Annotated in this window: 72 protein-coding genes and 5 pseudogenes (2 of these 77 cut by a window edge); 45 read left to right on the top strand and 32 right to left on the bottom strand. The window is 24.9% G+C overall.

Going from position 1 to position 57,671, the window contains the following annotated elements; all coding sequences use genetic code 4:
• Window positions 1–355, bottom strand: the 5' portion of a protein-coding gene (locus ACQH23_RS00725; RefSeq protein WP_425378556.1) for a hypothetical protein. It extends 44 nt beyond the left edge of the window; the window shows 355 of its 399 coding nt (coding positions 1–355); it begins with the start codon at window positions 353–355; its stop codon lies off the left edge, out of view.
• 301 nt (window positions 356–656) lie between these two features.
• Here ACQH23_RS00725 and ACQH23_RS00720 point away from each other — a divergent pair, with 301 nt between their 5' ends.
• Window positions 657–1,637, top strand: coding sequence for an IS30 family transposase (locus ACQH23_RS00720; RefSeq protein WP_425378555.1), 981 nt, complete (start codon window positions 657–659; stop codon window positions 1,635–1,637).
• Window positions 1,638–1,767: 130 nt separating this feature from the next.
• Here the strand turns inward: ACQH23_RS00720 and ACQH23_RS00715 are convergent, their stop codons facing one another.
• Window positions 1,768–2,418, bottom strand: a complete 651-nt coding sequence (locus ACQH23_RS00715; RefSeq protein WP_425378554.1) for an IS3 family transposase — start codon at window positions 2,416–2,418, stop codon at window positions 1,768–1,770.
• Between the two features lie 67 nt (window positions 2,419–2,485).
• Between ACQH23_RS00715 and ACQH23_RS00710 the strand changes: the two genes are divergently transcribed.
• Both ACQH23_RS00710 and ACQH23_RS00705 read left to right on the top strand, forming a co-directional pair.
• Window positions 2,486–3,436 (top strand): IS30 family transposase, encoded by a 951-nt coding sequence (locus tag ACQH23_RS00710; RefSeq protein ID WP_425377887.1) that lies wholly within the window; start codon window positions 2,486–2,488, stop codon window positions 3,434–3,436.
• 185 nt (window positions 3,437–3,621) lie between these two features.
• Window positions 3,622–3,957, top strand: a pseudogene (locus ACQH23_RS00705) (IS3 family transposase); the annotation flags it as partial.
• A gap of 116 nt (window positions 3,958–4,073) precedes the next feature.
• On the opposite strand, the gene recD2 reads toward ACQH23_RS00705, so the two are convergent.
• Together recD2 and mnmA are read right to left on the bottom strand one after the other, a co-directional pair.
• Complete coding sequence (recD2, locus tag ACQH23_RS00700; protein ID WP_425378553.1) at window positions 4,074–6,242, bottom strand: SF1B family DNA helicase RecD2; 2,169 nt, start codon at window positions 6,240–6,242, stop codon at window positions 4,074–4,076.
• 15 nt (window positions 6,243–6,257) lie between these two features.
• Complete coding sequence (gene mnmA, locus ACQH23_RS00695; RefSeq protein WP_425378552.1) at window positions 6,258–7,391, bottom strand: tRNA 2-thiouridine(34) synthase MnmA; 1,134 nt, start codon at window positions 7,389–7,391, stop codon at window positions 6,258–6,260.
• A gap of 168 nt (window positions 7,392–7,559) precedes the next feature.
• On the opposite strand from mnmA, the gene ACQH23_RS00690 reads away from it, so the two are divergent.
• On the top strand, window positions 7,560–7,820 hold the full coding sequence (locus ACQH23_RS00690) for a transposase (protein ID WP_425378551.1): 261 nt from the start codon (window positions 7,560–7,562) through the stop codon (window positions 7,818–7,820).
• A 566-nt stretch (window positions 7,821–8,386) separates the two neighbouring features.
• Here the strand turns inward: ACQH23_RS00690 and ACQH23_RS00685 are convergent.
• Entirely contained in the window at window positions 8,387–8,611 is a 225-nt protein-coding gene (locus ACQH23_RS00685; RefSeq protein ID WP_425378550.1) for a hypothetical protein, read from the bottom strand.
• 411 nt (window positions 8,612–9,022) lie between these two features.
• Here ACQH23_RS00685 and ACQH23_RS00680 point away from each other — a divergent pair, with 411 nt between their 5' ends.
• The 4 genes from ACQH23_RS00680 (at window position 9,023) to potA (ending at window position 12,115) form a co-directional block, all read left to right on the top strand.
• Window positions 9,023–9,445, top strand: coding sequence for a transposase (locus ACQH23_RS00680; RefSeq protein WP_425378549.1), 423 nt, complete (start codon window positions 9,023–9,025; stop codon window positions 9,443–9,445).
• Between the two features lie 27 nt (window positions 9,446–9,472).
• On the top strand, window positions 9,473–9,973 hold the full coding sequence (locus tag ACQH23_RS00675; protein WP_425379273.1) for an IS30 family transposase: 501 nt from the start codon (window positions 9,473–9,475) through the stop codon (window positions 9,971–9,973).
• A 531-nt stretch (window positions 9,974–10,504) separates the two neighbouring features.
• A complete protein-coding gene (locus ACQH23_RS00670) occupies window positions 10,505–11,038 on the top strand; it encodes a helix-turn-helix domain-containing protein (protein WP_425378548.1) in 534 nt (177 codons plus the stop codon).
• Between the two features lie 24 nt (window positions 11,039–11,062).
• Window positions 11,063–12,115, top strand: coding sequence for a spermidine/putrescine ABC transporter ATP-binding protein (potA, locus tag ACQH23_RS00665; protein ID WP_425378547.1), 1,053 nt, complete (start codon window positions 11,063–11,065; stop codon window positions 12,113–12,115).
• A gap of 134 nt (window positions 12,116–12,249) precedes the next feature.
• On the opposite strand, the gene ACQH23_RS00660 is transcribed toward potA, so the two are convergent.
• Window positions 12,250–12,495 carry a hypothetical protein gene (locus ACQH23_RS00660; RefSeq protein WP_425378546.1) on the bottom strand — a complete coding sequence of 82 codons (246 nt, stop codon included), beginning with the start codon at window positions 12,493–12,495 and terminating at the stop codon, window positions 12,250–12,252.
• Between the two features lie 37 nt (window positions 12,496–12,532).
• On the opposite strand from ACQH23_RS00660, the gene ACQH23_RS00655 reads away from it, so the two are divergent.
• From ACQH23_RS00655 to ACQH23_RS00645, 3 genes are all read left to right on the top strand, one after another.
• Window positions 12,533–13,096, top strand: a complete 564-nt coding sequence (locus ACQH23_RS00655) for an ABC transporter permease (RefSeq protein WP_425378545.1) — start codon at window positions 12,533–12,535, stop codon at window positions 13,094–13,096.
• 85 nt (window positions 13,097–13,181) lie between these two features.
• Entirely contained in the window at window positions 13,182–14,066 is an 885-nt protein-coding gene (locus ACQH23_RS00650) for an ABC transporter permease (RefSeq protein ID WP_425378544.1), read from the top strand.
• Between the two features lie 12 nt (window positions 14,067–14,078).
• Window positions 14,079–15,665: a hypothetical protein gene (locus tag ACQH23_RS00645; protein WP_425378543.1), complete on the top strand. Its 1,587-nt coding sequence runs from the start codon at window positions 14,079–14,081 to the stop codon at window positions 15,663–15,665.
• A gap of 93 nt (window positions 15,666–15,758) precedes the next feature.
• Here the strand turns inward: ACQH23_RS00645 and ACQH23_RS00640 are convergent, their stop codons facing one another.
• From ACQH23_RS00640 to ACQH23_RS00630, 3 genes are all read right to left on the bottom strand, one after another.
• Window positions 15,759–16,145: a hypothetical protein gene (locus ACQH23_RS00640; protein ID WP_425378542.1), complete on the bottom strand. Its 387-nt coding sequence runs from the start codon at window positions 16,143–16,145 to the stop codon at window positions 15,759–15,761.
• A 349-nt stretch (window positions 16,146–16,494) separates the two neighbouring features.
• Window positions 16,495–16,926, bottom strand: a complete 432-nt coding sequence (locus ACQH23_RS00635; RefSeq protein ID WP_425378535.1) for a hypothetical protein — start codon at window positions 16,924–16,926, stop codon at window positions 16,495–16,497.
• Window positions 16,901–17,827, bottom strand: a complete 927-nt coding sequence (locus ACQH23_RS00630; protein ID WP_425378541.1) for an Mbov_0401 family ICE element transposase-like protein — start codon at window positions 17,825–17,827, stop codon at window positions 16,901–16,903. Before ACQH23_RS00630 ends, ACQH23_RS00635 begins: the two co-directional genes overlap by 26 nt.
• A gap of 127 nt (window positions 17,828–17,954) precedes the next feature.
• Between ACQH23_RS00630 and ACQH23_RS00625 the strand changes: the two genes are divergently transcribed.
• Complete coding sequence (locus tag ACQH23_RS00625) at window positions 17,955–18,905, top strand: IS30 family transposase (RefSeq protein WP_425378540.1); 951 nt, start codon at window positions 17,955–17,957, stop codon at window positions 18,903–18,905.
• A 36-nt stretch (window positions 18,906–18,941) separates the two neighbouring features.
• On the opposite strand, the gene ACQH23_RS00620 is transcribed toward ACQH23_RS00625, so the two are convergent.
• From ACQH23_RS00620 to ACQH23_RS00610, 3 genes are all read right to left on the bottom strand, one after another.
• Window positions 18,942–19,538 (bottom strand): DDE-type integrase/transposase/recombinase, encoded by a 597-nt coding sequence (locus ACQH23_RS00620; RefSeq protein WP_425378539.1) that lies wholly within the window; start codon window positions 19,536–19,538, stop codon window positions 18,942–18,944.
• A 260-nt stretch (window positions 19,539–19,798) separates the two neighbouring features.
• The gene (locus ACQH23_RS00615) at window positions 19,799–20,062 is read right to left on the bottom strand and encodes a hypothetical protein (RefSeq protein ID WP_425378526.1); all 264 of its coding nucleotides are present in this window, start codon (window positions 20,060–20,062) and stop codon (window positions 19,799–19,801) included.
• A 143-nt stretch (window positions 20,063–20,205) separates the two neighbouring features.
• On the bottom strand, window positions 20,206–21,087 hold the full coding sequence (locus ACQH23_RS00610; protein WP_425378538.1) for a hypothetical protein: 882 nt from the start codon (window positions 21,085–21,087) through the stop codon (window positions 20,206–20,208).
• 175 nt (window positions 21,088–21,262) lie between these two features.
• Between ACQH23_RS00610 and ACQH23_RS00605 the strand changes: the two genes are divergently transcribed.
• The 6 genes from ACQH23_RS00605 to ACQH23_RS00580 all read left to right on the top strand — a co-directional run bounded on the left by ACQH23_RS00605 (window position 21,263) and on the right by ACQH23_RS00580 (window position 24,478).
• Window positions 21,263–21,781, top strand: a complete 519-nt coding sequence (locus ACQH23_RS00605; protein ID WP_425378537.1) for a hypothetical protein — start codon at window positions 21,263–21,265, stop codon at window positions 21,779–21,781.
• 5 nt (window positions 21,782–21,786) lie between these two features.
• Window positions 21,787–22,047, top strand: a complete 261-nt coding sequence (locus tag ACQH23_RS00600; protein ID WP_425378536.1) for a hypothetical protein — start codon at window positions 21,787–21,789, stop codon at window positions 22,045–22,047.
• 45 nt (window positions 22,048–22,092) lie between these two features.
• Complete coding sequence (locus ACQH23_RS00595; RefSeq protein ID WP_425378530.1) at window positions 22,093–22,311, top strand: hypothetical protein; 219 nt, start codon at window positions 22,093–22,095, stop codon at window positions 22,309–22,311.
• On the top strand, window positions 22,286–22,717 hold the full coding sequence (locus tag ACQH23_RS00590; protein WP_425378535.1) for a hypothetical protein: 432 nt from the start codon (window positions 22,286–22,288) through the stop codon (window positions 22,715–22,717). The genes ACQH23_RS00595 and ACQH23_RS00590 overlap by 26 nt, the downstream gene beginning before the upstream one ends.
• Before the next feature lie 58 nt (window positions 22,718–22,775).
• Complete coding sequence (locus ACQH23_RS00585; protein ID WP_425378534.1) at window positions 22,776–23,090, top strand: hypothetical protein; 315 nt, start codon at window positions 22,776–22,778, stop codon at window positions 23,088–23,090.
• Between the two features lie 941 nt (window positions 23,091–24,031).
• Entirely contained in the window at window positions 24,032–24,478 is a 447-nt protein-coding gene (locus ACQH23_RS00580; protein ID WP_425378533.1) for a lipoprotein, read from the top strand.
• Window positions 24,479–24,784: 306 nt separating this feature from the next.
• On the opposite strand, the gene ACQH23_RS00575 is transcribed toward ACQH23_RS00580, so the two are convergent.
• From ACQH23_RS00575 to ACQH23_RS00550, 6 genes are all read right to left on the bottom strand, one after another.
• Window positions 24,785–25,210: a hypothetical protein gene (locus ACQH23_RS00575; RefSeq protein WP_425378532.1), complete on the bottom strand. Its 426-nt coding sequence runs from the start codon at window positions 25,208–25,210 to the stop codon at window positions 24,785–24,787.
• Between the two features lie 752 nt (window positions 25,211–25,962).
• Window positions 25,963–26,559 (bottom strand): DDE-type integrase/transposase/recombinase, encoded by a 597-nt coding sequence (locus ACQH23_RS00570; protein WP_425378525.1) that lies wholly within the window; start codon window positions 26,557–26,559, stop codon window positions 25,963–25,965.
• A gap of 58 nt (window positions 26,560–26,617) precedes the next feature.
• Entirely contained in the window at window positions 26,618–27,049 is a 432-nt protein-coding gene (locus ACQH23_RS00565; RefSeq protein ID WP_425378531.1) for a hypothetical protein, read from the bottom strand.
• Window positions 27,024–27,242 (bottom strand): hypothetical protein, encoded by a 219-nt coding sequence (locus ACQH23_RS00560; protein ID WP_425378530.1) that lies wholly within the window; start codon window positions 27,240–27,242, stop codon window positions 27,024–27,026. The genes ACQH23_RS00565 and ACQH23_RS00560 overlap by 26 nt, the downstream gene beginning before the upstream one ends.
• 45 nt (window positions 27,243–27,287) lie before the next feature.
• A complete protein-coding gene (locus ACQH23_RS00555) occupies window positions 27,288–27,548 on the bottom strand; it encodes a hypothetical protein (RefSeq protein WP_425378529.1) in 261 nt (86 codons plus the stop codon).
• Window positions 27,549–27,553: 5 nt separating this feature from the next.
• Window positions 27,554–28,072 carry a UPF0236 family transposase-like protein gene (locus ACQH23_RS00550; protein WP_425378528.1) on the bottom strand — a complete coding sequence of 173 codons (519 nt, stop codon included), beginning with the start codon at window positions 28,070–28,072 and terminating at the stop codon, window positions 27,554–27,556.
• A 175-nt stretch (window positions 28,073–28,247) separates the two neighbouring features.
• Between ACQH23_RS00550 and ACQH23_RS00545 the strand changes: the two genes are divergently transcribed.
• The 5 genes and pseudogenes from ACQH23_RS00545 (at window position 28,248) to ACQH23_RS00525 (ending at window position 31,571) form a co-directional block, all read left to right on the top strand.
• On the top strand, window positions 28,248–29,129 hold the full coding sequence (locus ACQH23_RS00545) for a hypothetical protein (protein WP_425378527.1): 882 nt from the start codon (window positions 28,248–28,250) through the stop codon (window positions 29,127–29,129).
• Window positions 29,130–29,272: 143 nt separating this feature from the next.
• Window positions 29,273–29,536 carry a hypothetical protein gene (locus ACQH23_RS00540; RefSeq protein WP_425378526.1) on the top strand — a complete coding sequence of 88 codons (264 nt, stop codon included), beginning with the start codon at window positions 29,273–29,275 and terminating at the stop codon, window positions 29,534–29,536.
• Window positions 29,503–29,775, top strand: a pseudogene (locus tag ACQH23_RS00535) (hypothetical protein); the annotation flags it as partial. The gene ACQH23_RS00540 and the pseudogene ACQH23_RS00535, both read left to right, overlap by 34 nt.
• A gap of 21 nt (window positions 29,776–29,796) precedes the next feature.
• Window positions 29,797–30,393, top strand: a complete 597-nt coding sequence (locus ACQH23_RS00530; protein ID WP_425378525.1) for a DDE-type integrase/transposase/recombinase — start codon at window positions 29,797–29,799, stop codon at window positions 30,391–30,393.
• 752 nt (window positions 30,394–31,145) lie between these two features.
• Complete coding sequence (locus ACQH23_RS00525) at window positions 31,146–31,571, top strand: hypothetical protein (protein ID WP_425378524.1); 426 nt, start codon at window positions 31,146–31,148, stop codon at window positions 31,569–31,571.
• Window positions 31,572–31,877: 306 nt separating this feature from the next.
• Here ACQH23_RS00525 and ACQH23_RS00520 read toward each other — a convergent pair whose 3' ends face one another.
• Window positions 31,878–32,324: a lipoprotein gene (locus tag ACQH23_RS00520; protein ID WP_425378523.1), complete on the bottom strand. Its 447-nt coding sequence runs from the start codon at window positions 32,322–32,324 to the stop codon at window positions 31,878–31,880.
• Window positions 32,325–33,209: 885 nt separating this feature from the next.
• Between ACQH23_RS00520 and ACQH23_RS00515 the strand changes: the two genes are divergently transcribed.
• On the top strand, window positions 33,210–33,545 hold the full coding sequence (locus ACQH23_RS00515; RefSeq protein WP_425378522.1) for a helix-turn-helix domain-containing protein: 336 nt from the start codon (window positions 33,210–33,212) through the stop codon (window positions 33,543–33,545).
• 29 nt (window positions 33,546–33,574) lie between these two features.
• On the opposite strand, the gene ACQH23_RS00510 is transcribed toward ACQH23_RS00515, so the two are convergent.
• Entirely contained in the window at window positions 33,575–34,474 is a 900-nt protein-coding gene (locus tag ACQH23_RS00510) for an IS30 family transposase (RefSeq protein ID WP_425378521.1), read from the bottom strand.
• 108 nt (window positions 34,475–34,582) lie between these two features.
• On the opposite strand from ACQH23_RS00510, the gene ACQH23_RS00505 reads away from it, so the two are divergent.
• From ACQH23_RS00505 to ACQH23_RS00495, 3 genes and pseudogenes are all read left to right on the top strand, one after another.
• Complete coding sequence (locus ACQH23_RS00505; RefSeq protein ID WP_425378511.1) at window positions 34,583–34,930, top strand: hypothetical protein; 348 nt, start codon at window positions 34,583–34,585, stop codon at window positions 34,928–34,930.
• 329 nt (window positions 34,931–35,259) lie between these two features.
• Entirely contained in the window at window positions 35,260–35,646 is a 387-nt protein-coding gene (locus tag ACQH23_RS00500) for a hypothetical protein (protein ID WP_425378520.1), read from the top strand.
• 207 nt (window positions 35,647–35,853) lie between these two features.
• A pseudogene (locus tag ACQH23_RS00495) lies at window positions 35,854–36,490 on the top strand (IS30 family transposase); the annotation flags it as partial.
• A 15-nt stretch (window positions 36,491–36,505) separates the two neighbouring features.
• Here ACQH23_RS00495 and ACQH23_RS00490 read toward each other — a convergent pair.
• From ACQH23_RS00490 to ACQH23_RS00475, 4 genes are all read right to left on the bottom strand, one after another.
• Window positions 36,506–37,336: an HAD family hydrolase gene (locus ACQH23_RS00490; protein WP_425378519.1), complete on the bottom strand. Its 831-nt coding sequence runs from the start codon at window positions 37,334–37,336 to the stop codon at window positions 36,506–36,508.
• An 822-nt stretch (window positions 37,337–38,158) separates the two neighbouring features.
• On the bottom strand, window positions 38,159–38,626 hold the full coding sequence (locus ACQH23_RS00485) for a hypothetical protein (protein WP_425378518.1): 468 nt from the start codon (window positions 38,624–38,626) through the stop codon (window positions 38,159–38,161).
• Between the two features lie 27 nt (window positions 38,627–38,653).
• Entirely contained in the window at window positions 38,654–39,406 is a 753-nt protein-coding gene (locus ACQH23_RS00480) for an ISNCY family transposase (RefSeq protein ID WP_425378517.1), read from the bottom strand.
• Between the two features lie 167 nt (window positions 39,407–39,573).
• Complete coding sequence (locus ACQH23_RS00475; RefSeq protein ID WP_425378516.1) at window positions 39,574–39,951, bottom strand: helix-turn-helix domain-containing protein; 378 nt, start codon at window positions 39,949–39,951, stop codon at window positions 39,574–39,576.
• 57 nt (window positions 39,952–40,008) lie between these two features.
• On the opposite strand from ACQH23_RS00475, the gene ACQH23_RS00470 reads away from it, so the two are divergent.
• The 6 genes and pseudogenes from ACQH23_RS00470 (at window position 40,009) to ACQH23_RS00445 (ending at window position 41,953) form a co-directional block, all read left to right on the top strand.
• Window positions 40,009–40,272 carry a transposase family protein gene (locus ACQH23_RS00470; RefSeq protein ID WP_425378515.1) on the top strand — a complete coding sequence of 88 codons (264 nt, stop codon included), beginning with the start codon at window positions 40,009–40,011 and terminating at the stop codon, window positions 40,270–40,272.
• Window positions 40,239–40,610 carry an IS3 family transposase gene (locus ACQH23_RS00465; protein WP_425379272.1) on the top strand — a complete coding sequence of 124 codons (372 nt, stop codon included), beginning with the start codon at window positions 40,239–40,241 and terminating at the stop codon, window positions 40,608–40,610. Before ACQH23_RS00470 ends, ACQH23_RS00465 begins: the two co-directional genes overlap by 34 nt.
• A 15-nt stretch (window positions 40,611–40,625) precedes the next feature.
• On the top strand, window positions 40,626–40,787 hold the full coding sequence (locus ACQH23_RS00460; RefSeq protein WP_425378514.1) for a hypothetical protein: 162 nt from the start codon (window positions 40,626–40,628) through the stop codon (window positions 40,785–40,787).
• Window positions 40,788–40,832: 45 nt separating this feature from the next.
• Entirely contained in the window at window positions 40,833–41,096 is a 264-nt protein-coding gene (locus ACQH23_RS00455; RefSeq protein WP_425377767.1) for a transposase family protein, read from the top strand.
• Window positions 41,063–41,335 (top strand): annotated as a pseudogene (locus ACQH23_RS00450) (hypothetical protein); the annotation flags it as partial. The gene ACQH23_RS00455 and the pseudogene ACQH23_RS00450, both read left to right, overlap by 34 nt.
• A 21-nt stretch (window positions 41,336–41,356) precedes the next feature.
• A complete protein-coding gene (locus ACQH23_RS00445) occupies window positions 41,357–41,953 on the top strand; it encodes a DDE-type integrase/transposase/recombinase (protein WP_425378513.1) in 597 nt (198 codons plus the stop codon).
• A 36-nt stretch (window positions 41,954–41,989) separates the two neighbouring features.
• On the opposite strand, the gene ACQH23_RS00440 is transcribed toward ACQH23_RS00445, so the two are convergent.
• Window positions 41,990–42,889: an IS30 family transposase gene (locus tag ACQH23_RS00440; protein ID WP_425378512.1), complete on the bottom strand. Its 900-nt coding sequence runs from the start codon at window positions 42,887–42,889 to the stop codon at window positions 41,990–41,992.
• Between the two features lie 108 nt (window positions 42,890–42,997).
• Here ACQH23_RS00440 and ACQH23_RS00435 point away from each other — a divergent pair, with 108 nt between their 5' ends.
• Window positions 42,998–43,345 carry a hypothetical protein gene (locus ACQH23_RS00435; RefSeq protein WP_425378511.1) on the top strand — a complete coding sequence of 116 codons (348 nt, stop codon included), beginning with the start codon at window positions 42,998–43,000 and terminating at the stop codon, window positions 43,343–43,345.
• Between the two features lie 86 nt (window positions 43,346–43,431).
• On the opposite strand, the gene ACQH23_RS00430 is transcribed toward ACQH23_RS00435, so the two are convergent.
• Complete coding sequence (locus tag ACQH23_RS00430) at window positions 43,432–43,992, bottom strand: transposase family protein (RefSeq protein WP_425378510.1); 561 nt, start codon at window positions 43,990–43,992, stop codon at window positions 43,432–43,434.
• Between the two features lie 579 nt (window positions 43,993–44,571).
• Here ACQH23_RS00430 and tsaD point away from each other — a divergent pair.
• The 6 genes and pseudogenes from tsaD (at window position 44,572) to ACQH23_RS00400 (ending at window position 47,504) form a co-directional block, all read left to right on the top strand.
• A complete protein-coding gene (gene tsaD / locus ACQH23_RS00425) occupies window positions 44,572–45,528 on the top strand; it encodes a tRNA (adenosine(37)-N6)-threonylcarbamoyltransferase complex transferase subunit TsaD (protein ID WP_425379271.1) in 957 nt (318 codons plus the stop codon).
• A gap of 175 nt (window positions 45,529–45,703) precedes the next feature.
• Window positions 45,704–45,967, top strand: coding sequence for a transposase family protein (locus ACQH23_RS00420; protein WP_425377767.1), 264 nt, complete (start codon window positions 45,704–45,706; stop codon window positions 45,965–45,967).
• Window positions 45,934–46,206 (top strand): annotated as a pseudogene (locus ACQH23_RS00415) (hypothetical protein); the annotation flags it as partial. The gene ACQH23_RS00420 and the pseudogene ACQH23_RS00415, both read left to right, overlap by 34 nt.
• 21 nt (window positions 46,207–46,227) lie before the next feature.
• The gene (locus ACQH23_RS00410; protein WP_425378509.1) at window positions 46,228–46,824 is read left to right on the top strand and encodes a DDE-type integrase/transposase/recombinase; all 597 of its coding nucleotides are present in this window, start codon (window positions 46,228–46,230) and stop codon (window positions 46,822–46,824) included.
• 68 nt (window positions 46,825–46,892) lie between these two features.
• On the top strand, window positions 46,893–47,114 hold the full coding sequence (locus ACQH23_RS00405) for an IS1/IS1595 family N-terminal zinc-binding domain-containing protein (RefSeq protein WP_425379270.1): 222 nt from the start codon (window positions 46,893–46,895) through the stop codon (window positions 47,112–47,114).
• A gap of 9 nt (window positions 47,115–47,123) precedes the next feature.
• A complete protein-coding gene (locus tag ACQH23_RS00400; protein WP_425378508.1) occupies window positions 47,124–47,504 on the top strand; it encodes a hypothetical protein in 381 nt (126 codons plus the stop codon).
• Between the two features lie 9 nt (window positions 47,505–47,513).
• Here the strand turns inward: ACQH23_RS00400 and ACQH23_RS00395 are convergent, their stop codons facing one another.
• Window positions 47,514–48,731 (bottom strand): IS3 family transposase, encoded by a 1,218-nt coding sequence (locus ACQH23_RS00395; RefSeq protein WP_425378507.1) that lies wholly within the window; start codon window positions 48,729–48,731, stop codon window positions 47,514–47,516.
• Window positions 48,732–48,811: 80 nt separating this feature from the next.
• On the opposite strand from ACQH23_RS00395, the gene ACQH23_RS00390 reads away from it, so the two are divergent.
• The 5 genes from ACQH23_RS00390 to ACQH23_RS00370 all read left to right on the top strand — a co-directional run bounded on the left by ACQH23_RS00390 (window position 48,812) and on the right by ACQH23_RS00370 (window position 53,106).
• Complete coding sequence (locus ACQH23_RS00390) at window positions 48,812–49,108, top strand: hypothetical protein (RefSeq protein ID WP_425378506.1); 297 nt, start codon at window positions 48,812–48,814, stop codon at window positions 49,106–49,108.
• A 229-nt stretch (window positions 49,109–49,337) separates the two neighbouring features.
• Window positions 49,338–49,601, top strand: coding sequence for an HPr family phosphocarrier protein (locus tag ACQH23_RS00385; RefSeq protein ID WP_425378505.1), 264 nt, complete (start codon window positions 49,338–49,340; stop codon window positions 49,599–49,601).
• Between the two features lie 175 nt (window positions 49,602–49,776).
• Window positions 49,777–50,676 carry an IS30 family transposase gene (locus ACQH23_RS00380; protein WP_425378504.1) on the top strand — a complete coding sequence of 300 codons (900 nt, stop codon included), beginning with the start codon at window positions 49,777–49,779 and terminating at the stop codon, window positions 50,674–50,676.
• A 300-nt stretch (window positions 50,677–50,976) separates the two neighbouring features.
• Window positions 50,977–52,326 carry a tRNA uridine-5-carboxymethylaminomethyl(34) synthesis GTPase MnmE gene (mnmE, locus tag ACQH23_RS00375; protein WP_425378503.1) on the top strand — a complete coding sequence of 450 codons (1,350 nt, stop codon included), beginning with the start codon at window positions 50,977–50,979 and terminating at the stop codon, window positions 52,324–52,326.
• 9 nt (window positions 52,327–52,335) lie between these two features.
• Window positions 52,336–53,106: a TatD family hydrolase gene (locus ACQH23_RS00370; RefSeq protein WP_425378502.1), complete on the top strand. Its 771-nt coding sequence runs from the start codon at window positions 52,336–52,338 to the stop codon at window positions 53,104–53,106.
• 76 nt (window positions 53,107–53,182) lie between these two features.
• On the opposite strand, the gene ACQH23_RS00365 is transcribed toward ACQH23_RS00370, so the two are convergent.
• The 5 genes from ACQH23_RS00365 to ACQH23_RS00345 all read right to left on the bottom strand — a co-directional run.
• Window positions 53,183–54,241: a rod shape-determining protein gene (locus ACQH23_RS00365; protein WP_425378501.1), complete on the bottom strand. Its 1,059-nt coding sequence runs from the start codon at window positions 54,239–54,241 to the stop codon at window positions 53,183–53,185.
• A gap of 54 nt (window positions 54,242–54,295) precedes the next feature.
• Entirely contained in the window at window positions 54,296–55,339 is a 1,044-nt protein-coding gene (locus ACQH23_RS00360; protein WP_425378500.1) for a rod shape-determining protein, read from the bottom strand.
• A gap of 481 nt (window positions 55,340–55,820) precedes the next feature.
• A complete protein-coding gene (locus ACQH23_RS00355; protein ID WP_425379269.1) occupies window positions 55,821–56,810 on the bottom strand; it encodes an IS3 family transposase in 990 nt (329 codons plus the stop codon).
• Between the two features lie 117 nt (window positions 56,811–56,927).
• The gene (locus ACQH23_RS00350) at window positions 56,928–57,572 is read right to left on the bottom strand and encodes a hypothetical protein (RefSeq protein ID WP_425378499.1); all 645 of its coding nucleotides are present in this window, start codon (window positions 57,570–57,572) and stop codon (window positions 56,928–56,930) included.
• Between the two features lie 37 nt (window positions 57,573–57,609).
• Window positions 57,610–57,671, bottom strand: the final stretch of a protein-coding gene (locus ACQH23_RS00345) for a hypothetical protein (RefSeq protein ID WP_425378498.1). It continues 484 nt past the right edge of the window; 62 of the gene's 546 nt are visible here — the last part of the coding sequence; the start codon falls outside the window, past its right edge — the gene reads right to left on this strand; the stop codon is at window positions 57,610–57,612.

Below are 57,671 nucleotides of genomic sequence, written 5' to 3'. Positions count from 1 at the left end.
TTTGTAAATTAACAATTATTGGTTGTTGATTATTTAAGTTTAATTCTTTTTCAAGTTCTTTTTCTTGCAGTGAATATTTATAATTAAATGCACGCTGTCAATATAACCTAGTACCTTCTGGCGTTTTAACCATTTGTTTAATAAGTTCACTTTCTATTTTATCAACTTGTTTTTCAAGTAAAGCAACTATCTTTTCGCTCCGATAAATTTCTTGTCTTCAATGGCGAGAAAGATTTAATTTATTGGTTAAATCATTCAAAGTATAGGGGATATTAGGTGATTTATCACGTCAAAACTGCTCTATTTTACGATAAAATGTTCGTAAACTTGCTGTTTTTGGATTAAATTCTTTCATTTTTACTCCTTTTTGCATACTAAAATTGCTATTATTTAATGAATATGATTAAATAAAAGAGTAAACTATATCTGAAAATATAAAAAAGAACCGCTATGGTTCTTTTTTATTATTTATATTTTACATCAAAATAAAAAAAAGTAAAGTAATTTACTTTTTATTTTAGTATACAAGCATAAAGAGATACAAATTCGATACTTGTTACATTATAATAATATATCTTTAAAATTATTTGTCAATACCTTTTTTTAAAAATTCCTGTATAAATGAATTTAAATAAAAGAAATGGATGTACAAATATATGCAAGATTATACACATGTAAAATTTGACGAACGAAGATTTATTAAGGATTTATTGTTATCTGATAGTTGCAAAAAGAAAAATGGAACGATTAATTTATCTGAAATATCAAGGCAAACGGGAAGAGATATTAAAACTGTTAAAAGAGAAATTAATAGATTTAAAAATATAGAAGATTATGATGTTGGTAAAGCACATAATGATTATTTAAAAAAACGAAAAAAATCTATTAAAAAGCCCCCCAAATTAACAGAAGAACAAAAAGAATGACTAAATTTACGATTTAATATTCTTCATAATTCACCACCACAAATTATTCATCGATATTTTATAAAGTTTGGTGTTAAATTTCCTGCTTGTGTTAAAAATTTTTATAAATGAATTGACTTAAAATTATTCGGTTTAAATAAACAAAATTTACGCCATCATGGTAAAAAATATAAGAAAAAGGGGGAATATGATAATCGTGGTAAATTAAATAATTTTAAATCAATATTAGATATTGAAAATAAGCAATCTAATGTTGGCTGATTTGAAATGGATACCGTAGTTGGAAAAGACCATCAATCTAGTTGTTTAGTTTTAGTAGAACAATCAAGTAAAAATTACTTTGTAATGAAATTAAAAAATCATACCGCTAATGAGGTTTTAACAAAATTTAAAGATATGATTGTAAGTAATAATTTAATGGGTAAAATGAAAGGAATAATAACAGACCGCGGGAAAGAATTTAGTAAATGAAGAGAAATGGAAATATTTGCTGAAACACAAGTATATTTTTGTGACCCTGCTTCACCACAACAAAAACCATTAATTGAATATATGAATGGTGAATTTAGACATTGATTTAAAAAAGGAACTGATTTTAATAATGTTAGTCAACAAGAAATAGACTGAGTAGTTGATGTTATAAACGATAAACTTCGACCGTGTTTAAACTGAGTAAGTGCAAAAGAAATATTTTTACAAAATATTAAGTAAATTTTTATTAATTAAATTTAATAAATTATTTTTTAGTGTGTCAAAATATGTTCAAAATAATAACAATTTATAAATAATTTATTTTTTTAAAAAAATAGTTGCATTTATTTTAAATAATGTTATTATCAATTTAACAAGAGATACAAATTTGGAGCTTGTATCTACACAATGCCATTTTATTAATTGCATCATTTAAATTATCAATTACAAGTTTGTTATTATTAAATTTTGATCATTTTACATCAATAATTTCTTTAGTATATCCATCAATTATTGTTGATTGATAATGTTTTTTACCATTTCAAATTAAATAAGTTACATCAGTAAATAAAATTGAAAATCTTTCTTTAATATCATTAAAATTACGATTTACTAAATCAGGATATTTAATTATATTTTTATTTCTATTTTGTTTTATTAATATTTTTCTACGCATACGCTTTACATATTCAGCTTGAATATTATTTTCTTTCATAATTCGTAATACTTTATTAGCATTATAAACAATGCCATAATCTTCTTTTAAATATTTGGTAATTCGACGATAACCAAATTGTTTTAAATTTTCTTCATAGACTTTTACAATATTTTTTAATGATTCGCTATCCTTACCATTACTTGAATAATTTTTATATTTATCTCAATAACTACGCTTTAAATCTGTTATATCAAGTAATAAATTTAGTGGATATTTATTAATGTTTTCTTTGATAAAAAATACAATTTTTCTTTTATTTAATTGCTGAATTATACTTGTAAGTGCAAGTAAATAAAATTGCAAAAAATCTCATATAAAAATTTTATGATGCTAAGTTTATTTTAGAAAAAATAAAGCAAGGAGTTTTTATATGGGATATAAACATCTTGGCATAGATGAAAGAATTTATATTGAGAATCAATTGAAGTTTAAAATAAAAATTAGTGAAATAGCTAAAAATCTTAATCGAAGTATTAGTACTATTATTCGAGAAGTTAATAGAAATAAAGATAATAATCATTATTTTTCATTAATTGCACAAAATAAAGCAGAAAATAGAAAACAATCACATATTTATTTTCATAAGTTTAAAAATAGAGAATTAGTAAAATATGTACAACAAAAATTATTATTAGGTTGATCACCCGAACAAATTTATGGCAGAATTAAAAATTTTCATAAAGAATGAATTATTAGTTTTAAAACAATTTACAATTGAATTTATTCTGGATTACTTGAAAAAGTTACTAATAAAAATTTAAGAAGAAAAGGTAAGAAACGAAAATATCAAGAAAATCGGGGTAAATTTAATGGTAAATCAATTAAAGAACGAAATGCTAATGTTAATAATCGCGTAACTCTTGGTCATTGAGAAGGTGATACCGTAGTATCATCACGAGGTAAAAGTAAATCATGTTTAATAACTTTAGTTGAAAGAACATCAAGATTTACTTTAGCAATATTAGTTGAAAATAGAACTACTAAAGTTATTAACGAAAATATTAGCCATTATTTATCAATTCTTCCAAATAATCTTGTTAAGACTATAACATTTGATCGTGGTAAAGAATTTGCTAATTGACAACAACTTGAAAAAAATTTAAATGTGAAAATTTATTTTGCTAATGCATATTCACCCTGACAAAGAGGTACTAATGAAAATACTAATGGTTTAATTAGAGAAAAATTTCCTAAAAAATTTAATTTTTCAAATACTACTAAAAATGCAGTTCATAAATTTATATTGTCTTTAAACCAAAGACCAAGAAAAATACTAAATTATCTTTCGCCAATCGAATATTTGGTTAGAAAAATAATTTAGTTGCACTTAACTTTACAATTTGGCAAATAAAAAAATTAAATTAAACTTTAAAATAATTATTTTTAAAAATTTTAATTGCTTTTTAAGCATAAATAATAAGGTATCGAAAGAAGTATAATAAATAAAAGTTTGTAAACCTTTTTATTAATACTTACTAAACGGGGTGCAGTCTATCTAGTCTACAAGAAGTCTTTTATTCAATTACAAGACCATTAAAACAAATTACGTTATTTCATACTGACCGGGGTAATGAATTTAAAAATAAAATCATTGATAATATCTTAAATACTTTTAACATCAAACGATCATTAAGCAATAAAGGCTGTCCATACGATAATGCTGTGGCTGAAACAACTTACAAAAGTTTTAAAACGGAATTTATCAAGGGGCAAAAATTTATAAATTTAACCCAATTAAAATATAAATTATTTGATTTTGTGCATTGATATAACAATATTAGAATTCATGGTCGTTTAAATTATTTAACACCTGTTGAATTTAGAAAACAACAGTCCATATAAAAAGTGTCCTAAAAAGGGTTGCCAATCCAAAAAAACTGTTTTTACTAAAAAAAGTAAACTATTTTACCTTGGGGAGAATAATTTTCAAAAATTTATTGCCCTAAGTAACCGATTGTTTACTTGCTTTCTTGCTCGTAATAAAAAGTTTTAATCGCTGTTTGCAAGGTTGTTCGCCGTTTTTGCGGTAAATTATTAACACCTTGTAAAAAAGCGGTTGGTTCGCCAATTAAATATAAATTAATTTTAGCACGAGTAATTGCCGTATAAATTAAATTTCGTTTCAACATTATTCAAAAACTTCTTGTGATAACAAAAATAATATTATTATACTCACTTCCTTGTAATTTATGAACACTACAAGCATAAGCTAAAGTAATGTCATAATATAACTCTTTATTATACTCAATAACATGATCATATTTTATTAAGAGAACATCATTTAAATTTTTATCTTTCCTAATATCAATAATAACACCGACATCACCATTATAAATTTCCAATTCCGGGCAATTTTTAAGTTGCATAACTTTATCGTTTACGCGAAAAAGGCGATGACCAATCTTAATTTCTTTCTGACCATATGAACGATTAAGACGATCTTGTAAGTAAGTATTTAAAGTATTAATACCAACTGGTCCATTATACATTGGGGCAATAACTTGAACCGCATTATAATCTTCTTGTTGCTTACCACTAAGTTTTTGGTATAAATCACCAACAGTTTTTAATAATTCTTGCGGGTCAGTTTCTGCCATAAATTTCACATCTTTTTTATCAAATAAGTTATATTCAAAATTATTTTGCTCAATTGCATAGCTTAATTCTAAAATATCATTTCCCGCTTCCTGGCGATAAACCTCATCTAATTTCACCACATTAAAAGCATCACTTTGAATAATATCACGGAGTAAATCCCCACAAGCAACGGATGGTAACTGATTAGGATCACCAATTAGAATTAATTTTTGTAAATTCACACTAGCTTTGGCAATTTGGGCTAATAATAAACTATCAACCATACTAACTTCATCTAGGATTAAAATATCATTTTCCAAAGGATTATTTTCATTATAAAAAAACTGATTTTTTAAAGCATCATATTTTAATAATTTGTGAATTGTTAATGCTCGTTGGCCAGTTTTTTCACGTAATCGTTTTGCTGCCTTACCGGTGGGAGCTGCTAAAACAATTTCTGATTGGTGATAAACTTTTTTTAATAAGCTAACAATCCCATCAACAACGGTTGTTTTCCCCGTTCCTGGTCCACCAATAATAACTAAAAAATTAGCATAAACAGCGTCCTTAATAGCTTTTTTTTGTTGCATATTATAAGTAATTTGCTTCTTACTTGTTAACATCGCTAACTCGGCTGTTAGTTTTTGATCATCATATTGATCAGTTGTATTTAAACCCGCTAACATTGCGGCAATTTTAATTTCACTATGATATACTTCAGTAACATAAATTTTGTCATTTTTAAAAATTAACAAATTAATTTGCTTACTATATTTCAAACCAGCCAATAAATGTTCTTTTGTTAAAGTCAGAAAATGTTTTCCTAAAAGGGCTGTTAATTCATTTAAAGTTAAATAAGTATCCCCACTATGATTGCAAAATTTTTTTGCTAAATATCAAGCATAATAACCAATCCGAATATTGCTCACGGGATCTTGTTCAAATGCTAAATAAATCTTATCAATTGTTTTAAAAGAAATGTTATCTTTTAACAATAATGAAAAAGGATCTTTTGTTAAAAGAGAATAAATTTGATCAACATTATATTTTGTTTTTAATAAGGATAAAACTTGTAACGATAATCCTTTTTGATTAAATTGATGATTTAATTCATTATCACGGCTTATTGACTTAAATACTTTGGCAATAATATTAGCTTGTTTAGAACTAATTCCTGGAATTTGGTTTAATGTTGTTAAATTTTCTTTAATTTGGGTAATAACATCGGTTTGATAATAATCAATAATTATTTGCGCTGTTTTAGGTCCAATCGTTGGAAATAAACTACTAGTTAAATATTTTAAGACCTCATCAGTACTACGGGGCGAAATCTTATTAATTTCTGTTACTTCAAAATTTTCGCCATAGCGTTCATTATAAACAAAGTCTCCCATTAATTCATATAATTGGTCTGGTTGTAAAGTTGATAAAAATCCTTTAATAAAAATAAAATGGGTTTTATCGTTTTCTAATTGAAATTTACAAATCCGATAACCATTCTTCGATTCAAAAACAATTAATTTTAAATAACCTCGTATTTTTCCCGCCATGCTAGTAGTCCTTCCCTATAAATAACATAATTTTTCATTATCTAAATAAAAATCATTAATAACGCCCCCACCAAGACACACTTCGTCTTGAAAAAAAACAGCTGCTTGCCCAGGCGTAATTGCTTTTACTTTTGTTGCAAATTGAACAAGACATTTATCATCACTTAAAACTGTTACTTTAACTGGAATATCTTTTTGACGATAACGGAATTTAGCTGTACAATCAAATTCTTTTGCTGGCAAAGTATTAATTCAATTAACATCAGTAATGGTGCAACTAATTGAATATAATCATTTTTCTTCACTATTTTTTGCAACATATAAAATATTCTTCGTAACATTTTTCCCAGCAACAAAATATGGTTCACTCATTCCACCTAAATTTAAACCGCGTCGTTGTCCAATTGTATAATACATAACCCCATTATGTTCTCCAACAACTTCCTCTGTCTCAATATTAACAATATTTCCAATTTGATTTGGAATATAATTTTGCAAAAACTTTTTAAAATCACGTTCCCCAATAAAACAAATCCCAGTTGAATCTTTTTTATTAGCTGTACTTAAATTTTGCGCCGCGGCAATTGCCCGCACTTCTTTTTTTGTTAAATTTCCCAACGGAAAAAAGGTTTTTGATAATTGTTGTTGATTCAACTGACTTAAAAAATAAGTTTGATCTTTATCATTATCAATTCCCCGTAATAATTGATATTCTTTTAATGTTTCATTATAACGAACTTGGGCATAATGCCCCATTGCAATAAAATCAGCATTATAATTATTAATGGCATACTTTAAAAAATAATCAAATTTAATATATTTATTGCATAAAATATCAGGATTGGGAGTTCGTCCTTTTTCATATTCACTAATAAAATGTTTAAAAACATACTTCCAATATTCTTTAATAAAATCAACCCGATGCAAGGGTACTTGTAATGTTTTGCTAACTTGAACAGCATCATTATAATCAAGTTCTTGCGGACAAATTGTATTATTAATTGCTTTATTGCCTAAAATATCATTATTTAATTGACTGTCTCAATTTCGCATAAAAAGACCTTCAACATTATAACCTGCTTGTTGTAATAAATATAAACTAACTGACGAATCAACACCCCCAGATAAGCCAACCACAACTTTTTTCATTGTCCATCACTTCCTTTTTTAATAATAATTAATAATATTTTAACATTGAAAGTTAAAAATATAAAGAAGAAAATATTTCCCTCTGCAATGTTTCTTTTAACTGAGATATATAAATAAAAATTTTTCTAGATTATTATTAATATATAAAGTTAGGAGAAAAATTTTTATATGGCTAAAGGTAAAATAAAAGGGTTTAAAGATCATTCTTTTGAATTTAAAGAAAAAATTGTTAATGAATATTCAATTAACAATAAATCTTATAGTGAAATAGAAAAAGAATATCATATTAGTTTAGCAACTATTTCAAAATGAGTAAATCAATTTCAACAAAATAAAGAAATTCTAAAAGAACGAAAAAAGCGAAAAGATTTTGAATTGCTGAATTATACTTGTAAGTGCAAGTATAATTCAGCAATTAGAAATAAATAAAAAATTGCTTTAATTTTGTCAAAAACTCTTGATATTTTAATAAAACCTTGATTTTATTGGGTTTTATTAAAATATAATTTTTACAAATTTCTATATTTTATAATAGTTTTTGACTTTATCAAGAGTTTTTGACAAAATTAAAGCAAGAAAAAAATAATAAAATATATAAATAAAATATAAAAATGTCATTAAAAATAATAAATATATAAATAAAAATCCTAAAATTGACAAACTAAAAAATAGTTTTTAATAAAAATTTACAAATTTTAAATTATTTAGTTAAATTAGTTAAAAATTCAAATGGTGTCTGAAAATTTAAAGATTTATGTACTCTTTCAAAATTATAAAAATAATAATAATTATTTAGTTTATTTTGTAAACCAACTGCATCCAATATTTTTTCTTCAAATACAAATAATTTACTATAATTTTAATGAAATCTTTCAATTTTACCATTTGACTGTGAAGAACGAACCGGTGTTGTTTGATGCAAAATATTTTTATTTGTTAAAAATTTAGTAAAAGTAGTTTTTTTAACAGTACTTTTTTGATTATTACGATGACTATTAATTAAATTCAGAACCGTTATCAGTTCTAATTCGTGTTATTTTAATACCAAATATTTTTTTAAAATCACTGATTGCTCTTTTAGCAGCATCAATAGCATTTTCGGTGCTTAATTTATCATAAATATAACCCAATGCTCCTCGTATTCTTTCATCAATAAAATCATAAACATAATACTTTTTATCAACTGGAAATTTACTTGGCATAAAATATTTCGTATCCATTTGTAATAATCCTAATTCTTTAACTTCATATCTTGGGTGTTTTATTTTAATTTCTTTAATTTTATTTTTTATTTTTAATCATCGTTCATCTTTTTTAAGTCAACGAAGAAATGTTTTTAAATTTTTAGGTGCTTTATTTTTTAATTCTTCACCGTGAATTACCTTTTTTAAATTATAAAATAAAGATAAAACACCACCAGCGTGTTTATCACAATATTCAAAATATAAATTACAGATATTTTTGCGAATATCTTCACTATATTAGGCTTTTTGCGATACTAACAAAAATAAAAAAATTACAAATGCTGAATTATACTTGTAAGTGCAAGTAAATAAAATTGCAAAAAATCTCATATAAAAATTTTATGATGCTAAGTTTATTTTAGAAAAAATAAAGCAAGGAGTTTTTATATGGGATATAAACATCTTGGCATAGATGAAAGAATTTATATTGAGAATCAATTGAAGTTTAAAATAAAAATTAGTGAAATAGCTAAAAATCTTAATCGAAGTATTAGTACTATTATTCGAGAAGTTAATAGAAATAAAGATAATAATCATTATTTTTCATTAATTGCACAAAATAAAGCAGAAAATAGAAAACAATCACATATTTATTTTCATAAGTTTAAAAATAGAGAATTAGTAAAATATGTACAACAAAAATTATTATTAGGTTGATCACCCGAACAAATTTATGGCAGAATTAAAAATTTTCATAAAGAATGAATTATTAGTTTTAAAACAATTTACAATTGAATTTATTATGGATTAATTGAAAAAGTTACTAATAAAAATTTAAGAAGAAAAGGTAAGAAACGAAAATATCAATAAAATCGGGGTAAATTTAATGGTAAATCAATTAAAGAACGAAATGCTAATGTTAATAATCGCGTAACTCTTGGTCATTGAGAAGGTGATACCGTAGTATCATCACGAGGTAAAAGTAAATCATGTTTAATAACTTTAGTTGAAAGAACATCAAGATTTACTTTAGCAATATTAGTTGAAAATAGAACTACTAAAGTTATTAACGAAAATATTAGCCATTATTTATCAATTCTTCCAAATAATCTTGTTAAGACTATAACATTTGATCGTGGTAAAGAATTTGCTAATTGACAACAACTTGAAAAAAATTTAAATGTGAAAATTTATTTTGCTAATGCATATTCACCCTGACAAAGAGGTACTAATGAAAATACTAATGGTTTAATTAGAGAAAAATTTCCTAAAAAATTTAATTTTTCAAATACTACTAAAAATGCAGTTCATAAATTTATATTGTCTTTAAACCAAAGACCAAGAAAAATACTAAATTATCTTTCGCCAATCGAATATTTGGTTAGAAAAATAATTTAGTTGCACTTAACTTTACAATTTGGCAAATAAAAAAATTAAATTAAACTTTAAAATAATTATTTTTAAAAATTTTAATTGCTTTTTAAGCATAAATAATCAGGTATCGAAAGAAGTATAATCTATAATTTTCAATTGTTATTATAAATAACACAAGAAGTTGAATGAAAATTAACTTTAAATAATAAAATCATTTTTTGTTGTGCCAAAATAACGCATCGCTTATAAAGACTATAAGAATTAAATTAATAAGAGGTATAAATTTCGATTTGTATTTTTTCTTTATGAATTAATTTGCAATGATTATCATAGTATCGCAAGAAGTCTATTGTGTTATTTCTCCTTTTTTAAATTTGTATTTTAACACAATATTTTTATTTGTTTAACTGTACTATTTAATTTTACAATTCAGGAAATAAAAAATATCATCAAAACTATTGATATTTTTTTTGTTTTTTTTATAATTAATGTGGTCGTAATTTAAAAACAAAAAGTTTAGTATAACTAAACAAAATTACGAAGGGAGGGATGTCGATGTTACTAGGAGAAAAAATCAAATTATTACGTCAGAAAAACAATTTAACAATTGAAGAATTAGCAAACCGTTGTGAATTAACGAAAGGTTTTATTAGTCAGCTTGAACGCGATATTTCTTCTCCAAGTATTGAAACGCTAGAAAGTATTTTAGAAGTTTTAGGCACCAACTTAGCAGATTTTTTTAAACAAGAAAAAAATAAGAAATTTGTTTATGTCGCAGAAGAACACTATGAGGTTAAACAAGATAATTATCGGATTGAATGATTAGTTCCTAATGCCCAAGTAAATAAATTAGAACCAATTTTAATTCAAATTAAGCCCTACGGCGAATCGGGACGGATATTACCTTTTGAAGGTCAGATTTTTGGTTATGTCTTAAAAGGGACGGTCGTAGTTTATTCCGGGCAAAAAGGACAAGAAGCCCATACCCGGGATAGTTTTTATTTATATGGTAATAACCAACATTATTTAAAAAATGAAACAAATGAAATGGTTGAAATATTATGAATATCAACCCCACCAATATTTTAAAAGATTAGAAAAGGAGTAAGAGCATTGGAAACAAATATTTTAGAGTTACGGAACATTTCAAAACAATATGAAGGAAAGGTTGTTTTGAAAGGAATTAACTTAAACATTAAAGAAGGAGAATTTGTCACATTACTGGGGCCATCAGGATGTGGTAAAACAACAACATTAAGAATTATTGCTGGATTTGAACATCCAAATAGTGGTGAATTATTATTTTTAGGAAAAGATTATTTAAAAACGCTGGTGCATAAGCGCGAAGTTAATACTGTTTTTCAAAACTATGCCTTATTTCCCCATTTAACTGTTTTTGATAATATTGCTTATGGTTTAAAAATTAAACGAAATAAATATAATATTATTGAAACGGAAGTTAAAAAATTTCTACAGTTAGTGGGATTAGAAGGCTTTGAAGATAAATCAGTTGAGCAGTTGTCGGGAGGACAACGCCAACGAGTTGCGTTAGCCCGTGCTTTGATTAATAAACCAAAGGTTTTATTATTAGACGAGCCAATGGCGGCCTTAGATGTTAAGTTACGAAAAAAAATGCAAGCAGAATTAAAAGCTTTGCAGGGGGAAATTGGGATTACTTTTATTTTAGTAACCCATGATCAAGAAGAGGCATTGACAATGTCCGATCGGATTATTGTGATGAATGATGGGGCAATTCAACAAGTTGGAACGCCATCGGAAATTTACAATGAGCCAGAGAACTTATGAACGGCCCAATTTATAGGTGATTCAAATATTATTTCAAATGCCATTTTTATTAAAGACAATTTAGTTGAAATTGATGGGAAAAAATTTATTTGTGCTGACCGTGGTTTTGGAGAAAATGAAAATCGCATTGATATTATTATTCGTCCCGAAGATATTGATATTGTTCCAGTGGGGAAAGGGTTTTTTACAGGAACAGTTAGAAGAGTTAACTTCAAAGGGGTTCATTGAGAAATTATTATTAAATGTAAGGAACGGAAATATTTAATTCATTCAACAGATAAAGTTGAAGAAGGTGACCAAGTTGATATCTCATGAAATGTTGAAGATATTCATGTGATGTGAAAAGAAATTGATGATTAAGGAGTAAGAGTGATGGAAAACAAAGGGAAACCACCGGGAAAAGTTAAAGGGTGATTTAAAAAACACGGTAGTAGGGTTAAATCAAATAGCCAGCAATTTTCTGCTTGATGCCGCACAAAATATTTAAACATTTCTTATCACACAAAACAAAGTAAATGGTTTAAAAGAGGTTTAAATCCAATTTTATGACCATACCTTCTTATTATGATTTTATTAATTGTTGTACCGTTATTAATTATTTTGCTATATTCATTTATTCAACCAACAGGAAATAGTTTGGTATTTGAAATTAATTTTAAAAATTTTGTAACATTTTTTTCAGAACGGAATTTTGTTATTGCCTTATTTTTAGCATTGGGGTATTCATTAATTGCGGCCATAATTGCGATTGTGGTTGCTTATCCAGTTGCATATGTGATGGCATTTTGTAAATCAAAATTGTTATCAAAAAATATTTGAATTTTAGTAACACTACCAATTTGAATTAATATGTTATTAAAAATTATTGGGTTACAAACATTGTTTAATATTATTGCCCCAGGGTTACTAGGAACGCCAATTTCAGTTGTTATTGGGATGGTTTATGCTTTTTTGCCATTTGTCATTTTACCAATTTATAATAGTTTAGATAGAATTGATATTTCATTAATTGAAGCTTCAAAAGATTTGGGAGCAAATGGTTTTAAAACATTTTGAAAAGTTATTTTTCGTCAATCAATTCCAGGCATTATTGCGGGGGAAACATTACTATTAGTTCAAGCCGCAACGTCTTTAATCATTGTAAAATTTATGGGGAATGGTCGCATCAATCTAATTGTTGATGTCATTGAAGCGTATTTTTTTAAAGGGGAAAATTTTGGAATTGGCGCAGCGATATCAGTTGTTTTAGCGCTTATTGTATTTTTAATTATTGTGCTATCAAATTGATTATCGAAATATTTTGAAACAAGAAAGGGGCGTCAAAATGATAAATTTTTTTAAGTCATCTTATATGGCATTAATTATGCTATTCATTTATATTCCAATTATGATTTTAATTTTATTTTCCTTCAATAGTGGGGAAAGTATGAGCATTTTTAGTGGTTTTTCTGATCGTTGATATAAACAACTTGCCAGTGAACAACCTTTTTTGCAAAGTGTTATTGTGTCAGTTTTTACCGCGGTAATTTCGACCGTTGTTTCAGTTATCATTGGGACGTTAGCGACGATTGGTTTAAGTCGAGCACGCCGAGTTACCCAAAAAATGACCTTATCAATTACGAACATTCCGTTAATTAATGCTGATATTATTACAGCCGTATCGTTAATGATGTTATTTATTGCCTTAGGAGCAAATTTTGGAATGTTAACATTAGTTTTAGCACATATTTCATTTGATGTTCCGTATGTTATTTTAACGGTGTTGCCACGATTACGAAAAGTGGATCCAAAATTAATTGAAGCGTCATTAGATTTGGGAGCAAAGCCATCACAAACATTACGGAAAATTATTTTGCCAATTTTAAAACCAGCTATTATTGCGGCGGCGGCAATTGCCTTTGCGATGAGTTTTGATGATTTTATCATTTCTTATTTTACGGGTGGTGATGATGTTAACGTTGCAACATTCATTTATACGATGAAACGCATTAAACCATTTATTAATGCTTTTGGAACAATTTGTATTGCAATTATTGGAATTATTATTATTGGTTGAAATGGTTGAAATGTTTATAAAATTAATTATAATAAGTTTCGTCAGGAAATGTTAAAAGGAACTTATAAAGACAAAGATATTATGCATTATGAAAAGAAATTATCCTTTCTTTATCATCAATTAAATAGTAAGCAATTTGATAATGAAAAACAAAAAGAACGTTTACGTTGAAAAATTATTAGACTAGAAAAAAAATACGATAAAAGTGTTTTATGAATCGAAAATAAGAAACAAATTTTTGTTGAACGACAATAAATCAAAGAAAATATGAATAAAATGTCTCGGAAAAAATTCCGTTGATTGGCAAAAAGTTGAAAACTAGTTTCGTTGACAATTATTGTTGTTGGATCAATAGCCTTATTAACGGGGGTTTATATTACTAATAATATTTATGATTTAGCCGTCGCGAACTGAGGGGGATATATTACTGCTGATTTAATTAGTAATTTTGAAAAGAAATATAATGTGAAAGTTAAGTATAGTGTTTATGATAACAATGAAACATTATACAACAAACTATATACAACGCATTATGACATTATGGTACCAAGTGATTATATGGTTAATAAGTTAGCACAAGAAGATCGTTTAGAAGAAATTGATTATCAAAAACTAAATGAAGTTGATAAAAGCTTTAACATTATTAAACCAAATGCAAATTATCATGGTGAACAGGTGACAGAACGAAAAATTGGAAATGAATATTTTAATGATTTAAATGTTGATATTGCAACAGTGCAAAAAACAAATCCAGAATTTTACAAAAATTGTATTGTGCCAGCTAATTTAGACCCAACAACATCAAAGTTTTTTGATAAAAGTTATGCCGCATCATTAGCCAATGGTTTATTAAATGTTTTAAATAAAAATAAAGTAAGTGGCGAAAAAACAATTGTAAATTATAGTTTACCTTATTTTTGAGGCGAAGTTTTGTTAGTAGTTAATCCAACAGCAAGTAATTTAAAATTATTAAAAGATGTTTTTGCAAAGGCAAATCAAACTTTACCATCATCAGCGAAAGGGCAATTTGATTATGAACGAGCAGAGTGAGATACTGATGATGCTGGCCGTGATCAAATTAAACTTATTAATGTGGTAAATAATAGTGTTGAATCAAATGGAATTTCATGAGATATTTTATGACAAGCAGCAGCAGCAAATAAACGCGTTTTAATTAATAATGATCCGCGAAACTTATTTATGTTGACTACTGAAAAAAAATATTTTAAACCAGTTCCAACAACAAAAAGCGAAATTGATTATGGTTATCAGGAATTAGCAACATTGTTAAAACATAATAATGTTGCCTTAATGAATGATGAATTAATAAACGCTGTTGGGGATGGAAACTTTGATTTTGCCTTTATGTATAATGGTGATGCAATTTATGCTGATACATTATTTGCTAACAGTCGTAAAGAAGCTAATTCTACCAAATTAATTATTACCCTACCACGAGCAACAACTGAATGAACACCAGCAACAACTGAGGGAACTAATATTTGAAGTGATAATATGGTTTTAGCAAAGAATGCGAAACATCCTGATTTAGCTTATAAGTTTATGAATTTTATTATTCAAAACGGAACCGCTTTAACTGAAGAAGAAAATTATACTTCTCCTTATCAACAAGTAATGGATTATGAAAATAATTATAATTATTATCGTAATGAACATGGCCTAACATCAGGAGCTATGGTTAATTATCGTAGTGACTATGTGCCGGTGACGAAACTTGATGATAATGATATGTATATTGCCCAACCAGAAATGGCAGATGGACCATTTACAATTACAGATTTAGATACCTATCTGTTAAATAAATATAATATTTTAATTGCTGGAAAAAACTAATAAAAATATGTATATGGATAGTTTAAAAATAAAAAATTAATTCTAAGAGAATTAATTTTTTTCTAGTTAGAATGTTAATTTCTAATTTTAAATTTATTCGAATAAATAGTAAAAACTAAATTTAATTTTTATTTCTTTTCCGGTATAAATGTTTTCATCATTTGAAAATGATGTTGCTGAGCCTGATTTTAATAATAGATTTTTCTTAATACTTTTAATATTAATTTTTGAAGAGTATAAACTATAATTTGTTTTTTTCAAGCCTTTTTTAATTTCGATTGCTTGTGCTTCATCGGAGTAACGATACTTAATTTTCTTTATCGAAGTAGTCTTAATTACTTTAGATAATGGTTGCTCGGTAATTTGGACACCTACTATTGACTTAATTGTTTGATTATATAGTTTTTCAATGAAATTATCACCTAAAGCTGTAATGATAAACGTTATTGGATGGTGTTCTATTAAGTTTGTAGAAACCACATACATTTTGTACTTTTGGTATTTACATTTTTAAAATATTAATAAAATCAATATTTTAAAAATGTAAATACCAAAAGTACAAAATGTATGTGGTTTCTACAAAAATAAATTCAATGCCAAGAAAATCATTAAATTATAAAAATTAATTGGATTTAATACAAAATATTCAATAAAGTGTCCCAAATATATTTACAATTCAGGTTTTATATTTAATTGTGATAACGATAATTATTGCTTTATTAGTAATAATAGTTGTTAATTTAAATAATTTATTGGTTAATCGGCAACGAATTAAAGAAAATCATGGGTAGCGTGTAAAATGTTGGGGAAAAGTTTTCAGCATTAAGTTCTAATAATAATTATAAACTATTTTCTTTAAAAGAGTTTTAGTATTTGATAATGTAGAAGCGGTGAATATTGGTAAGTTATATTGTTTAACTTCTGGATTATTCATCTTTTTAAATATTCATCTTCAAGTAATTTGTTCATTTTTTACTTGAAGATTTTTAATTTCTGTTAGTTCTTGAAAGGGATTAATCCCATTAGCTGTCAATTGTTTTAATAACATTACTTTGTAAATCGTTTTTTCATTAAATATTTTTGGTTTTGAACGAAACATTACTTTAATAATTCGAGCAATATAACTTTCAATGCGACAACCAATATTTTCTTGATATTCTCATTTTTGAATTGCTCCATAGTATGTTCTTAAATAATTAGATATTTCTTGTAACTTTCCTTTCGCTTCTTCGGTTTTAACAAGCTGATAAGCTCCATTCAAGGTATTTTGTAACCTTGTTTCAGTTTAATTTTAGAATTGCTTTTCTAATTTTATTAAATAAATAACGTTTATAATATCGTGGACCACGGAGACAATCTTTAATTTTTTTAATAACATGGAAACGATCAATGATAAATTCAACATTGATGTGTTTTTCAACCGTTGAAATATATTGTGCACCATCACCAAGCACAATAATTTTAGCTGTCTCGGGTGATTCATAATTTAAGTTAATAAATTCTTTAATTCCTTGTCAGTATTTTTTAGAGTTAATTTTTTTAACTTCATTAGTCATTGTTACTAGAAATTTGACATTATGCATTGTTTTTCGTATTGTTTTAGGATCTTTATAACCAGTATGAAAGACGGTTAAACGGATTCTTTTCTTAATTTTTAATCGTTTTTTGATTTGATAACTAATGGCATTGCGATATGCTTCATCGGTTTCAATATAAATAACCCCATCATGTTTTAGTTTTGTATCTGGTTCATCTAGCATTAGTTCTAACAAATGTTTAATATCAAACCGTTTAATAAGGTTAAAAATTGTTTTTTTTGTTATGTTAGCATTCCGATACATATTACAAATATCTTGATAACTAAAATTTATGCCTAATTTGCTGATTATTTCTAACGAAAAATCATAATCAAGTCGCTGATAACTTTCAATCCCTAATTGAATATCAAGTAAAAAGACCGTTTTTGGTTTTTTTGCCACTTGAAATTCTGGTTTTAAGATATATTTTCGTCGTTTAAAAGTAACTTCACCATTACGAAAAACCAAAATTCGTTGATAAAATCCTTTTGAAATATAACGTGCTTTGCGTCAGTCCTTATTAAAAATATAGTTATCAATATATTCAAAAATATTTTTAAATAGTATTCAAGCTTTAGACTGCACCCCGTTTAGTAAGTATTAATGCTGAATTATACTTGTAAGTGCAAGTAAATAAAATTGCAAAAAATCTCATATAAAAATTTTATGATGCTAAGTTTATTTTAGAAAAAATAAAGCAAGGAGTTTTTATATGGGATATAAACATCTTGGCATAGATGAAAGAATTTATATTGAGAATCAATTGAAGTTTAAAATAAAAATTAGTGAAATAGCTAAAAATCTTAATCGAAGTATTAGTACTATTATTCGAGAAGTTAATAGAAATAAAGATAATAATCATTATTTTTCATTAATTGCACAAAATAAAGCAGAAAATAGAAAACAATCACATATTTATTTTCATAAGTTTAAAAATAGAGAATTAGTAAAATATGTACAACAAAAATTATTATTAGATTGATCACCCGAACAAATTTATGGCAGAATTAAAAATTTTCATAAAGAATGAATTATTAGTTTTAAAACAATTTACAATTGAATTTATTCTGGATTACTTGAAAAAGTTACTAATAAAAATTTAAGAAGAAAAGGTAAGAAACGAAAATATCAAGAAAATCGGGGTAAATTTAATGGTAAATCAATTAAAGAACGAAATGCTAATGTTAATAATCGCGTAACTCTTGGTCATTGAGAGGGTGATACCGTAGTATCATCACGAGGTAAAAGTAAATCATGTTTAATAACTTTAGTTGAAAGAACATCAAGATTTACTTTAGCAATATTAGTTGAAAATAGAACTACTAAAGTTATTAACGAAAATATTAGCCATTATTTATCAATTCTTCCAAATAATCTTGTTAAGACTATAACATTTGATCGTGGTAAAGAATTTGCTAATTGACAACAACTTGAAAAAAATTTAAATGTGAAAATTTATTTTGCTAATGCATATTCACCCTGACAAAGAGGTACTAATGAAAATACTAATGGTTTAATTAGAGAAAAATTTCCTAAAAAATTTAATTTTTCAAATACTACTAAAAATGCAGTTCATAAATTTATATTGTCTTTAAACCAAAGACCAAGAAAAATACTAAATTATCTTTCGCCAATCGAATATTTGGTTAGAAAAATAATTTAGTTGCACTTAACTTTACAATTTGGCTAATAAAAAGGTTTACAAACTTTCATTTATTATATCTTTTTCTTTTTGGTTTGAATATCATTTATTTCATTTTTTAACATCATTAATATATTCATTATGAGATTTATAATTTTTATTATGGATTGTTCCTTTTTTAATTAATGAATGAAAACTTTCAATAATAATGTTGTCTGCACAATGATAATTTTTACCCATTGAAATTATAATTTTGTTATCTAAACATTTACTATTATAATCTTTAGATGTATATTGATATCCGTGATCTGAATGAATTATTGTTTTATTTAGATCTTTTTTTATTTTTTTAATTTTATTAATTGCAGCATTTAAATTATCAATTACAAGTTTGTTATTATTAAATTTTGATCATTTTACATCAATAATTTCTTTAGTATATCCATCAATTATTGATGATTGATAATGTTTTTTACCATTTCAAATTAAATAAGTTACATCAGTAAATAAAATTGAAAATCTTTCTTTAATATCATTAAAATTACGATTTACTAAATCAGGATATTTAATTATATTTTTATTTCTATTTTGTTTTATTAATATTTTTCTACGCATACGCTTTACATATTCAGCTTGAATATTATTTTCTTTCATAATTCGTAATACTTTCTTAGCATTATAAACAATGCCATAATATTCTTTTAAATATTTGGTAATTCGACGATAACCAAATTGTTTTAAATTTTCTTCATAGACTTTTACAATATTCTTTAATGGTTCACTATCCTTACCATTACTTGAATAATTTTTATATTTATCTCAATAACTACGCTTTAAATATGTTATATCAAGTAATAAATTTAGTGGATATTTATTAATGTTTTCTTTGATAAAAAATACAATTTTTCTTTTATTTAATTGTAAAAGTCATGAAGCTTTTTTAGTAATTCATACCTAACTTTGTAATAGTTTAAATCTCTTTTTTCAAATGATTCTTTTGGACCTTTATTGGTGTTTAAAATTCCTTTCTTAAAATTTTCATACCATGAAGCAACAGTTTTTTTATTAATTGCATATTTTTTTGCAATAAAACTTATACTATTATTTTTAATCTCTTGTCCTATCCTTTTTCGAAAATCTGCTGTATATTTATTAAATTTTTGTCCTTTTCTTGCCATATAAAAATGCACCTCCTTTAAAAGTTTAGCAAAGACTTTTTTTCTTTACTTACTTTTTTGGGTGCAGTCTACGCAAAATAAAATAATGTTTTCTTTCCATTAAAAAATCAACTCAGAAAGGAGTTGATTTGTTGCACTTCATATTACAGTTTACATTTTATGCTATTGATAATGTTTGTTGATGTTAGAATATTCATTAATAAATCATGTAAACATTGAATAATTTGAACTAATGAGACAACTTTATTTCGATATTCGGTTGTATTAGCGTTAATTTCAATGCGTTTTTCTGGTGTTAATCCGATGACAAAATCATGATAAGCTTGTACCTCTTCAATAATTTTTTCTTTATTAAATTCTGGTAACTTGATTTTTCCTTCATTATAATCTTTTTCAATATGATTAATATTTTTTAATTGCGCTTTTAATTTTTCATCTTCTTTTTCAACCGAAAAATCAGTTAAAATAATATCTCGTTGTAAAAAAAAACCTAATTGATTTACTAAATTTCAAATTTCTAAGGCATCATTAGTGTTATTAATATCTGTGATACATTTATCAAGAGCTGTATCAAGACCTTTAATTTCATCATCATAAATTTTTGTTAATTCCCCAACTTCAACTTTCATCATATTAACAAAAAGTTTATTTAAATCAACGGGACTAGCTTCTTTTGCACTAGTCATAAAATCATTTAAAAACCGTGGTAATGGAATAATCGCATTAAATAACTTACTTACTTCAATTAAAGTAGTAACTTTTTTCTGATTAATTTCCTCGGGTTTTTTATCTTGCAAATATTCTGTTCTAATATGGTCAAATAATGGCTTTGTTTCGGTTTTAACAAAATTAAATAAATCCTCAAAATTATTTTTAAACTTTGCCCCCGCTAAAAAAGCTTCTATTTTTGGATTTTTTTCGGCAGTGTCTTTTCCATAGTCTGTTTCAAAAAGATTAATATATTTTGTTAAATAATTCATCATCCCTTTTTCAACATCTGCTCAGAAATTATTCTGTTGTGTCATATTTAATCCCTCTATTCTTCTAATAATAATTCGATGGTGTATTTCAATTTTACCGTAAAATAATAATTTATGTAAATTTAATTTATCTTTGATTGCGTTGCCAAAGTTGGGGAAAATAAAAAAGAAAGTTTTCAGTATAATTAAGTTTGAAAAAAATTATAAAGAAAACTATCCTATGAATATTATAACTAGAATCCAAGAGTTTTTAAACGAAAATAATAACTCTTTTATTGATTTAATTAATGAAATTAGCCCCAATATCCCTATTACAGCACTATTATCCTATTTAAACAATGAAATTAGTTCTGAAGCTTGAATACTATTCAAAAATATTTTTGAATATATTGATAACTATATTTTTAATAAGGACTGACGCAAAGCACGTTATATTCCAAAAGTATTTTATCAACGAATTTTGGTTTTTCGTAATGGTGAAGTTACTTTTAAACGACGAAAATATATCTTAAAACCAGAATTTCAAGTGGCAAAAAAACCAAAAACGGTCTTTTTACTTGATATTCAATTAGGGATTGAAAGTTATCAGCGACTTGATTATGATTTTTCGTTAGAAATAATCAGCAAATTAGGCATAAATTTTAGTTATCAAGATATTTGTAATATGTATCGGAATGCTAACATAACAAAAAAACAATTTTTAACCTTATTAAACGGTTTGATATTAAACATTTGTTAGAACTAATGCTAGATGAACCAGATACAAAACTAAAACATGATGGGGTTATTTATATTGAAACCGATGAAGCATATCGCAATGCCATTAGTTATCAAATCAAAAAACGATTAAAAATTAAGAAAAGAATCCGTTTAACCGTCTTTCATACTGGTTATAAAGATCCTAAAACAATACGAAAAACAATGCATAATGTCAAATTTCTAGTAACAATGACTAATGAAGTTAAAAAAATTAACTCTAAAAAATACTGACAAGGAATTAAATAATTTATTAACTTAAATTATGAATCACCCGAGACAACTAAAATTATTGTGCTTGGTGATGGTGCACAATATATTTCAACGGTTGAAAAACACATCAATGTTGAATTTATCATTGATCGTTTCCATGTTATTAAAAAAATTAAAGATTGTCTCCGTGGTTCACGATATTATAAACGTTATTTATTTAATAAAATTAGAAAAGCAATTCTAAAATTAAACTGAAACAAGGTTACAAAATACCTTGAATGGAGCTTATCAGCTTGTTAAAACCGAAGAAGCGAAAGGAAAGTTACAAGAAATATCTAATTATTTAAGAACATACTATGGAGCAATTCAAAAATGAGAATATCAAGAAAATATTGGTTGTCGCATTGAAAGTTATATTGCTCGAATTATTAAAGTAATGTTTCGTTCAAAACCAAAAATATTTAATGAAAAAACGATTTACAAAGTAATGTTATTAAAACAATTGACAGCTAATGGGATTAATCCCTTTCAAGAACTAACAGAAATTAAAAATCTTCAAGTAAAAAATGAACAAATTACTTGAAGATGAATATTTAAAAAGATGAATAATCCAGAAGTTAAACAATATAACTTACCAATATTCACCGCTTCTACATTATCAAATACTAAAACTCTTTTAAAGAAAATAGTTTATAATTATTATTAGAACTTAATGCTGAAAACTTTTCCCCAACATTTTACACGCTACCTTTATCTTTTCATGTATGAAAGAAAATAATATTCAAGCTGAATATGTAAAGCGTATGCGTAGAAAAATATTAATAAAACAAAATAGAAATAAAAATATAATTAAATATCCTGATTTAGTAAATCGTAATTTTAATGATATTAAAGAAAGATTTTCAATTTTATTTACTGATTTAACTTATTTAATTTGAAATGGTAAAAAACATTATCAATCAACAATAATTGATGGATATACTAAAGAAATTATTGATGTAAAATGATCAAAATTTAATAATAACAAACTTGTAATTGATAGTTTAAATGCTGCAATTAATAAAATTGCCAAATTGTAAAGTTAAGTGCAACTAAATTATTTTTCTAACCAAATATTCGATTGGCGAAAGATAATTTAGTATTTTTCGCCAATCGAATATTTGGTTAGAAAAATAATTTAGTTGCACTTAACTTTACAATTTGGCATTTATTAAAAAACACATAACTTCATATCTAAGTGAATAAACACTATAAAAAAGCCGGCCGAGGCAATGCGCATTATTAGGGCGTGAGGAAAAATGTAAATCGGCGCTGGTTATATTTAAACTAAGCGATAGTCGTGATAAGTGCAAGGTCAACATCAAACGACAATAAAAATAGAGATGGCCACTTTATAAATAAATTTGCGATAGACATTGTCCCATCGAGGATGGCAGCGGTTCTACAAACCACAACGCCAGCACCAGGCTCTTCAAGGTGCAAGTGAATTTATTTTAAAAAATGAACGTTTTGACTTGAAATAGTGCGGAAGAAGAGGAATAGCTATACGGCGTTTTCTGTCAAAATACGAAGTAAATAACCTAATATCAACCAAACAAAAACAAATACTTTACCTTATTGAATTAATTATTTATCGCGTCAACACTTTTATTTGGCCAGTAAGGACCACCACCAAGTCATATTATTTGTTTTTCTATCTCAACTTTACCTTGCTAAAATTATTTGAGAGAGCACACCTTTCTCTTCTATCTCTTTTCTGATAAAAAACATAGTTAATTAACCTAAATAACAAGATGTTGCTTATCGCCTCATTGCCTGTTGTTAGAAAACTAAATACAAGTAATTTTTTTCTCTACGTTATAAAAATTATTAATGAATTACCTTAATAAAAAAAACTACCATACTAAATTAAAGGAGACAAAATGCAAGAATATAACAAAATTAATAACAAAAAACGAAGCACAAGCTACGAACATTTAAACAAAAAATCATATAAAATATATATAAGGAGTAAATCAAAATGAAAAAAATATTATCGATCTTATCAACAATATCTCTATCTACTATAATATCAACAAATATTATTGCTTGTAAAACATCAAATACAAACAACGAAAATAACAAACCAATAGAATCTGAGTTTATACCACAACAACCACCAGAAAATAGTAATTGAAAGTTAGTTAATAACTATAATCAATTAGAAACAAAAAATAGTAAATGATATATTATGATATATAGCAGCGATCCTAAAATAATATCAAAATTAAAAAATGATGAAAATAGAAAAATATATCTTTTTAATTTAAATAGTAATACTGGAATAAGATTTGGTAATTCAAGTTTTTCAGATGTAAATAAAATTTCTTTATATTATTGAGATGGAAATGATGAAACAACAATACCAACAATAAACAGAGACACTGGTGAAATTACAAACTGAAACGAAAAAATAGAAACTAAATAATGAATATGTAAACTTTTCTTTACATATTCAATAAAAATAGAATTTATTAGACTTCTTGCGATACCTTATTATTTATGCTTAAAAAGCAATTAAAATTTTTAAAAATGCTTATTTTAAAGTTTAATTTAATTTTTTTTATTTGTAATTTTTTTATTTTTGTTAGTATCGCAATAAGTCTAATATATTAAATTTTATAATGAAATTAGACCACAAAAAAATAAAAAGGATTAAGTCCTGTTGAATACAGAATAACTCAATCCTAAATAAATTTTATTTTTTATGTAAACTTTTCTTTACATATTCATATTAAGATTTTGTTTTTTTATTTCAATCAATAATTTTACCTATATTTTTATCAATTGTTGGTATTGTTGGTTCACCAACACCATCTCAACGATAAACTTTAAAAGAATCATCTCTTCCAATTTTTGTAATATTATTAAATTTATTAATTCAATAAGTAACATCTTTAGATGTTTTTCCATATTTAATATAAATTCCTACATATCATTTATTATCTGATGAATGTTTTGCTTCTTCTCAAAAATTATTAATTAATTTTCAATTACTATTTTCTGGTGGTGTAAATTCAGATTCTGTTGATTTATTAGTAATATTATTATGTGGTTTATTATTTGTTTTTTTTATGTTTTTTGAATTACAAGAGATAATATTGGTTGATATTATAGTAGATAAATATAGCATAGATAAGATCGATATTATTTTTTTCATTATGATTTACTCCTTAGATATATTTTATCTTATTTTTTGTGATAAAATGATTACATATAAAAATATTTAGGTTTCTATTAATAAAAAAATCAACTTATTAAATAATAATAAAAATTTAAGAAATGAAATATATTAAATGAAAAAACTTTTAAGTTTATTAAGTGTATTAACAATTAGTGGAAATATAATACCAACAGTAATTGCTGCTAGTCTTTATCAAAAACAAGAACAAGTAGAAAGTATAAATAAAAGACAAAAGAGAAGTAATAATGAAGATAAAATAAATCCAATAAAAATAGTTATTAAAGCAAATTATAGAGTTGATTCTTCGGGTGTTGTGTTAAATAATAGACTTCTTGCGATACTAACAAAAATAAAAAAAATTAAATTAAACTTTAAAATAAGCATTTTTAAAAATTTTAATTGCTTTTTAAGCATAAATAATAATGTATCGCAAGAAGTCTATTGTAATTACAAATACATTTTTATTAATTATTTTTCTTCAATTATTTGTATAATTGCATCACATAAACATTTATTTTTTTTAATTCTGCTAATTCACTTTCTGTTTTTTTAAGTTGATTGTTTTTATCTTTAATTTGATTAAGTTGTTTTATTTGTATTTTAAGATTTTCATTTTCTTGTCAATAATTAATTCTTTCTTGTTTTATTTTTTCAATAAGAAAAGCAATATCTAATTTATATAATTCAATATAGACTGCACCCTGTTTAGTAAGTGTTAATAAAAAGGTTTACAAACTTTCATTTATTATATCTTTTTCTTTTTGGTTTGAATATCATTTATTTCATTTTTTAACATCATTAATATATTCATTATGAGATTTATAATTTTTATTATGGATTGTTCCTTTTTTAATTAATGAATGAAAACTTTCAATAATAATGTTGTCTGCACAATGATAATTTTTACCCATTGAAATTATAATTTTGTTATCTAAACATTTACTATTATAATCTTTAGATGTATATTGATATCCGTGATCTGAATGAATTATTGTTTTATTTAGATCTTTTTTTATTTTTTTAATTTTATTAATTGCAGCATTTAAATTATCAATTACAAGTTTGTTATTATTAAATTTTGATCATTTTACATCAACAATTTCTTTAGTATATCCATCAATTATTGTTGATTGATAATGTTTTTTACCATTTCAAATTAAATAAGTTACATCAGTAAATAAAATTGAAAATCTTTCTTTAATATCATTAAAATTACGATTTACTAAATCAGGATATTTAATTATATTTTTATTTCTATTTTGTTTTATTAATATTTTTCTACGCATACGCTTTACATATTCAGCTTGAATATTATTTTCTTTCATACATGAAAAGATAAAGGTAGCGTGTAAAATGTTGGGGAAAAGTTTTCAGCATTAAGTTCTAATAATAATTAGAAACTATTTTCTTTAAAAGAGTTTTAGTATTTGATAATGTAGAAGCGGTGAATATTGGTAAGTTATATTGTTTAACTTCTGGATTATTCATCTTTTTAAATATTCATCTTCAAGTAATTTGTTCATTTTTTACTTGAAGATTTTTAATTTCTGTTAGTTCTTGAAAGGGATTAATCCCATTAGCTGTCAATTGTTTTAATAACATTACTTTGTAAATCGTTTTTTCATTAAATATTTTTGGTTTTGAACGAAACATTACTTTAATAATTCGAGCAATATAACTTTCAATGCGACAACCAATATTTTCTTGATATTTTCATTTTTGAATTGCTCCATAGTATGTTCTTAAATAATTAGATATTTCTTGTAACTTTCCTTTCGCTTCTTCGGTTTTAACAAGCTGATAAGCTCCATTCAAGGTATTTTGTAACCTTGTTTCAGTTTAATTTTAGAATTGCTTTTCTAATTTTATTAAATAAATAACGTTTATAATATCGTGAACCACGGAGACAATCTTTAATTTTTTTAATAACATGGAAACGATCAATGATAAATTCAACATTGATGTGTTTTTCAACCGTTGAAATATATTGTGCACCATCACCAAGCACAATAATTTTAGTTGTCTCGGGTGATTCATAATTTAAGTTAATAAATTATTTAATTCCTTGTCAGTATTTTTTAGAGTTAATTTTTTTAACTTCATTAGTCATTGTTACTAGAAATTTGACATTATGCATTGTTTTTCGTATTGTTTTAGGATCTTTATAAACAGTATGAAAGACGGTTAAACGGATTCTTTTCTTAATTTTTAATCGTTTTTTGATTTGATAACTAATGGCATTGCGATATGCTTCATCGGTTTCAATATAAATAACCCCATCATGTTTTAGTTTTGTATCTGGTTCATCTAGCATTAGTTCTAACAAATGTTTAATATCAAACCGTTTAATAAGGTTAAAAATTGTTTTTTTGTTATGTTAGCATTCCGATACATATTACAAATATCTTGATAACTAAAATTTATGCCTAATTTGCTGATTATTTCTAACGAAAAATCATAATCAAGTCGCTGATAACTTTCAATCCCTAATTGAATATCAAGTAAAAAGACCGTTTTTGGTTTTTTTGCCACTTGAAATTCTGGTTTTAAGATATATTTTCGTCGTTTAAAAGTAACTTCACCATTACGAAAAACCAAAGTTCGTTGATAAAATCCTTTTGGAATATAACGTGCTTTGCGTCAGTCCTTATTAAAAATATAGTTATCAATATATTCAAAAATATTTTTGAATAGTATTCAAGCTTCAGAACTAATTTCATTGTTTAAATAGGATAATAGTGCTGTAATAGGGATATTGGGGCTAATTTCATTAATTAAATCAATAAAAGAGTTATTATTTTCGTTTAAAAACTCTTGGATTCTAGTTATAATATTCATAGGATAGTTTTCTTTATAATTTTTTTCAAACTTAATTATACTGAAAACTTTCTTTTTTATTTTCCCCAACTTTGGCAACGCAATCAAAGATAAATTAAATTTACATAAATTATTATTTTACGGTAAAATTGAAATACACCATCGAATTATTATTAGAAGAATAGAGGGATTAAATATGACACAACAGAATAATTTCTGAGCAGATGTTGAAAAAGGGATGATGAATTATTTAACAAAATATATTAATCTTTTTGAAACAGACTATGGAAAAGACACTGCCGAAAAAAATCCAAAAATAGAAGCTTTTTTAGCGGGGGCAAAGTTTAAAAATAATTTTGATGATTTATTTAATTTTGTTAAAACCGAAACAAAGCCATTATTTGACCATATTAGAACAGAATATTTGCAAGATAAAAAACCCGAGGAAATTAATCAGAAAAAAGTTACTACTTTAATTGAAGTAAGTAAGTTATTTAATGCGATTATTCCATTACCACGGTTTTTAAATGATTTTATGACTAGTGCAAAAGAAGCTAGTCCCGTTGATTTAAATAAACTTTTTGTTAATATGATGAAAGTTGAAGTTGGGGAATTAACAAAAATTTATGATGATGAAATTAAAGGTCTTGATACAGCTCTTGATAAATGTATCACAGATATTAATAACACTAATGATGCCTTAGAAATTTGAAATTTAGTAAATCAATTAGGTTTTTTTTTACAACGAGATATTATTTTAACTGATTTTTCGGTTGAAAAAGAAGATGAAAAATTAAAAGCGCAATTAAAAAATATTAATCATATTGAAAAAGATTATAATGAAGGAAAAATCAAGTTACCAGAATTTAATAAAGAAAAAATTATTGAAGAGGTACAAGCTTATCATGATTTTGTCATCGGATTAACACCAGAAAAACGCATTGAAATTAACGCTAATACAACCGAATATCGAAATAAAGTTGTCTCATTAGTTCAAATTATTCAATGTTTACATGATTTATTAATGAATATTCTAACATCAACAAACATTATCAATAGCATAAAATGTAAACTGTAATATGAAGTGCAACAAATCAACTCCTTTCTGAGTTGATTTTTTAATGGAAAGAAAACATTATTTTATTTTGCGTAGACTGCACCCAAAAAAGTAAGTAAAGAAAAAAAGTCTTTGCTAAACTTTTAAAGGAGGTGCATTTTTATATGGCAAGAAAAGGACAAAAATTTAATAAATATACAGCAGATTTTCGAAAAAGGATAGGACAAGAGATTAAAAATAATAGTATAAGTTTTATTGCAAAAAAATATGCAATTAATAAAAAAACTGTTGCTTCATGGTATGAAAATTTTAAGAAAGGAATTTTAAACACCAATAAAGGTCCAAAAGAATCATTTGAAAAAAGAGATTTAAACTATTACAAAGTTAGGTATGAATTATTAAAAAAGCTTCATGACTTTTACAATTAAATAAAAGAAAAATTGTATTTTTTATCAAAGAAAACATTAATAAATATCCACTAAATTTATTACTTGATATAACATATTTAAAGCGTAGTTATTGAGATAAATATAAAAATTATTCAAGTAATGGTAAGGATAGTGAACCATTAAAGAATATTGTAAAAGTCTATGAAGAAAATTTAAAACAATTTGGTTATCGTCGAATTACCAAATATTTAAAAGAATATTATGGCATTGTTTATAATGCTAAGAAAGTATTACGAATTATGAAAGAAAATAATATTCAAGCTGAATATGTAAAGCGTATGCGTAGAAAAATATTAATAAAACAAAATAGAAATAAAAATATAATTAAATATCCTGATTTAGTAAATCGTAATTTTAATGATATTAAAGAAAGATTTTCAATTTTATTTACTGATGTAACTTATTTAATTTGAAATGGTAAAAAACATTATCAATCAACAATAATTGATGGATATACTAAAGAAATTGTTGATGTAAAATGATCAAAATTTAATAATAACAAACTTGTAATTGATAATTTAAATGCTGCAATTAATAAAATTAAAAAAATAAAAAAAGATCTAAATAAAACAATAATTCATTCAGATCACGGATATCAATATACATCTAAAGATTATAATAGTAAATGTTTAGATAACAAAATTATAATTTCAATGGGTAAAAATTATCATTGTGCAGACAACATTATTATTGAAAGTTTTCATTCATTAATTAAAAAAGGAACAATCCATAATAAAAATTATAAATCTCATAATGAATATATTAATGATGTTAAAAAATGAAATAAATGATATTCAAACCAAAAAGAAAAAGATATAATAAATGAAAGTTTGTAAACCTTTTTATTAACACTTACTAAACAGGGTGCAGTCTATATTGAATTATATAAATTAGATATTGCTTTTCTTATTGAAAAAATAAAACAAGAAAGAATTAATTATTGACAAGAAAATGAAAATCTTAAAATACAAATAAAACAACTTAATCAAATTAAAGATAAAAACAATCAACTTAAAAAAACAGAAAGTGAATTAGCAGAATTAAAAAAAATAAATGTTTATGTGATGCAATTATACAAATAATTGAAGAAAAATAATTAATAAAAATGTATTTGTAATTACAATAGACTTCTTGCGATACATTATTATTTATGCTTAAAAAGCAATTAAAATTTTTAAAAATGCTTATTTTAAAGTTTAATTTAATTTTTTTTATTTTTGTTAGTATCGCAAGAAGTCTATTATTTAACACAACACCCGAAGAATCAACTCTATAATTTGCTTTAATAACTATTTTTATTGGATTTATTTTATCTTCATTATTACTTCTCTTTTGTCTTTTATTTATACTTTCTACTTGTTCTTGTTTTTGATAAAGACTAGCAGCAATTACTGTTGGTATTATATTTCCACTAATTGTTAATACACTTAATAAACTTAAAAGTTTTTTCATTTAATATATTTCATTTCTTAAATTTTTATTATTATTTAATAAGTTGATTTTTTTATTAATAGAAACCTAAATATTTTTATATGTAATCATTTTATCACAAAAAATAAGATAAAATATATCTAAGGAGTAAATCATAATGAAAAAAATAATATCGATCTTATCTATGCTATCTTTATCTACTATAATATCAACCAATATTATCTCTTGTAATTCAAAAAACATAAAAAAAACAAATAATAAACCACATAATAATATTACTAATAAATCAACAGAATCTGAATTTACACCACCAGAAAATAGTAATTGAAAATTAATTAATAATTTTTGAGAAGAAGCAAAACATTCATCAGATAATAAATGATATGTAGGAATTTATATTAAATATGGAAAAACATCTAAAGATGTTACTTATTGAATTAATAAATTTAATAATATTACAAAAATTGGAAGAGATGATTCTTTTAAAGTTTATCGTTGAGATGGTGTTGGTGAACCAACAATACCAACAATTGATAAAAATATAGGTAAAATTATTGATTGAAATAAAAAAACAAAATCTTAATATGAATATGTAAAGAAAAGTTTACATAAAAAATAAAATTTATTTAGGATTGAGTTATTCTGTATTCAACAGGACTTAATCCTTTTTATTTTTTTGTGGTCTAATTTCATTATAAAATTTAATATATTAGACTTATTGCGATACTAACAAAAATAAAAAAATTACAAATAAAAAAAATTAAATTAAACTTTAAAATAAGCATTTTTAAAAATTTTAATTGCTTTTTAAGCATAAATAATAAGGTATCGCAAGAAGTCTAATAAATTCTATTTTTATTGAATATGTAAAGAAAAGTTTACATATTCATTATTTAGTTTCTATTTTTTCGTTTCAGTTTGTAATTTCACCAGTGTCTCTGTTTATTGTTGGTATTGTTGGTTCATCATTTCCATCTCAATAATATAAAGAAATTTTATTTACATCTGAAAAACTTGAATTACCAAATCTTATTCCAGTATTACTATTTAAATTAAAAAGATATATTTTTCTATTTTCATCATTTTTTAATTTTGATATTATTTTAGGATCGCTGCTATATATCATAATATATCATTTACTATTTTTTGTTTCTAATTGATTATAGTTATTAACTAACTTTCAATTACTATTTTCTGGTGGTTGTTGTGGTATAAACTCAGATTCTATTGGTTTGTTATTTTCGTTGTTTGTATTTGATGTTTTACAAGCAATAATATTTGTTGATATTATAGTAGATAGAGATATTGTTGATAAGATCGATAATATTTTTTTCATTTTGATTTACTCCTTATATATATTTTATATGATTTTTTGTTTAAATGTTCGTAGCTTGTGCTTCGTTTTTTGTTATTAATTTTGTTATATTCTTGCATTTTGTCTCCTTTAATTTAGTATGGTAGTTTTTTTTATTAAGGTAATTCATTAATAATTTTTATAACGTAGAGAAAAAAATTACTTGTATTTAGTTTTCTAACAACAGGCAATGAGGCGATAAGCAACATCTTGTTATTTAGGTTAATTAACTATGTTTTTTATCAGAAAAGAGATAGAAGAGAAAGGTGTGCTCTCTCAAATAATTTTAGCAAGGTAAAGTTGAGATAGAAAAACAAATAATATGACTTGGTGGTGGTCCTTACTGGCCAAATAAAAGTGTTGACGCGAGAAATAATTAATTCAATAAGGTAAAGTATTTGTTTTTGTTTGGTTGATATTAGGTTATTTACTTCGTATTTTGACAGAAAACGCCGTATAGCTATTCCTCTTCTTCCGCACTATTTCAAGTCAAAACGTTCAGTTTTTAAAATAAATTCACTTGCACCTTGAAGAGCCTGGTGCTGGCGTTGTGGTTTGTATAACCGCTGCCATCCTCGATGGGACAATGTCTATCGCAAATTTATTTATAAAGTGGCCATCTCTATTTTTATTGTCGTTTGATGTTGACCTTGCACTTATCACGACTATCGCTTAGTTTAAATATAACCAGCGCCGATTTACATTTTTCCTCACGCCCTAATAATGCGCATTGCCTCGGCCGGCTTTTTTATAGTGTTTATTCACTTAGATATGAAGTTATGTGCAATGTTTCTTTTAACTGAGATATATAAATAAAAATTTTTCTAGATTATTATTAATATATAAAGTTAGGAGAAACATTTTTATATGGCTAAAGGTAAAATAAAAGGGTCTAAAGATCATTATTTTGAATTTAAAGAAAAAATTGTTAATGAATACTCAATTAACAATAAATCTTATAGTGAAATAGCAAAAGAATATCATATTAGTTTAGCAACTATTTCAAAATGAGTAAATCAATTTCAACAAAATAAAGAAATTCTAAAAGAACGAAAAAAGCGAAAAGATTTTGAATTAAATAAGTTTAAAAACCCCTTAGAACGTGAAAACTATTTATTAAAAAAAGAAAATGAAAGAATAAAAGCTGAGAATGAAGTTTTAAAAAAGTGCACAGTTTCAGATATGAAGTTATGTGTTTTTTAATAAATGCCAAATTGTAAAGTTAAGTGCAACTAAATTATTTTTCTAACCAAATATTCGATTGGCGAAAGATAATTTAGTATTTTTCTTGGTCTTTGGTTTAAAGACAATATAAATTTATGAACTGCATTTTTAGTAGTATTTGAAAAATTAAATTTTTTAGGAAATTTTTCTCTAATTAAACCATTAGTATTTTCATTAGTACCTCTTTGTCAGGGTGAATATGCATTAGCAAAATAAATTTTCACATTTAAATTTTTTTCAAGTTGTTGTCAATTAGCAAATTCTTTACCACGATCAAATGTTATAATCTTAACAAGATTATTTGGAAGAATTGATAAATAATGGCTAATATTTTCGTTAATAACTTTAGTAGTTCTATTTTCAACTAATATTGCTAAAGTAAATCTTGATGTTCTTTCAACTAAAGTTATTAAACATGATTTACTTTTACCTCGTGATGATACTACGGTATCACCCTCTCAATGACCAAGAGTTACGCGATTATTAACATTAGCATTTCGTTCTTTAATTGATTTACCATTAAATTTACCCTGATTTTCTTGATATTTTCGTTTCTTACCTTTTCTTCTTAAATTTTTATTAGTAACTTTTTCAAGTAATCCAGAATAAATTCAATTGTAAATTGTTTTAAAACTAATAATTCATTCTTTATGAAAATTTTTAATTCTGCCATAAATTTGTTCGGGTGATCAACCTAATAATAATTTTTGTTGTACATATTTTACTAATTCTCTATTTTTAAACTTATGAAAATAAATATGTGATTGTTTTCTATTTTCTGCTTTATTTTGTGCAATTAATGAAAAATAATGATTATTATCTTTATTTCTATTAACTTCTCGAATAATAGTACTAATACTTCGATTAAGATTTTTAGCTATTTCACTAATTTTTATTTTAAACTTCAATTGATTCTCAATATAAATTCTTTCATCTATGCCAAGATGTTTATATCCTATATAAAAACTCCTTGCTTTATTTTTTCTAAAATAAACTTAGCATCATAAAATTTTTATATGAGATTTTTTGCAATTTTATTTACTTGCACTTACAAGTATAATTCAGCAATTAAAAAAATAAAAAAAGATCTAAATAAAACAATAATTCATTCAGATCACGGATATCAATATACATCTAAAGATTATAATAGTAAATGTTTAGATAACAAAATTATAATTTCAATGGGTAAAAATTATCATTGTGCAGACAACATTATTATTGAAAGTTTTCATTCATTACTTAAAAAAGGAACAATCCATAATAAAAATTATAAATCTCATAATGAATATATTAATGATGTTAAAAAATGAAATAAATGATATTCAAACCAAAAAGAAAAATATATAATAAATGAAAGTTTGTAAACCTTTTTATTAACACTTACTAAACGGGGTGCAGTCTAAATTATGAACAATGAAATTTATTAATTCAAATTTCATTGCTATGACAATCTAGTAAAGTAATTTCCCGTTTTATTAAAACAACACCCAAAACAGCTTGATATAATCGTCAAAAATTAATGCAATCAAAATAATTAGAAAATACTCAATTAAAATTTAAAAAATTAAATGGCCAAATACAAATCGATGAAACATTTATTAAATAAATCCATAAAGGTAATTTTAAAGATAAATTTGATAAATGAAAAACTCATCTTGATTCATTTTCCACTAACACTAAATGTTGTATTCAAATGGCGGTTGATACTAATAATAATATTTTTGTTCAATCCACTAATACCAAAAGATTACAAAAACAGTGAATTATTGAAAATATGAATAAACAATTAATTAACAAAAATTCCATTATTATTTCTGATATGCAACCATTATATTTATTAGTAGCAAAACAAACAAATTCTACTTTATATGCCACTAAAACTAGGACAAATCCTGATGCCAGTTATCGAAAATTAAATAAAATTAGTAAATTACAAGCAAGTCTTAAAGAAGCCTTAATTCATTATCATGTTTTAGGTTTTACTAACATTCAAAATTATTTAAATCTCTGAAAATGAAAATACCAACACAAAGGTTTAACACCAAACCAACAAGCAACGGTATTATATTTTAACATCTAAAAAAGTTAAAGAACAATAATAATCTTCCACCAAATTCGTTTTCAAATTATCATATTGTAGCTTTAATTTTGTCGAAAACTCTTGATATTTTAACAAAACCTTTATTTTATTGGGTTTTTGATAAAATGGACTTTTTACAAATTTCTATATTTTATAAGGGTTTTTGACTTTATCAAGAGTTTTCGACAAAATTAAAGAAAAAATTTTATCTGTTCAAAGACTTTATATAATATGTTTAACTTTTCTCGTTATAATTTTAATAAAGAAAATTTATTACGAAAAGGTAAAAATAAACCACATAATAAAACAGAAAACCGCGGAAAAGTTAATAATTGTTCGACAATTATTAAACGTAATATTGAATTTCCAAATATTAAAGCAATAAATGTCTTTGGTCATCTAGAAGGAGATACTATAGTTGGTAAAAACCATAAAAAAGCAATTATAACTTTAGCTGATATATGATATAAAACAGCAATCTCGCTAATAACTAATAGTAGAAAAAGCAAAGATGTCATAGAAAGTATAATAAAATTTATTTTAAACAAACCACCCTGGCACAATAAAAACAATTACATTTGATCGTGGTAAAGAATTTAGCAAGTGAAAAAAACTTGAAAATATTTGTAAAATAAAAGTTTATTTTGCTGATTCTGGTTGTACTGGCCAAAGAGGATTAAACGAAAATAATAATGGAATTTTGAGACGAAGTTTACCAAAAGGAATAGATTTATCAATATTTTATCAAGATAACTTAAATAAAATAGCATTGAATTTATTTTCAATGCCAAGAAAATCATTAAATTATAAAAATTCATTGAATTTAATACAAAATATTCAATAAAGTGTCCCAAATAATTTACAATTCAGGTTTTTTAAAATATTTATTAATTGCTTTTGCTACTCCCGAACGACGATAATAAGCGGTTGTATCATCTGAAATGTTTTTAAGATGGTCTTTGGCATTTTCCATTGCAATACCAACACCAGCTCATTTTAACATTTCATAATCATTTGAACCATCTCCCATTGCAATAACTTCTGATGGTTGAATATTATAAATTTGAGCCAGATACTCTAAAGCATCTTTTTTGTCGCTTCCTTTTGGACTAATTTCTAAGTTTAAACTTTGGTTTGGTAAGTACGACCAATCAAAAATATTAAATTCATATTTTACTAAAATTTTTGTTTTAAAGTTTAAAACATTTTCTTTTTTACCACTAACAACAAATTTATAAGCCCGATCTTGCAAAGTAGATGGATTATGAATTAATTTTCTTTTTCGTTTCGTGTGAAAACTCATTCATTTAACCATTAAACTATGTTTTGTATTAACATAAGCTAAATGTTCATTATCAACCGAATAAGCTCATAATTGCACTTTACATTCATTAACCATATTAAAAACATTAATTAATTCAGCATTTGAAAAAACAGTTTGTTGCAGAATTTTCTCTTTTGCAAAATCATAAATTACGCCTCCGTTGAAAGCAATTATGGGCATCTTTTTTTCAATAACACCTAATTTTTTGGCAACTTTGCGAAGTGCACCAATACTACGGCCAGTCGCAATAATTACTTTAACCCTCTTGGCCATTGCTCACTTAATTGCCGTTATATTTTGGTTTGAAATTCGATTTCTCCTTGCTGTTGTGCCATCTAAATCAAGAGCTATTAACTTATATTCCATTAGTTTTTCTCCTTTTGTTTCTTGTAAATTAATTATACCTGAATTGTAAATATATTTGGGACACTTTATTTTTAATTTTGTAGAAAACAAAAAACACAATAAAAGTAAACCACTGCCAACGCCGAAAAAGTAACCTAATCTTTGAATTACTGATTTTATTGAATTAATTAATATTATTCCAATAAGGATTATTCCGATAAAAGACAACGAAAAAACAGTTAAAATAATTTCGACGTTTTGAATTGAAGTTAAACTAGCATGTAAACTAATTTGAATTCATCGAAAAAAGCTGCCATAAAATTTTTCAATTTTGCTATTAATAAATTTTTTAATTAATAGCAACAAGGTTGAAATAATAAGAAAGTGTAGTAATGTTATCATTAATAAATAAATACTCAAATTAGAAATTGTTTTTGTAAATCTGTTCATCGGACACTCTCTCCTTTATTATTTTCATAGTGATTTTAATAAAACCTGAATTGTAAAAATTCATTGGATTTAATACAAAATATTCAATAGACTTCTTGCATAACCTATAAAAATAATAAAACATTAATTATGACCTTTAATATAGTGACTTTAATTTTGTCGAAAACTCTTGATATTTTAATAAAACCTTGATTTTATTGGGTTTTTGATAAAATATAATTCTTGCGATACTAACAAAAATAAAAAAATTACAAATTAAAAAAATTAAATTAAACTTTAAAATAAGCATTTTTAAAAATTTTAATTGCTTTTTAAGCATAAATAACAAGGTATCGCAAGAAGTCTAATAAACGAAAATAATGGGTGTCAATATCTAGAAAAAATTTCGAAAAATTATTTAATTGATAATGTTTGTAATGTATATTGATTATTTCAAGGATGATTTGGTTTTGGTTTATGTGCTTTAGATTTGGGAACTTTGTTTTCAATATTTTTAATAGGAACCAGAATGTATTCTAATAAATTATATATTTGATTGTTATATTTTAAATATAATGTTTCATCAAATGCTTTAATTACTGTAATTTTTGTTTTTGAATTAAAGACTTTTAACTTTTTATTATTATAAGCCATATATTTTTTATTGTTATAACTAATTGATGAACCGTTGTCTGTTTGTCGCGTTGAAGTGATTGATAAAAATAAATTAATTTTGTCATTATTAGGAGCATCAACAAAGACAGAATTGTTATAATCAATAGGAATGGCAAATTGTTTATTGAATTTGGTTATAAATTCTTTTAAGAATGTATTTGCTTCTTCAATAGTGGTTACTCCTGCGAGAATTAATTCATTTTTCAAGCGATCTTGTAGAGTGCTTCATAAACGTTAAATTCGTCCCTTTGCTTGGGGAATTGAAGTAGTTATGATTTCGACACCTAATTCATCACAGCATCGGCTGAATTGAGTAAAGGTGTCTTTTTCTTCGGTTTTATCACTACTTTTTTGGTATGTAAAGATTGTTCGTTTATCGGTATAAAATGTCGTGGGAATTCCATAATTTCGTAAAATTTGATGTAAAACATTATAATAACCTTGTAATGTTTCTTGATAAGCAAAATATAATCCAACAACCGTATTTGTTGTATCATCAATTGCGCCATGTAAAAATCATTTTGGACCATTTGGTCCTAATCAATGATGTTCACTGGCATCATCTTGTAATAGTTCGCCGAAACATTTTCGACGTTCTCTTAAAGGGTGGGTTTTATCTTTTTTCTTTATTTTTTGCTTTCGAGGTGTTTTAATTTGATTTAAGGACATTAATTTGTATAAAACTAAATATGAAATTTTTATTTCTTCATTTTCGATTAATTTTTCTTTGAAATGAGTAAAATTAAAGCCAATATATTTAGTTTTATATAAATTTATAATCTTTTCACAAATTTGTGGATTTGTTTTATTGTGAGCTATCCTTCCACGAGAATGTTGAGCAAATGATTGACTATTTTGTGGATCATAAAGTTTTATAAGTTGTTCAATGCGACGAATTGATAAGTGTAAAATATTTGCAGCTCTTTGCTTTGATATTTTATTGTTAATAATTTTTTCAATTGTTTTGTATTTATGTTGTTCTTTCATTGTTAGTTTTCTTTCCATTGTTATCACCATTTTTAATTTTAAATGGTTGCGAAATTTTTGATAGATAACTATTACGAAATTATCACAAGATAAGGACATACGAAAATAATGGGTTTTACCACAAGCAAAATTTGTTACAATAATAGTTTTGCTTTCTTTTTCGAGGATTATTTGTGTTTTGATAATATGCTTTTTCTTTTTTCCGGAATAGTATTTTTTTTGTCTTTTTTTGGGCGTTGGATGGCTGTTTCGGTTGCATCAATAATAATTGTTTTATCATTAAAATATTTATTTATTAATGTTTTTTGCTCATCAAGTTGTTGAAAGTCAGGGTGTTTAATTAAAGTGTTTTCAATTAATTTGATATTACGATAACAATTACTCTCACTAATGCCAAAAATTTTGCCAAGATGAAAATAAGTGCGGTATTCTCTTCAATATGATAAAGTCATTAATAAACGATTTTCTAATGATAATTTATTAGCTTTTCCGCCTTTTTTAAATTTTTTTAACTCGGCTTCTTTTAAAATATAGACTGCACCCAAAAAAGTAAGTAAATAAAAAAAGTCTTTGCTAAACTTTTAAAGGAGGTGCATTTTTATATGGCAAGAAAAGGACAAAAATTTAATAAATATACAGCAGATTTTCGAAAAAGGATAGGACAAGAGGTTAAAAATAATAGTATAAGTTTTATTGCAAAAAAATATGCAATTAATAAAAAAACTGTTTCTTCATGGTATGAAAATTTTAAGAAAGGAATTTTAAACACCAATAAAGGTCAAAAAGAATCATTTGAAAAAAGAGATTTAAACTATTACAAAGTTAGGTATGAATTATTAAAAAAGCTTCATGACTTTTACAATTAAATAAAAGAAAAATTGTATTTTTTATCAAAGAAAACATTAATAAATATCCACTAAATTTATTACTTGATATAACAGATTTAAAGCGTAGTTATTGAGATAAATATAAAAATTATTCAAGTAATGGTAAGGATAGCGAATCATTAAAAAATATTGTAAAAGTCTATGAAGAAAATTTAAAACAATTTGGTTATCGTCGAATTACCAAATATTTAAAAGAAGATTATGGCATTGTTTATAATGCTAAGAAAGTATTACGAATTATGAAAGAGATTGCGTTGCCAAAGTTGGGGAAAATAAAAAAGAAAGTTTTCAGTATAATTAAGTTTGAAAAAAATTAGAAAGAAAACTATCCTATGAATATTATAACTAGAACCCAAGAGTTTTTAAACGAAAATAATAACTCTTTTATTGATTTAATTAATGAAATTAGCCCCAATATCCCTATTACAGCACTATTATCCTATTTAAACAATGAAATTAGTTCTGAAGTAGACTGCAACCAAAAAAGTAAGTAAAGAAAAAAAGTCTTTGCTAAACTTTTAAAGGAGGTGCATTTTTATATGGCAAGAAAAGGACAAAAATTTAATAAATATACAGCAGATTTTCGAAAAATGATAGGACAAGAGGTTAAAAATAATAGTATAAGTTTTATTGCAAAAAAATATGCAATTAATAAAAAAACTGTTGCTTCATGGTATGAAAATTTTAAGAAAGGAATTTTAAACACCAATAAAGGTCCAAAAGAATCATTTGAAAAAAGAGATTTAAACTATTACAAAGTTAGGTATGAATTACTAAAAAAGCTTCATGACTTTTACAATTAAATAAAAGAAAAATTGTATTTTTTATCAAAGAAAACCTTAATAAATATCCACTAAATTTATTACTTGATGTAACAGATTTAAAGCGTAGTTATTGAGATAAATATAAAAATTATTCAAGTAATGGTAAGGATAGCGAATCATTAAAGAATATTGTAAAAGTCTATGAAGAAAATTTAAAACAATTTGGTTATCGTCGAATTACCAAATATTTAAAAGAAGATTATGGCATTGTTTATAATGCTAAGAAAGTATTACAAATTATGAAAGAAAATAATATTCAAGCTGAATATGTAAAGCGTATGCGTAGAAAAATATTAATAAAACAAAATAGAAATAAAAATATAATTAAATATCCTGATTTAGTAAATCGTAATTTTAATGATATTAAAGAAAGATTTTCAATTTTATTTACTGATGTAACTTATTTAATTTGAAATGGTAAAAAACATTATCAATCAACAATACTTGATGGATATACTAAAGAAATTATTGATGTAAAATGATCAAAATTTAATAATAACAAACTTGTAATTGATAATTTAAATGCTGCAATTAATAAAATTAAAAAAATAAAAAAAGATCTAAATAAAACAATAATTCATTCAGATCACGAATATCAATATACATCTAAAGATTATAATAGTAAATGTTTAGATAACAAAATTATAATTTCAATGGGTAAAAATTATCATTGTGCAGACAACATTATTATTGAAAGTTTTCATTCATTACTTAAAAAAGGAACAATCCATAATAAAAATTATAAATCTCATAATGAATATATTAATGATGTTAAAAAATGAAATAAATGATATTCAAACCAAAAAGAAAAATATATAATAAATGAAAGTTTGTAAACCTTTTTATTAGCCAAATTGTAAAGTTAAGTGCAACTAAATTATTTTTCTAACCAAATATTCGATTGGCGAAAGATAATTTAGTATTTTTCTTGGTCTTTGGTTTAAAGACAATATAAATTTATGAACTGCATTTTTAGTAGTATTTGAAAAATTAAATTTTTTAGGAAATTTTTCTCTAATTAAACCATTAGTATTTTCATTAGTACCTCTTTGTCAGGGTGAATATGCATTAGCAAAATAAATTTTCACATTTAAATTTTTTTCAAGTTGTTGTCAATTAGCAAATTCTTTACCACGATCAAATGTTATAGTCTTAACAAGATTATTTGGAAGAATTGATAAATAATGGCTAATATTTTCGTTAATAACTTTAGTAGTTCTATTTTCAACTAATATTGCTAAAGTAAATCTTGATGTTCTTTCAACTAAAGTTATTAAACATGATTTACTTTTACCTCGTGATGATACTACGGTATCACCCTCTCAATGACCAAGAGTTACGCGATTATTAACATTAGCATTTCGTTCTTTAATTGATTTACCATTAAATTTACCCTGATTTTCTTGATATTTTCGTTTCTTACCTTTTCTTCTTAAATTTTTATTAGTAACTTTTTCAAGTAATCAAGAATAAATTCAATTGTAAATTGTTTTAAAACTAATAATTCATTCTTTATGAAAATTTTTAATTCTGCCATAAATTTGTTCGGGTGATCAACCTAATAATAATTTTTGTTGTACATATTTTACTAATTCTCTATTTTTAAACTTATGAAAATAAATATGTGATTGTTTTCTATTTTCTGCTTTATTTTGTGCAATTAATGAAAAATAATGATTATTATCTTTATTTCTATTAACTTCTCGAATAATAGTACTAATACTTCGATTAAGATTTTTAGCTATTTCACTAATTTTTATTTTAAACTTCAATTGATTCTCAATATAAATTCTTTCATCTATGCCAAGATGTTTATATCCTATATAAAAACTCCTTGCTTTATTTTTTCTAAAATAAACTTAGCATCATAAAATTTTTATATGAGATTTTTTGCAATTTTATTTACTTGCACTTACAAGTATAATTCAGCAATTAAAAAAATAAAAAAAGATCTAAATAAAACAATAATTCATTCAGATCACGGATATCAATATACATCTAAAGATTATAATAGTAAATGTTTAGATAACAAAATTATAATTTCAATGGGTAAAAATTATCATTGTGCAGACAACATTATTATTGAAAGTTTTCATTCATTACTTAAAAAAGGAACAATCCATAATAAAAATTATAAATCTCATAATGAATATATTAATGATGTTAAAAAATGAAATAAATGATATTCAAACCAAAAAGAAAAATATATAATAAATGAAAGTTTGTAAACCTTTTTATTAACACTTACTAAACAGGGTGCAGTCTACAGATAATAAACTAACTTCACAAATGAGAATCGTTATTGAAAATGTTTTTACTTTGTTTTTTTATGCGGAATCAAAACATTCCGATGCACTTTTTGCAAGCCTTGATAACCTGTATCAACTATTACTTTGCTAGCTTTTAAAAGCGGTATTTTTGATTCTTTAAATAAACGAAAATCATCGGTTTTACCACAAGCAAAATTTGTTGCAATAATAGTTTTGCTTTCTTTTTCGATGATTATTTGTGTTTTGATAGTATGCTTTTTCTTTTTTTCCGGAATAGTATTTTTTTTGTCTTTTTTTGGGCGTTGGATTGCTGTTTCGGTTGCATCAATAATAATTGTTTTATCATTAAAATATTTATTTATTAATGTTTTTTGCTCATCAAGTTGTTGAAAGTCAGGGTGTTTAATTAAAGTGTTTTCAATTAATTTGATATTACGATAACAATTACTATCACTAATGCCAAAACTTTTGCCAAGATGAAAATAAGTGCAGTATTCTCTTCAATATGATAAAGTCATTAATAAACGATTTTCTAATGATAATTTATTAGCTTTTCCGCCTTTTTTAAATTTTTTTAACTCGGCTTCTTTTAAAATATCTAACATTTTATTAAAAGTATTTTTTTATTCCTGTTAATCGTAATAATTCTTTATCATTAAGAAATTTAAAGTTATCATTTTTCATAGTTTTATACCCTCCTAATTTATATTTTTTATTTTTAATTATATTTTATAGAAATATTCTTAATAAGAAAAACCGGTATCGCAAGAAGTCTATTATATTTATTAGTAGCAAAATAAACAAGTTCTACTTTATATGCCACTAAAACTAGGACAAATCCTGATGCCAGTTATCGAAAATTAAATAAAATTAGTAAATTACAAGCAAGTCTTAAAGAAGCCTTAATTCATTATCATGTTTTAGGTTTTACTAACATTCAAAATTATTTAAATCTCTGAAAATGAAAATACCAACACAAAGGTTTAACACCAAACCAACAAGCAACGGTATTATATTTTAACATCTAAAAAAGTTAAAGAACAATAATAATCTTCCATCAAATTCGTTTTCAAATTGTCATATTGATGATTTTTTTGACTTTATCAATAGTTTTCGACAAAATTAAAGAGGTTTCTTTGTATTTTAGGCAAAAATTATTATATAATATTCAAGAGGTGTATGAAATGGTAATTCTTGCAATTGAAACAAGTTGTGATGAAACTAGTATTGCTATTTTCAAAAATGGAAAAATTTTAGCAAATATTATTTCATCGCAAATTAAAGAACATACGAAATATGGGGGCGTTGTCCCCGACCTTGCTTCGCGATTGCATTTAAAAAATTTTTCATATGTCTTATCGGAAGCTTTAGAAAAAACTAATATTAAGATAACAGAATTACAATACATTGCATACACAGCAAAACCAGGTTTAATTGGAACTTTACATATTGGGAAAATAATAGCTGAAACTTTAGCTAATTATTTAGAGCTTCCAATTTTACCTTTAAACCATTTATATGGTCACGTCTATGCTAGCGCGATCGATAACAATTTCTTATTTCCTCTTTTAGCAGTGCTAGTTAGTGGTGGCCATACTCAGTTAATATTAATGAAAAAACATTTGGATTTTGAAATTTTAGGGTCAACATTGGATGATGCAATTGGTGAATGTTATGATAAGGTTGCTCGGATGCTAGATTTAGGATACCCTGGCGGCCCGATTATTGATAAGTTAGCAGCAGCAGGTGAATTAGGACAATATCACTTGCCGCTGCCATTAAATGACCATAGTTATAATTTCTCTTTTAGTGGATTAAAATCAGCAGTCGCTAATTTAATTGTAAAAGAACAACGCAATACTAAAATTAACCTGTCTAATTTTTGTGCAACATTTCAAAAAACATGTGTTGATATTATTGTGCGGAAAACAAAATTAGCAATTCAAAATTTTCAACCGCAAAAGGTTACGTTAGTTGGTGGGGTTTCAGCTAATAGCGCATTACGAACAGCAATTTTAAATTTGGCAACACCAAATTTAAAGGTAATTATCCCAAAATTAGAATATTGTACGGATAATGCTGCAATGATTGCTCGTTTAGCAGCACAAGAACTACTGGAAAATAACATAAAAGGAGATTAGATAAAATGGCGTCATTTTTATCAAAATTAGAAACATTCGATTCAAAGAATTTTACTAGACTGCACCCAAAAAAGTAAGTAAAGAAAAAAAGTCTTTGCTAACTTTTAGACTGCACCCAAAAAAGTAAGTAAAGAAAAAAAGTCTTTGCTAAACTTTAAAGGAGGTGCATTTTTATATGGCAAGAAAAGGACAAAAATTTAATAAATATACAGCAGATTTTCGAAAAATGATAGGACAAGAGGTTAAAAATAATAGTATAAGTTTTATTGCAAAAAAATATGCAATTAATAAAAAAACTGTTGCTTCATGGTATGAAAATTTTAAGAAAGGAATTTTAAACACCAATAAAGGTCCAAAAGAATCATTTGAAAAAAGAGATTTAAACTATTACAAAGTTAGGTATGAATTACTAAAAAAGCTTCATGACTTTTACAATTAAATAAAAGAAAAATTGTATTTTTTATCAAAGAAAACCTTAATAAATATCCACTAAATTTATTACTTGATGTAACAAATTTAAAGCGTAGTTATTGAGATAAATATAAAAATTATTCAAGTAATGGTAAGGATAGCGAATCATTAAAGAATATTGTAAAAGTCTATGAAGAAAATTTAAAACAATTTGGTTATCGTCGAATTACCAAATATTTAAAAGAAGATTATGGCATTGTTTATAATGCTAAGAAAGTATTACGAATTATGAAAGAAAATAATATTCAAGCTGAATATGTAAAGCGTATGCGTAGAAAAATATTAATAAAACAAAATAGAAATAAAAATATAATTAAATATCCTGATTTAGTAAATCGTAATTTTAATGATATTAAAGAAAGATTTTCAATTTTATTTACTGATGTAACTTATTTAATTTGAAATGGTAAAAAACATTATCAATCAACAATAATTGATGGATATACTAAAGAAATTATTGATGTAAAATGATCAAAATTTAATAATAACAAACTTGTAATTGATAATTTAAATGCTGCAATTAATAAAATTAAAAAAATAAAAAAAGATCTAAATAAAACAATAATTCATTCAGATCACGGATATCAATATACATCTAAAGATTATAATATTAAATGTTTAGATAACAAAATTATAATTTCAATGGGTAAAAATTATCATTGTGCAGACAACATTATTATTGAAAGTTTTCATTCATTACTTAAAAAAGGAACAATCCATAATAAAAATTATAAATCTCATAATGAATATATTAATGATGTTAAAAAATGAAATAAATGATATTCAAACCAAAAAGAAAAAGATATAATAAATGAAAGTTTGTAAACCTTTTTATTAATACTTACTAAACAGGGTGCAGTCTATTTTATGAAAAAGTTAAAAAAGAAGCAGAATTAATCAAAAAACAAAAACGCTTAAATGAAATTGATCAAAAATTTAGAGATAAAGGTATTAAATGTCCTAATTGCAAATCTTATCATTGTGTTAAAAATGGCCATAATCCCGAAGGAAAACAAAAATATTTATGCAAAAAATGTCGGGCTAGTTTTGATGCTTTTCGTCATCATTTTACTTATTGAAGTCATTTAAATTATGAACAATGAAATTTGAATTAATAAATTTCATTGTTAGGACAATCTAGTAAAGTAATTTCCCGTTTTATTAAAAAAACACCCAAAACAGCTTGATATAATCGTCAAAAATTAATGCCATCAAAACAATTAGAAAATACTCAATTAAAATTTAAAAAATTAAATGGCCAAATACAAATCGATGAAACATTTATTAAAGAAATCCATAAAGGTAATTTTAAAGATAAATTTGATAAATGAAAAACTCATCTTGATCCATTTTCCACTAACACTAAATGTTGTATTCAAATGGCAGTTGATACTAATAATAATATTTTTGTTCAATCCACTAATACCAAACGATTACAAAAACAGTGAATTATTGAAAATATGAATACAAAATTAATTAACAAAAATTTGCACAGTTTCAGATAACTGAGAATTTTAATTAAAAAATGCTTTCATTTCATATTGAAGTGGTGGCATTTTTAAATTTAAAATTTTTCTTTTTTCATTATAATGAATTATATAATTATCTACAATATTTTTTACTTCTAAAATATTTTTACAGTGTGATAATTCTGAGTTCTCGGTTTTAAGAATTGAAAATCAATTTTCAATCGGTGAATTATCTAAACAATTGCCTCTTCTTGACATACTTATATTTATACCGTGTTTTTTTAATAATTTTTCATAAGCTTTTGAAGTGAAATGAATACCTTGATCAGAATTAATAGTTAATTCACCTTTGATTATTTTTCTTTTAATAATTGCTTCTTTGATACAATTATTTACTCAATTTACTGTTGGAGTTGTTGTTAAAGAATAATTTACTATTAAATTACTAAATAAATCCTTGATTGCAAATAAATATACTCATTCTGTGATTGTTTTAACATACGTAATATCAATTGATCACTTTTGATTAGTTTTTTCAACTTTAAAATTACGTTTTAATAGATATTTATGTCGAATATGTTCATTTGTCATTTTTAAGAAATGATTAATTTTTTTTCTTGTTTTAATTCTTACACTAGAAATTCTATTAGCTAATTTCATATAACGATAAACTGTTGAATTCGACACATTAATTTTTTGCTCTTCCAAAGATAATTTAATTTGTCTGTGTCCTTTAATACTATTTTCTCTATGAATTGCTTTAATTATTTCATATATTGAATAATCAATATTTGGTTGATATTCATCACAATTTTTTGAATATTTATTTCAAGTATCATATGAAATTCTTAATTCTTTTAAATATCATGATAAAGTAATTTTTGAAACTTGCAATTCTGATTTAATAAAAGCAATTTGTTTTCTAATGTTTGTTTTTGTTTTTATCTTTGGAAGAGCTTCAAGCTTTTTTAAAACCTCATTCTCAGCTTTTATTCTTTCATTTTCTTTTTTTAATAAATAGTTTTCACGTTCTAAGGGGTTTTTAAACTTATTTAATTCAAAATCTTTTCGCTTTTGTCGTTCTTTTAGAATTTCTTTATTTTGTTGAAATTGATTTACTCATTTTGAAATAGTTGCTAAACTAATATGATATTCTTTTGCTATTTCACTATAAGATTTATTGTTAATTGAGTATTCATTAACAATTTTTTCTTTAAATTCAAAAGAATGATCTTTAGACCCTTTTATTTTACCTTTAGCCATATAAAAATGTTTCTCCTAACTTTATATATTAATAATAATCTAGAAAAATTTTTATTTATATATCTCAGTTAAAAGAAACATTGCAAATTAACAAAAATTCCATTATTATTTCTGATATGCAACCATTATATTTATTAGTAGCAAAACAAACAAATTCTACTTTATATGCCACTAAAACTAGGACAAATCCTGATGCCAGTTATCGAAAATTAAATAAAGTTAGTAAATTACAAGCAAGTCTTAAAGAATCCTTAATTCATTATCATGGTTTAGGTTTTACTAACATTCAAAATTATTTAAATCTCTGAAAATGAAAATACCAACACAAAGGTTTAACACCAAACCAACAAGCAACGGTATTATATTTTAACATCTAAAAAAGTTAAAGAACAATAATAATCTTCCACCAAATTCGTTTTCAAATTGTCATATTGATGATTTTTTTTATTTTATCAAGAGTTTTTGACAAAATTAAAGAAAATATACTTAAAATTAGGTATATTTTTAATATAAAGAGTTTTCGACAAAATTAAAGAGGGATAATATATTTATTTTTAATTTTTTTGATATAATAATGAGTGAGTATATTTTAAAGGAGGAAATTTAATGGCATCATTTAAAGCTGTTATCGCTGATCTAGTTGGAATGCATGCGCGTCCAGCGGCATTAATTGTCGGAGAAGCAGGCAAATACCAGTCAGATATTACTATTTTTTCAGGAGGAAAGACTGGTAATTTAAAATCAATCATGACTATTATTGCGTTAGGAATTCATCAAGGAGCAGAAGTAAAAATCGTTGCAACTGGTGAAGATGAAGACGCGGCAATTGCCGGGATTGAAAAAGTAATGAAGGACAACAAGATTATTTAGGTTATTTTATTAAATATGCTGAATTATACTTGTAAGTGCAAGTAAATAAAATTGCAAAAAATCTCATATAAAAATTTTATGATGCTAAGTTTATTTTAGAAAAAATAAAGCAAGGAGTTTTTATATAGGATATAAACATCTTGGCATAGATGAAAGAATTTATATTGAGAATCAATTGAAGTTTAAAATAAAAATTAGTGAAATAGCTAAAAATCTTAATCGAAGTATTAGTACTATTATTCGAGAAGTTAATAGAAATAAAGATAATAATCATTATTTTTCATTAATTGCACAAAATAAAGCAGAAAATAGAAAACAATCACATATTTATTTTCATAAGTTTAAAAATAGAGAATTAGTAAAATATGTACAACAAAAATTATTATTAGGTTGATCACCTGAACAAATTTATGGCAGAATTAAAAATTTTCATAAAGAATGAATTATTAGTTTTAAAACAATTTACAATTGAATTTATTCTGGATTACTTGAAAAAGTTACTAATAAAAATTTAAGAAGAAAAGGTAAGAAACGAAAATATCAAGAAAATCAGGGTAAATTTAATGGTAAATCAATTAAAGAACGAAATGCTAATGTTAATAATCGCGTAACTCTTGGTCATTGAGAAGGTGATACCGTAGTATCATCACGAGGTAAAAGTAAATCATGTTTAATAACTTTAGTTGAAAGAACATCAAGATTTACTTTAGCAATATTAGTTGAAAATAGAACTACTAAAGTTATTAACGAAAATATTAGCCATTATTTATCAATTCTTCCAAATAATCTTGTTAAGACTATAACATTTGATCGTGGTAAAGAATTTGCTAATTGACAACAACTTGAAAAAAATTTAAATGTGAAAATTTATTTTGCTAATGCATATTCACCCTGACAAAGAGGTAATAATGAAAATACTAATGGTTTAATTAGAGAAAAATTTCCTAAAAAATTTAATTTTTCAAATACTACTAAAAATGCAGTTCATAAATTTATATTGTCTTTAAACCAAAGACCAAGAAAAATACTAAATTATCTTTCGCCAATCGAATATTTGGTTAGAAAAATAATTTAGTTGCACTTAACTTTACAATTTGGCATATACAAAAATTGAAAAATAATAGATATATCTATTATTTTTCAATTTTTGTATATTTTTGATATTGTTTGTTTCTTGCTTTAATTTTGTCGAAAAATCTTGATATTTTAATAAAATCCTGATTTTATTGGGTTTTTGATAAAATGTATTTCTTGCAAATCTCTATATTTTATAAGGGTTTTTGACTTTATCAAAAGTTTTCGACAAAATTAAAGACTTGAATTTATAATTTATAGTTTGATATAATTTAATAAGGTAAAAAAGGAGTTTTATAAAATGTTTGAAGATACAATAATTGCCCCTGCAACTGCAATGGTTAAACAAGCAATTGCCATTATTCGTATGTCGGGAAGTGATAGTTATAAAATTATTAATAAAATTTTTTCAAAAAAGGTTACTCTCCATGGTAATCAAGTTTGTTATGGTTATTTAAAAGATGGTAACGAAATTATTGACCAGGTTATTTTAGTTTGTTTTGAAAAGCCTAATTCTTTTACCGGAGAAGACATTATTGAAATAAACTGTCATGGGGGCGTATTAGTTACAAACAATATTATTAAGTTATTGTTAAAAAATGGTGCGTGCTTAGCAAACAGAGGCGAATTTTCTCAACGAGCATTTTTTAATGGTAAGCTTAATTTAATTCAAACGGATGCTATTAATAATTTAATCAATGCAACAAATGATACTAGTGCAAAAATTGCTTTAAACAATTTACAAAATAAAAATACGCACTTAATCAGTACTTATCGCGATGATTTATTAGATATTATTGCTAATATTGAAGTAAATATTGATTATCCTGAATATGATGGCATTGGTGATTTGACAACGCAAGAATTAAACCAACAGTTATTAGGGTTAGAACAAAAGATTAATGATTTAGTTAATATTAGTAAAGTTGGGAAAATGATTAATGATGGAATTAATGTTTTAATTTTAGGAAAACCAAATGTTGGAAAGTCGTCATTATTAAATGCCTTAATGAACGAGAATAAAGCGATTGTTTCGGATTTACCAGGAACAACAAGAGATATTGTTGAAGGAAAAATTAATTTGGGGGCCTTAGCATTAAATATTATTGATACTGCTGGGTTACGTGAAACAGTTGATAAAATTGAACAAATTGGAATTGATAAAGCTCGTCAACAAGCTATTAATGCCGATTTAATTTTAATTGTTGCGGATAATTATGCGGATTTAATTAATTTAAATCCAGATCTTAAAGAATTAATTAAAGATAAGGAGTACTTGTTAGTTTTAAATAAAAGTGATTTACTTGTTCCACAAGCTCAAACTGAGAAGTTAGAACAAAATATTCTGCTTATTTCAGCGTTAAAGCGGGATATTAAAGCATTAATTGACAAAGTTTTAAATTTATATAATACAGCTCAGATTACAAAAGATGATCAACTAGTTTTATCAAATATAAAACAAATTTCTTTATTAGAGAAGGTAGCAAATTCAATAAAAAATGCATATAATAATAGTACGAGTGGATTTCCGGTTGATATTATTAATGTCGACTTACATGAGGTTTGAGAAATATTGGGTGATATTCTAGGTAAAAACTATGAAAACGACTTATTAACAACAATTTTTAATAAATATTGCCTAGGAAAATAGGAGGAAAATATGCAAGGAATCTTTGACACACATTGTCATTTAATGTCCCATGAATATGAAAATGAAGAAACATCAGCAATAATTGCTGACGCTAAAATTAGTGGCATATATTGACTTAATAACGTTGGATATGATTTAGATTCTAGCCAAGCGGCAGTACGTCATGCCCTGCAGTATGATAATCTTTTTGCAACAATTGGTTTTCATCCAACTGATGTTGCTAAATATGGTGTTTCAGATTTAGAAAAATTAGATCAGTTATTAAATAGTGATAAAGTAATTGCGGTTGGCGAAGTTGGTTTAGATTATTTTCATAAAACTGTTTCTCCAAATTTGCAAAAGCATTGATTTATTAAACAAATTGAATTAGCGAAAGAACATAAGCTTCCGCTTGCGATTCATTGCCGTGATGCATACGATGATTGTTATGAAATATTAAAAGAACAAAAAGTAACACAAGGTTTAATGCATTGTTATAATGGATCAATGGAAATGGCACAAAAATTTTTAGATTTAGGATTTTATCTTTCATTTGCTGGTAATATTACTTTTAAAAATGTCGAGCAATTACGGGAAGTTGCAAAAATGGTTCCATTAAATAAAATTTTAGTGGAAACTGATGCACCATATTTAACCCCCGATCCATACCGCGGGAAAAAGAATTACCCTAAATTTATTATGTATACAGTTAAAAAGTTGGCAGAATTAAAGAATATGCCAGTTGAGGAAATGATCCGTATTACTAATAAAAATGCTCGAAAACTATTTAAACTTGATTAAATTAATTTTTCAATTCAAAATATTAAAAATTACAATAAAAAAATATTAGGTTAACCTAATATTTTTTTGCTTCAATTTATTTTCTTTTTTTACCTAATGATGATAATAATCCTTTTTCTTGGAAATTATATAAACCATTTTCGATGTTTTTCTTAATTGTTTTTTCGAAGATTTTTGTTCCTTCAATAACACAATTTAATGGATCTGAAGCTGTTTTAGTTGGTAATTGGAAGATATCAAAGAAATATTTATCAATATTTCTAATTAAAGCTCCTCCACCGCAAACTGTAATTCCATTTCTCATAATATCTCCCGCTAATTCTGGTGGTGTATTTTCTAATAATTCAATTACTAAGTCTGTAATTTTAGAAAATGCATTTAATAAAACATTTCTTATTTCTTCTGAAGAGATTTTTGCCTCTTTTGGTAATCCTGAAACAATATCACGTCCGTAGATTTGCATTAATCTTTCGTTATGGTATTTAACTAATGAACCAATTAATTTTTTAACATCTTCAGCTGTTTTTTGCCCAATAGCAATGTTATATTCTGAACGAATGTATTTACGAATATCATCATCAAAATGGTTTCCTGCAACTTTAATTGATCTTGAAACTACAATATCACCTGATGAAATAATAGCTAAATCAGTTGTTCCTCCCCCAATATCAATGATTAAATGTCCTTGAGGTAATTCAATATTAATTCCTGCTCCTAAAGCGGCCATTTTAGCTTCTTCTTCGATAATAACTAATTCAGTTCCCATTTCTTTAGCAACATTTTTTAATGCTTCTCTTTCAAGTTCAGTAACTCCACTTGGACATGATAATAATACAATAGCATTTTTTCAAATATTCATCATTTTCATTCTTGAAAAGATATGTTTTAATAAATCTTGTGCAGCTTCCATGTCTGCAATAACTCCATCTACTAATGGTGTTACCATTCTGATATCTCCGTGTGTTTTTCCTACCATATCATAAGCAGCTTTTCCTAAAGCAATTAAACTATTAGTTTTATTGTTATAAGCCATTAATGATGGTTCATTGTAGACTACACCTTGTCCTGAAACATATGCTAAGACATTAGCAGTTCCTAAGTCAAGAGAAATAAATGGTCTAGTTTCTGGTCTCACGTTTTTTCCTCCTTAACAAGTTAATAACTATATATAATCAAATGAATGATTCTTCTAGTAATTTAATTCTTTAACATGCATTGATTCTAATCTTAAAATATCAAAGATGTCTGATTCGAATCTTTTAGTTCCATTAATAACAGCTAATAATGGTTGTTCTCCAATTTTTGATGGTAATTGTAATGTATCTGTAAAGTAACGGTCAATTCCTTTAATTAAGGCTCCCCCACCACAGATTGTAATTCCATTTCTGAAGATGTCACCAGCTAATTCTGGTGGTGTTTCTTCTAACACTTGAACTGTCAAGTCAATAATTCTTGACACTGGTACTTTTAATACTTCTCTAATTTCTTCAGGTGTTACTTCAATTTCTCTTGGTAATCCTGACACAACATCACGTCCGTAAACTTTCATTCTTCTTTCGTCAGGGTATTTTGATAATGACCCAATTTCGATTTTAATTTGTTCTGAAGTTTTTGATCCAATTTCTATACCATATTGTGAACGAATGAATTTTTGTGCTTCATCATTTAAGCAGTTTCCAGCAACTTTAACTGATTTTGATAATACGATATCTCCTGAGGCCATAACAGCAATATCTGTTGTCCCCCCCCCCATATCGATAACTAGGTTTCCAGCAGGTTTGTAAATATCAACCCCACCGCCTAAAGCAGCCATTTTAACTTCTTCTTCAACGAAAATTTTAGATGCTCCTAAGTTCATTGCGATTTTTTTCAAAGCAGCTTTTTCTAATTCAGTAATTACTGATGGACAAGCCAATAACATAATTGAATGTTTTAATTGTTTTGTAATACGTAGTTTTGTAAAGATATATCTTAATTGCGCTTCAGTAGCACGAATATCTGTAATAACTCCATCGACCATTGGTTTAACAATACGAATTGACTTATTTCCTTTTCCGATCATTTTGTAAGCTTCGGCTCCTACAGCAATAATTCTGTTTTCTTTAATTCTGTAAGCGACAATTGAGGGTTCATTGTAAACGATTCCTGAACCTGAAACATATACTAATGTATTAGCAGTTCCTAAATCCATTGAAACGAAAGCCGGTTTTTTTTCACTATTAAATAAAACCATGTAATTTTGTCCTCCTGTTTCTTGTTAAATTAATTAATTAGATTAATATAATTGATTAATCAGTAAAATGAATTGCAAGTCTCTATTTTAATTTCAGACAGAGAATACAATACGTGTTAATTATAACATAAATCCTGCATTTTTCTTTAATTTTGAGATTTAATTTTGTCGAAAACTCTTGATATTTTAATAAAACCTTTATTTTATTTGGTTTTTAATAAAATGTATTTCTTGCAAATCTCTATATTTTATAAGGGTTTTTGACTTTATCAAGAGTTTTCGACAAAATTAAAATTAGGTTTTAAAAGATTGTTATTATAAAATTAACTAGATATACAAATTTGGAATTTGTATCTACACGATGCATAATAAAATCATTTTTTTGTTGCACCAAAATAATGCATCTCCTATAAAGACTATAAGAATTAAATTAATAAGAGGTATAAATTCCTATTTGCACAGTTTCAGATAACTGAGAATTTTAATTAAAAAATTCTTTCATTTCATATTGAAGTGGTGGCATTTTTAAATTTAAAATTTTTCTTTTTTCATTATAATGAATTATATAATTATCTACAATATTTTTTACTTCTAAAATATTTTTACAGTGTGATAATTCTGAGTTCTCGGTTTTAAGAATTGAAAATTGATTTTCAATCGGTGAATTATCTAAACAATTGCCCCTTCTTGACATGCTTATATTTATGCCGTGTTTTTTTAATAATTTTTCATAAGCTTTTGAAGTGAAATGAATACCTTGATCAGAATTAATAGTTAATTCACCTTTGATTATTTTTCTTTTAATAATTGCTTCTTTGATACAATTATTTACTCAATTTACTGTTGGAGTTGTTGTTAAAGAATAATTTACTATTAAATTACTAAATAAATCCTTGATTGCAAATAAATATACTCATTCTGTGATTGTTTTAACATACGTAATATCAATTGATCACTTTTGATTAGTTTTTTCAGCTTTAAAATTACGTTTTAATAGATATTTATGTCGAATATGTTCATTTGTCATTTTTAAGAAATGATTAATTTTTTTTCTTTTTTTAATTCTTACACTAGAAATTATATTAGCTAATTTCATATAACGATAAACTGTTGAATTCGACACATTAATTTTTTGCTCTTCCAAAGATAATTTAATTTGTCTGTGTCCTTTAATACTATTTTCTCTATGAATTGCTTTAATTATTTCATATATTGAATAATCAATATTTGGTTGATATTCATCACAATTTTTTGAATATTTATTTCAAGTATCATATGAAATTCTTAATTCTTTTAAATATCATGATAAAGTAATTTTTAAAACTTGCAATTCTGATTTAATAAAAGCAATTTGTTTTCTAATGTTTGTTTTTGTTTTTATCTTTGGAAGAGCTTCAAGCTTTTTTAAAACCTCATTCTCAGCTTTTATTCTTTCATTTTCTTTTTTTAATAAATAGTTTTCACGTTCTAAGGGTTTTTTAAACTTATTTAATTCAAAATCTTTTCGCTTTTTTCGTTCTTTTAGAATTTCTTTATTTTGTTGAAATTGATGTCAATATCTAGCAAAAATTTCGCAAAATTATTTAATTTATAATGTTTGTAATGTATATTGATTATTTCAAGGATGATTTGGTTTTGGTTTATGTGCTTTAGATTTGGGAACTTTGTTTTCAATATTTTTAATAGGAACCGTAATGTATTCTAATAAATTATATATTTGATTGTTATATTTTAAATATAATGTTTCATCAAATGCTTTAATTACTGTAATTTTTGTTTTTGAATTAAAGACTTTTAACTTTTTATTATTATAAGCGATATATTTTTTATTGTTATAACTAATTGATGAACCATTGTCTGTTTGTCGCGTTGAAGTGATTGATAAAAATAAATTAATTTTGTCATTATTAGGAGCGTCAACAAAGACAGAATTGTTATAATCAATAGGAATGGCAAATTGTTTATTGAATTTGGTTATAAATTCTTTTAAGAATGTATTTGCTTCTTCAATAGTGGTTACTCCTGCGAGAATTAATTCATTTTTCAAGCGATCTTGTAGAGTGCCTCATAAACGTTCAATTCGTCCCTTTGCTTGGGGAATTGAAGTAGTTATGATTTCGACACCTAATTCATCACAGCATCGGCTGAATTGAGTAAAGGTGTCTTTTTCTTCGGTTTTATCACTACTTTTTTGGTATGTAAAGATTGTTCGTTTATCGGTATAAAATGTCATGGGAATTCCATAATTTCGTAAAATTTGATGTAAAAAATTATAATAACCTTGTAATGTTTCTTGATAAGCAAAATATAATCCAACAACCGTATTTGTTGT

The organism is Spiroplasma endosymbiont of Polydrusus pterygomalis (assembly GCF_964030635.1).
GTDB lineage: Bacteria > Bacillota_I > Bacilli_A > Mycoplasmatales > Mycoplasmataceae > Spiroplasma.
The sequence above is the reverse complement of the archived record's forward strand: the minus strand, read 5'-3'. Positions and strand labels throughout refer to the sequence as shown.